We start from the raw sequence: 57,077 nt of genomic DNA on the forward strand, positions 1-57,077 counted from the left end.
GGCGTCGTTTAGGTCGTGGTTTTGACTTTGCCATAGCGGAGCCCGTCTGTCTTCACGTCCCCAAGGGAGGAGGAGGGTCTGAACGCTTACTTGAAGTCTCATCTCCTCGCGGGTCGCATTATTCGGAAAACGAATGGATTGGGCAATGCGCGAGACAGATATTGGACATCCGGATGGAATCGGCCGGGTCTCGGCGAACGGCTGGCTACTCGAATATCGCCCTGATTATCTGCGCATTTATATTAGAAAATCATAAAATTATATTTCGCTTCTAATGTGGTCATGATCGCCTCGATCCTCATTGCGTGCTTCTGTTTTCATTGGGAATGTAAAATAATCGCGCCGCGGACGTACCGCGGTCTGGAAATACAACAGCGACTCAGAGGAGTGACGACAGATGCGAATGAATCGAGATGTATTGGTCCGATGTTGGATGGCGTCGATGCTCGTGGCATTTGGCATCAGGGTGTCGGCCGTGCATGCGGAGGAATCGACCGAGCCCTTGCACCGGGTCTCTTCGGAGGTGTGCGAGACCTGTCACCAGGAGATCTATCGCCAATGGAAAGGCTCCATGCATGCCCAGAGCACGGCCCTGACGGATCCGATTCACGGCGCCTTCTACAACCAGGTGGTCGGCGATCCCACCGCGGAAGGGGTGGTCCACAAGCAGTCGGGAAAATTCCCCGTATGCCTTCAGTGCCACGCCCCCAACGCGGCGCGCGACAAGACCACCAAGCTGGATGCCATGCCCGCGTACAGCGAAGGGGTCAACTGCGTCGCCTGTCACACCCTGAAGGACTACAAGGGCATCGAGGACGCGAGCGGCAAGACCCGCTATGGTCTCATGGCCTACGCGGTCTCCGATGTGCTCCAGGGGCCGGTCGGCTTTCCGAGGGGCCTGGATCGGCTCGTCGCCGTCGATGACCCCTTCGGTGGGGCGGCGACCGCGAGCGCGGAGGATCAGAAGCCCAATCCTCATCTCGGCGAGCCGGTCGAGATGGACGGCAAGCGGATCCCGGCGCTCGAAATGGAATCCAACCCGGTCCAGCTCAGGACCTCGGACGCCTGCATGGGCTGTCACGATCAGCGCAAGAACCCTCAAGGGGTGCCTCTGTGTCAGACCGGCGGGGAATTCGTCGAGAGCGGCAGCCGGGTCGCCTGCCAGACCTGCCACATGCCCGTCGCCGGCGGCTTCGCCGATCACAGCATGGGCGGCGGTCACCACCAGGCCATGCTCGAGCGATCCATCGTGTTCGCGCTCGAGAGCGAGCCGGACGGAGACCTCATCGAGACGCGGGTCCAGCTGCGCAACCTGCAGCCGCATGCGATGCCGACGGGCGCGCCCTTCCGAAACCTGCACCTCGTGCTGACCGCCTATGATCGGGCGGGCGAGGTCGTCTGGAAGAATTCCGAGGGCCATCCGGCCGAGGGCGATCCCCGCGCCTATTTCGCCTACGGACTGGCGGACGACGAGGGACATCCGGCGCCACCTCCGACCGCCACGCAACCGGGCGGCGACACGCGTCTCGAGCCGCACGAGATTCGCGAGCTGGAATACGAGATCCCGACCGAGGGCGTGGTCCTGGTCCGGGGAGAGCTCTACTACAGTCTGCTGTGGCCGTCATTGGCCAAGAAGTTCGATCACCTACCTCAGGAGGTCACCTCTCCGGTTCTGATCGCGGTTGCCGAGAACCCGATACAGGAATAGAGAGGCATCTCTAGCAAGTCAGCGGATGGGCTCTGGATTCAGGGCCGGGAGGCTCGGGTGGTGATGGGCGATCGGCGACCACGGCTATCCTCAGCCTCTCGGCTCATGGATCTGAGAATCCCGCCCGGTTTGGCACTGGCCGCGGAGCCTGTCTGCCAGGGTCTTTCGGGCGCATCCGTTCGATTTCCTCCGTGAACCGATGAGCCGAGGGTCCATGCGGTCTCGATCGAACCGCATGGATCCGAGGTCAATCCAGTCGAGTCTCGATGTCAGGCACGCATCGGCCGATGCGTGCCATGGTGTACAATCCGATACGCTCGACGCCAAGACAAGGGCCGACATCCTCGGCAGGGCGGCGGGCTCCATGGCTCATCCACAACGGACGGAGTGGAATTTGGCTCAGGCATCCGATCCAGCGCGTGCTGGCGCCCGTCCGCTGCCGCACGCAGCCGACGCTCCTTCCTCCGCGCCGAAGGACAATGCACGTCCTGTCTCAACGCGACCTGTCCGGCGGCGCTCGTCCCGGTTTCCGCGCTCGGTGTTCGGCTGGTTCGTGCATTTCATCTCCAGCGCCTTCGCTCTGCCCATGCAGGTGGCATTGCTGGGGCTCGTGGGCGCGACCGTCTTCGTCGGCGTCACCCTTCCCGACCTGCCGGACGTGGAGCAGCTGCGCAACGTCCAGTTCAAGGAGCCGCTGCGCGTCTATGCCGCGGACGGCGCCTTCATGTCCGAGTTCGGGGTCCAGCGCCGTCGCCCGGTGGCGCTGAAGGATGTCCCGCCCCTGGTGATCCAGGCCTTTCTGGCGACCGAGGACAGCCGCTTCTTCGAGCACCGCGGCGTCGATGCGGTCGGCATGGGGCGCGCGATCCTCAGCTATCTGCAGACCGGCACCAAATCGCAGGGCGCCAGCACCATCAGCATGCAGGTGACGCGCAATTTCTTTCTGACGCCCGAAAAGACCTTCCAGCGCAAGCTGACCGAGGTGCTGCTGACCCTGCATGTGGAGCAGACCCTGACCAAGGAGGAGATCCTCGAGCTCTATCTGAACCAGATCTTCTTCGGGCATCGCGCCTACGGGATCGGCGCGGCCGCGGCGCTCTACTACGACAAACCGCTCGACCAGCTCACGGCGGCCGAGGCGGCGATGCTGGCGGGCATCCCCAAGGCGCCCTCGGCCAACAACCCGGTGACCAATCCGGCGCGGGCGCTCGAGCGCCGCGACTACATCCTGGGACGCATGCGCGAGCTGGGCTATATCGACGAGGACACCTATCGGACCTCGCTGGCGGCCCCCGACCGGGCCGCTCTTCATCGTCGTGCGCCCGAACTCGAGGCGGGCTATGTCGCCGAGATGGTGCGCGCCGAGATGATCCGCTTCTACGGCGAGGACGCCATCAGCCAGGGGTACCGGGTGACCGCGACCGTCGACTCCAGGCTGCAGACCGATGCACAGGAGGCATTGCGCACCGCGCTGCGCCGGTACGACCGGCGCCATGGCTACCGCGGCCCCGAGGCGAGCCTCGATATCGCCGGCATGACGGAGGCGGACATGGATGCCCATCTGTCCGCGGCGACCCGAATCCCCGGGCTCGAGCCCGCGCTGGTGACTCGGGTGACTCGCAGGGGCGCCGAGGTCTATCTCGGACAGGGACGGCGATCGACGCTCGGCTCCCGGGACCTGTCCTGGGCGCGCACGAGCCGCAACCGCGCCCGCTGGAACGGCCCGAAACGCAGCGCATCCAACGCCGTCGCCGTCGGCGATCTGATCCGGGTCAAACGGAACCAGGACGGCGACTGGGCGCTGACCCAGGTGCCGGCCGTTTCGGGCGCCCTGGTCTCCATCGATCCCCATGACGGTGCCGTGCGCGCCCTGGTCGGCGGCTACGCCTTCACCGGAACCAAGTTCAACCGCGCGGTCGACATGCGCCGCCAGCCAGGATCCAGCTTCAAGCCGTTCGTCTATGCCGCGGCCCTGTCGAGGGGCTGGACGCCCGCGTCCCTGGTCAAGGACGTGGCGGTCAAGCTGCCGCGCCGCGAGCGCTGGAATCCGAAGAACGCCGACCACAAGGAGCTGGGCCCAATCCGTTTGCGCCAGGCACTCGCCCTGTCGCGCAATCTGGCCAGCATCAATCTGCTGCAGAGCCTGGGGATCGACGCGGCCCAGGACTACATCCGCCGCTTCGGATTCGGCCCCGAGGCCATGCCCCAGGGGCTGTCCATGGTGCTGGGGACGGGCGAGCTGTCTCCGGTCAAGCTGGCCGAGGGCTATGCCGTCTTCGCCAACGGCGGCTATCACGTGATTCCCTATTTCATCGAACGCATCGAGGACGCCGACGGCCGGGTCGTCTTCCAGGCCAATCCGCCCTCGGCCTGTCGGGACTGCTGGTTCAAGACCGGGGACGGCTCGGCCACGACGCGCGGCACCGAACCGACCCGCATGGCCGAGCGCGTCATCGATCCGCGCACGGCCTTCCAGATGACCTCGCTGCTGCGCGAGGTCGTCGAGCACGGAACCGCGACCCGGGCCAAAAAGCTCGAGCGCCCGGACATCGTCGGCAAGACGGGCACCACCAACGACTATCGGGATGCCTGGTTCGCCGGCTATCAGGCGGATTTCGTTACCGTCGCCTGGATGGGTTTCGACGATTTCGGCAAGCTCGGACGCGGGGAGGGCGGCGGCAAGGCCGCGCTCGGCATGTGGGTCGACTTCATGCGGGAGGCGCTCGCCGACCGGCCGATCGCCACCCTGGATCTACCGGCCGGACTGATCGAGGTCAGGGTCGATCCGGCGCGCGGTGTGGAGACCGGCTCGAAGAACGGAATCCTCGAATACGTCCAGGAGGAGTTCCGCACCGAGGCCGAGTCCGCGCCGGTCGCGGTCGCCGACCGCTCCAGAGGCGGGCCCAGCCGCTCGGTGAATCGCTCCGCGCCGAGGGTGATGGACGATCTCTTCTGACCGCCAAATCCTGTTTCGCGCACCGAAGGTGTCTTTCTGCAGCACTCGCAGCGGCTTGGCCTGGTTGGCCAAGCTCAGCTCGCCGATCTCGTCGAGGAGAAGACGGATCGACGTGAGCCCTTCTCTCGGCCGTTCGCGGGAATTTCCGGGTTTGTCGTCGAGGTTGTTTGAATCTCGCTGCGGCGGCTGTAGACTCTGAAGTTTTTCCCCAACCACCATCATGAGGTCCTCCGTGGTCGCCCCCGAGCCAGATTTCCACCGTATCAAGCGGTTGCCGCCCTACGTCTTCAATATCGTCAACGAATTGAAGGCCGAGGCGCGAGCGCGCGGGGAGGACATCATCGATTTCGGCATGGGCAATCCGGATCAGCCCACGCCGCAGCATATCGTCGACAAGCTGACCGAGGCCGCGGGCCGTCGCGACACCCATCGCTATTCGGTGTCCCGGGGCATTCCCAGGCTGCGCCGGGCCATCTGTCACTGGTACCGGGACCGCTTCGACGTACACCTGGATCCGGAGACCGAGGCGATCGTCACCATCGGCTCCAAGGAGGGGCTGGCGCATCTTGCGCTCGCCACCATGAGCTCCGGGGACACGGTTCTGGTGCCCAATCCGGCCTATCCGATCCATCCCTACGGCTTCATCATCGCCGGTGCCGACGTGCGTCACGTGCGTCTGACCCCGGAAGTGGATTTCTTCGATGAGCTGAAGAAGGCGATCCAGGAATCCTGGCCGAAGCCGAAGATGCTGGTGATCAACTTCCCCGGCAACCCGACCACACAGTGCGTCGAGCTCGACTTCTTCCAGAAGGTCATCGACATCGCCGCCGAGCACGGCATCTGGGTCGTGCACGACATCGCCTATGCCGATATCGTCTTCGACGGCTACAAGGCGCCCTCGATCCTCCAGGTGCCTGGGGCCAAGGACATCGCCGTCGAGTTCTTCTCCATGTCGAAGAGCTACAACATGCCGGGCTGGCGCGTCGGCTTCATGTGCGGCAACAAGACCCTGGTCTCGGCGCTCGCCCGCATCAAATCCTATCTCGACTACGGCACCTTCACCCCGATCCAGGTGGCGGCCATCGCCGCGCTCGAGGGGCCGCAGGACTGCGTGCGCGAGATCAGCGATATGTACGAGGCACGTCGCGACGTGCTCTGCAGCGGTCTGACCGCCGCCGGATGGGCGGTCGAGCCGCCCAAGGCCACCATGTTCGTCTGGGCCCCGATCCCGGAGCAGTATCGCGGCATGGGGTCCCTGGAGTTCTCCAAAAAGCTCCTGCGCGAGGCCAAGGTCGCGGTGTCGCCAGGCATCGGTTTCGGCGAATATGGCGATACCCACGTGCGCTTCGGTCTGATCGAGAACGAGCATCGTACCCGCCAGGCCGTGCGCGGCATCAAGGAGATGCTGCGGCGGGATTCGCGCGCCGGCGCCTGATTCGGAGTCTTCTCACAGAGAATCGCTCGTCTGAGCCTGGGCAGGCTGCGCGCCTGTCCAGTCGCCGCTCGCGGACCCCGTGCCGGTGTCCGGGCGGCTCATATACAAGGTCATATCGAGGTGAAATGCATGGAACCGGTGAAGGTCGGGTTGTTGGGTCTCGGAACGGTCGGCGGCGGCACCGTCAGCGTCCTGACCGCGAATGCCGCCGAGATCGCTCGCCGTGCCGGGCGGGGAATCGACATCGCCCATGCCGCAGCGCGCGAGTATCGGCCCGAGACCATCCGGGGGCTGGATCGCATCGGCCGAATCGGAGACGACGCCTTTGCGCTGGTCGAGGACCCGGAGATCCAGATCGTCATCGAGCTCATCGGCGGCTATTCCCCGGCCCGCGAACTGGTGCTGCGGGCGATCGAGAACGGCAAGCACGTGGTCACCGCCAACAAGGCGCTGATCGCCAAGCACGGCAACGAGATCTTCGCCGCGGCCCGCGCGCATGGCGTGGTGGTCGGGTTCGAGGCGGCGGTGGCCGGCGGCATCCCCATCATCAAGGCGCTGCGCGAGGGCCTGGCCGCCAATCATATCGAGTGGATCGCCGGCATCATCAACGGTACCGGCAACTTCATCCTCAGCGAGATGCGCGACAAGGGTCGCGATTTCTCCGAGGTTCTGGCCGAGGCCCAGACGCTCGGCTATGCCGAGGCGGATCCCACCTTCGACATCGAGGGTATCGACGCGGCCCACAAGCTGACCATCCTGGGCTCTCTGGCCTTCGGCATCCCGCTGCAGTTCGAGCGCTGTTTCATCGAGGGCATCTCCGGGATCGAGACGCAGGATGTGGTCTATGCCGCCGAGTTGGGCTACCGCATCAAGCATCTGGGCATCGCCAGACGCTCCGACTGCGGGATCGAGCTGCGGGTGCATCCGACCCTGATCCCGGAGCGCCGTCTGCTGGCCAACGTCAACGGCGTCATGAACGCGGTGCTGGTCAAGGGCGACGCCGTGGGGCCGACGCTCTATTACGGTGCCGGCGCCGGGGCACTGCCGACCGCCTCGGCGGTGGTCGCCGATCTGGTCGACGTGGTGCGGACCCTCACCACGGACCCCAACAACCGGGTGCCGCATCTCGCCTTCCAGCCGGACGAGCTGGCCGACACGCCGGTGCTGGGGATGGAAGAGGTCGAGACCGCCTATTATCTGCGTCTCTCGGCCCTGGATCAGCCAGGCGTCATGGCGCGCATCGCCAGCATCCTCGGCGAGCAGGGCATCAGCATCGAGGCCATCAAGCAGAAGGAGCCCGCCGAGGGCGAGACCCACGTGCATCTGGTGATGCTGACCCACCGCGTGCTCGAAGGCCGAATGCAGGAGGCGCTCGCCCGCATCGAGGCGCTGGATTCGGTGCAGGGGTCGGTGGTGCGGATTCGCATGGAGACCCTTTCAGGTTAATCGCGACACCTGTTCCCCGGTCTTCTGGCCCTGTTCCCCGACCGGGCCGGCCGGAACGGTCAGACCTCGGACATGGATCGAACTGGATTCAACAGGCATCGGTGTCCGTGAGCGCGAGATCGCTGATTCTCTACCTGCTGGTCGTGGCCGCCTGCTGCGGCTGGTCCTCCTGTCTCGCGGCGGATGTGGTCGATCTCGAGTCGGGCTGGGAATATCGCTGGGGCGACTCTCCCTTCACGCCGGAGGGCGTGCCGCTCTGGACCCATGATGACGCCTCGGGTCGCTGGTCCTCCATCGGCTTTCCGTCCAATCCGCCTGGACGCGGCTCGCAAACGAACGTCTGGTTCCGCGCCACCCTGCCAGACGGGAGCTGGCGGGACCCGGTGCTCTACGTCTTCAGCGTGGACCTGATCGTCGAGGTCTATCTCGAGGGCCGCAGGATCTACCGGTTCGGACATTTCGGCGCGCAGGGCGAGGGGCGCTTCGAGGGCTGGCCGTGGCACATGATCCCGCTGCCGGTGGACTGCGCTGGAAAGCGGGTCTATTTCCGAGTCTTTTCAGACTACATGGATATCGGTCTGTGGGGGCGGATCCGGGTGATGGAACGGGTCGATCTGCTCCTCGGGGTCGTGCGCAGTTCGATCGAGCGTCTCGTCATCGGCGGCTTTTCGTTTCTCATCGCCTGTTTGTCGCTGTTCTTCGGTTTCCTCAGCCGAGAGCGCCTGAGCTTCACGACCTTGGCACTCTTCTCCTTGGCCTCCGGCTGCATGGTCCTCAGCGGCAGTCAGATCAATCTGCTCGTCATCGACCGTCCGTTGCTGTGGGACTATATGGGAGCGATCGGATATTTCACGATTCCGATCGCCATGGCCTTTCTGTTGGACCGCTGGCTGAGGCCCATGCGGGCCCCCTTGGTCGGGCTCGTCTGGAGATTCCATCTTTTCTATCTGGTTGGAGCGCTCGCTCTGTCCTGGACCGGGATGGTGTCGCTCGCCGATACCTACCCGGTGTTCGATGCCTGCTTCGCGATCTCGCTGGCCCTCTTGCTGATCCCGGCGGTCCATGTAGCCGTGCACGGCAACAACGACCAGAAGGCGATCCTGGCGGCCCACGCCATTCTGAGCCTCTTGCTGCTGCTCGACATGGCGGTCGCGCACGGCCTGATCCCCTGGGTCGAGGTGCCGGTCGCCTGGGGCGCGCTGGCCTTCTCGCTGGCGGTCGTCATCGTCTCGCTGCGCTATTACGCATGTACTCAGGTGGCGCTGCAGGCGCTCAATCTGTCGCTGGAACAGGAGGTCAGGCGGCGCACGGCCGCACTCGCCAGGCTGGTGAGTCGCGAGCGGCGCAGGGCGAGGATGCTGGAGGTCGAGAGCGGCAAGCGCGCCGAGCTCGAACGTCTGTTGTCCGATCTCCAGGGCTGCAAGGAAATGGAGGAGGCCGTCTCCAGTCTGCCTCAATGGCTTTCGGCGTTCTGCCATCCATTGGCGGGCGCCTACTATCGATTGGACAAGGATGCGGGGAATTATCGCCTGCAGGCATCCTGGCTCGATGCCTCGCGGTCCGGCATACCGTCCTTGGTTCCGGTGTGCGAATCGGCTGGCATCCTGACGGTCGACCGCCATTGGCGTCTGCCTCTCCGCTACGAGGATCCGAGATACGGCGAATGCGAGCTGGGAGTGCTGTGGCTGCGGATACCGGACGAGCGGGGTCGCGCGGATTCGGATGAGGATACCGAGTGGCTCTCTCTGATCGAACTCGGACTGGAGAAGATCGGTCTCGTCTTGTCTCAGCACTGCCTTCATGGGGAACTGCGCAGACTTTCCTACGAGGACGGCCTCACCGGCATCAAGAATCGCCGTTTTCTCGACGACATGTTCAGCCGCGAGGCGAGCCTGGCCGCGAGGCATGAACGGCCGCTGTCGGTCATCATGTGCGACGTCGATCATTTCAAGCGTTTCAACGACACCCATGGCCATGCCGCTGGCGACCGGGTGCTGAGGCGGGTCGCCGAGATTCTGTCGGGCGTCTTCCGGCAGACGGATCTGGTCTGCCGCTATGGCGGCGAGGAGTTCACCGTGGTGATGCCCGGGACGCGCCTCGAGGACTGCCGACAGCGCGCCGAGGAGCTGCGCCAGGGTATCGAGACGGAGTCCTTCGAATACGAAGGCTGCCCGCTCGGATCCGTCACCATCTCGGTCGGCATCGCCTCCTGGCCCGAGATGGCGGTTGCGCCCGAGATGCTCATCGTCATCGCGGATCAGGCCCTCTACCGGGCCAAGCGGGCGGGGCGGAACCGGGTCGAGAGCTATTGAGGACGCTCAACCCTGGCCCGGTTTGCGTCCGAGCAGATGATGGAAGTTGGCCAGGCGCTCGGGCGCGATGGATCCGGATTCGACCGCCTCGCGGATGGCGCAGTCTGGCTCATGGGCATGATGACAGTCGGCGAAGCGGCATCGACCCAGGAAGGGTGCGAATTCGCGGAATCCGCGCTGCAGTCCCTCGCGATCGATGGCGCCGAGCCGGAAACTGCGCACGCCGGGCGAGTCGATGAGGAAGCCGCCGCCGTTCAGCCGGTAGCAGGTCGCGGCAGACGTTGTATGGCGTCCCAGTCCCGTGGCCTTGGACAGGCGTCCGATCTGGATCTCCCGGTCCGGCAGCAGTGTCTTGACCAGAGAGGATTTGCCGACCCCCGACTGACCGACCAGGATGCTCGTCTCGCGGCCCAGCCGGGCGATCAGCGACGCGAGCGTTTCGGGGTCGCGCATGCTGACCCAATGGATTTCGTAGCCGATGTCTGGATAGTGCGAGAAACGGCGTGTGAAGATTGCGCGCGCGTCCGCGCCCAGGAGATCCATCTTGTTGCCGACGATCAGCGGCTGGACGCCGATCAGCTCGGCGGCGACCAGATACTGGTCGACCAGATAGCCGCTGGGTTCGGGTTCTGGCGCGATCAGGATCACCAGTTGGCTCAGGTTGGCGGCGAGCGGCTTGTCCCGGCCATTGAAATCGGGCCGGCTGAGCACCGTGGCGCGGGGCTGGATGGCGGTGACCACGCCCTGATCCTCGCCCGTCGACTGCCAGACGACCAGGTCTCCGCACACCGGATGTCCGATGTTCTGGCGTGACAGACAATGATGGATCCTGCCCTTTCCGTCCTCTACGGCCAGGTTGGCGCCGTGGCGGACCACCACCCGGCCCTCCATGGGCTCCGAGTGGGCATCGAATTCGGCCAGGGCGGCATCCGCGCGTGTGGCGAGCCGCTCGCGGCGCCGTTCCTGGATGGTACGGATACGCTCGATCTGGCGTTCTGAAAGCCGGCGTTTTGGCATCGGATCAGTGCTTGAAGTGGTAGAAATTCTGGTTCAGATAGTCCGCGACCTTGGCGACGTCCTCGTCGAACCAGTTCAGGCCCAGACCCAGCTCGCAGCGCCGCACCTGTGTCTCGAGCTCCTCGGCCGAGCCGACCTTGCAGCCCATGCGGGTGTGGATTCCGCTGCCATGGCAGCCGATGCAACGATGCTGATAGAGCTCCTGTGCCGTTTCGGCGGCCGTCGCGTTGGCCATACAGACCAGCAGCCCGGCGCAGGCGAGGATTGGGGTGGGCTGTCGTTCGAGCATGGATGCTTACTCCGAGTTCGTGATCTCGAACGCTATTGTAGGGGCTGATGCGAGGGACGGCAGCCTTCGCCGACTCCAATCCCTCTGGTGGTATCGCATCCGCTGGTCTCCGGACTGCGCTAGACTCCCCTCCGATCCGTTCCGGAGCGAGGCTGTCGGCCCTGGCCGCTGGTGTCCGTCGGCATCGTTTCGTTCACCCGAGGAGAGCATTGGAGCATGAGCGAGAGCGAAAACAACCTGATCTGGATCGATTTGGAGATGACCGGACTGGATCCCTCCAGCGACCGCGTTCTCGAGATCGCCACCATCGTCACCGACACCAATCTGCAGATCCTCGACGAGGGGCCGGTCATCGCGATCCATCAGGACGAGTCCGTTCTGTCCACCATGGACGATTGGAACTGCGAGCATCATGGCGCCTCGGGGCTGCTGGATCGGGTACGCGCCAGCAAGGTCACCGAGGGGCAGGCGGAGTCCGCGACGCTCGCCTTTCTGGCCGACTACGTGCCGGCCGGGGCATCGCCCCTGTGCGGCAACAGTATCTGTCAGGACCGGCGCTTTCTCGCCCGCTGGATGCCCAAGCTGGAGGGCTACTGCCACTATCGCAATCTCGACGTCAGTTCGCTGAAGATCCTGGCGCAGCGCTGGGCGCCCGAGGTGGCTCGCAGCGTCAAGAAGACCTCGCGTCATTTGGCGCTCGACGACATCCGCGAGTCGATCGAAGAGCTCCGTCACTATCGAACCCACTTCATACGTCCCTTTTGATCTCGCCGGGTTCGTCCTTGGGCGCTCGTCGCATCCACCGATGGGTCGAGCCTTTTTCCTAGCTTGCAGATCCGGTATTTAGTGATTAGTATTCCGGACCTTTTCCCTTGCCAGTCCATCCAAGCGGATGGGCCATGATGCGCTTGCAGCGCGGGCATCCCGTCGGGATGTCGGCAACTCTGGAGACCGCCTCGCGATTGGGCTCTCCGCCGGGTGAGTAGCACCCGACTCTCTCTTGGGCACTCGTGGATCGAGGCCTGATTCGTTCACCAACTGACAGCCGTGGATTTGGCTGAGGGGAGGTTGCCATGTTGACCACTCACGTCGCAGGAGCCGCAAGGCACGACGGCATCCTGAGGCCGCGTCGGTTTCAGGTCTTTACCGATCGCCATTTCGACCAGATCGAACGGTTGAAGTCTCTGGATCCGGAGCATCGCTTCGCCATGCAGGTCGTGGCCAGCGTTCTGCCGTTCCGGGTCAATCAGTATGTCATCGACGAGCTCATCGACTGGAGCCGGGTTCCCGAGGATCCGATCTTTCAGCTGACCTTCCCCCAGCGGGGCATGTTGTCCGATGCCGACTTCGAGCGGATGGCCGATCTGCACCGTCGCGGCGCCAGCCGGGATGAGATTCAGACCCTCGCCAACGAGATCCGGGTGCGGCTCAATCCGCATCCGGCCGGGCAGATGGACCTCAACACGCCGACCGACGAGGGGTGTCCGCTCGAGGGGCTTCAACACAAGTACCGTGAAACGGTGCTTTTCTTCCCGGCTCAGGGGCAGACCTGTCACTCCTACTGCAGCTTTTGCTTTCGCTGGGCGCAATTCGTCGGCGACAAGACGCTGAAGATCGCCACCAACGAGGCCGGGATGCTGCACCGTTATCTGCGCCAGCATCGCCAGGTCACGGATCTGCTGGTGACCGGCGGCGATCCTATGGTGATGAAGGCTCGTCACCTCTCTTCCTATCTGACACCTCTGCTGAACGCCGATCTGGAGCATATCCAAACGGTTCGCATCGGGACCAAGTCCCTGTCGTTCTGGCCGTATCGGTTCGTCACCGACGAGGATGCGGACGAGATGCTCGGATTGTTCGAGCGTCTCATCGAAGGCGGCAAGCACGTGGCCATCATGGCCCACTACAACCATCCGCGCGAGCTCTCGACCGAGGTCGCTCATGAGGCCATACGCCGGCTGCGCGACGTGGGCGTGGAGATCCGCAGTCAGGGTCCGCTGCTGGGACACATCAACGACGACCCGCGCGTCTGGTCCGATCTCTGGACGGCTCAGGTCAGGCAGGGAATCATCCCCTATTACATGTTCGTCGAGCGCGATACCGGCGCTCAGCACTATTTCGGCGTTCCTCTGGCGCGTGCCTGGGAGATCTATCGTCAGGCCATGCAGCGCGTCTCCGGTCTGGGACGGACCGCGCGCGGTCCCTCCATGTCGGCCGGACCTGGCAAGGTGGAGATCCAGGGCATCACCGAGATCCAGGGCGAAAAGGTCTTCGTCCTGCGCTTCATCCAGGGACGCGATGCCGATTGGGTTCAGCGGCCCTTCTTCGCCAGATACGATCCCGAGGCCACTTGGCTCGATCAGCTGAAGCCGGCCTTCGGAGAGGAGAGCTTCTTCTTCGACAAGGAATATGCCGCCATGCAGCAGGGCCTGGTTCGGGCCATTCAGTAGGCAGTTCGCCTCCATGACCGTCCTGGACCCGCAATGACGCGGATCCAGGACCCGGTCGGTCTCAGATCGCCAATTGGCGGTGCAGTCCCTCGTCCCAGTCGGCCGTCAGGCTGCGGAAGATCCAGTTGCGGCTGCGGCGCAGCCGCTGATAAGCGGCCTTCAGATCCAGGATGAGCGTGATCCGGCGACTGGCGCAGCGCAGTTCGCCGCGCTCGTGGGTCGCGACCGCGGCGAAGCCCATGACCCGGGTATGGAAGCCGTAGGGCGAATGGGGGTCGTTCTCGAAGACGTCGGTGATGTAATGGGTGAAGCCGCGTTCGACCGTCTCCCGGGTGGCCGCGCGCATCAGCGCCACCGCGATCATCAGGTTGCGGCGGCAGCTTGGGACGATCGCGAAGCGGCCGATCTCGGCGATCCGGTTGGTGCGGAGGAATTGATCCACATCGATCCGCTGGTCCAGCAGATCGATCTCGTACTCGCGATACTGGGCGACAGGGGGCTGATAGTGGATGCGCAGCACGCCGACCGGCTCCTCGTCCCTGAGGGCGACGAACCAGGAGATCTGGCTCTCGTTCAGATCGCTCTCGGGAAGCTGGGACTCGGCCTCGATCACCCAGCGCTTCTCGTCCCGATAGGTCGATCGCAGCACGCTCAACGCCTGCTCGCGGGTCTCGGGTGTTTCGACTCGTGTGACGCGGATCTTCTTGGGCACGACGCTGTTCCTCGCGGCTGAAGCCATTCGGTCGGTTGTCTGGGGGGAAATGCGTTGAGATGGGTCGTCTAGGACTGGGCGGTTCCTTTACCGCAGAGCGGGGCGATTCCCTCCATGATCTGGGCCTTGAAGCCGGCGACGGTCAGTCGTCCGGGCCGCTCGCTGCGGAATGGCGGGTGGAGCGGCTCGCCGACGACGAATTCGATGGGGCTGGACGGGTCGATGCGGCTCCCGCCGTCGCGTGTGCCGGCGAAGCGGATCCCCATCGGCAGCACCGGCACTCCGCAGACGATGGCCAGACGGGCGGCCCCGGAGCGTGCCGGACGCAGCCTGTCCGCCGCGCCGTTGACGGTTCCCTCGGGAAAGATCCCGATCGAGCGGCCCTCGTCGAGCCGTCGGCGCGCGGCTTCGTAAGGCGTCGTCGGGCCGGCATGCGCCTGGCGGAAGCGGTTCAGGAAGGCCGGTCGTGCCGGTTTGCGGGCGATGGTGATGGCTCCGGCCCGGTCGTAGAGATGGCCGACGCCCGGGATGAGCCTGAAATTCCAGTCGGCCAGGAAATGCACCGGCCGGCCGCCGCGCAGCAGCATCAGCAGCGCGGTGAGAAAGACGACCTCGCGGCGCGAGCTGTGATTGACCGCCAGGATGAAGGGATCCGCCGCGGGCAGCAGCCGCTCGGCATTCCGGATAGGGCGCACCTGTCGCAGGGCGAGACTCGCGGCCAGCCGCACCAGGAGGCGATCGCCGGCGCGGTCCAGCGACGGCAGGGGAAGGCTCCAGACGGGTGTCTCGCGGGGATCCGCAAATGGCTTGTTCGCTGGCGTCGAGTCGATCGCGACGGGCATGGGTGCGAAGTCGGCTGTACTTGGACTATCGGCCATCTTCGCAGGCGTGGGTTGCATTCCCGCGACCGTTTCTTTGCACTTGTTTGTCCGCGCGGCGGCGTCACGGAACTGTCAGCCTCGGCCGATAGAGTGGATGCGCTCGGGCATCCGGAGAGAAATCAGAGTGGAAACCTTTACCGTATCCTCATGGAGCGAGTTGCAGGAGATCCTGTTCGCCGATTCCTGGGTCCCGGAGATCGGCCGCTACCGTTCGCGCTACGCCTTCCGCGGACTCTCGGATGCCGACTATGGGCTCGAGACCACCCTGATGCGGCTGGGCGGCGGCTATGCCCAGCTCGAGCGTCATCTGCTGCGCAATTTCCGCAAATACGCCCACCGGCGGGTAGTGGAGCGCGACTCGGTGTGGCACTGGCTGGCGGTGGCCCAGCACTATGGTCTGCCGACCCGGCTGCTCGACTGGACCTATTCGCCTTTCGTGGCCTTGCATTTCGCCACCGCCCATGTCGACAAGATCGACCGCGACGGCGTCATCTGGGCGGTCAACTATCTCGCCACCCACCGCATGGCGCCGGAGCGGCTGCTGTCGCGTCTGGAGCTGGAGGGGGCCAACGTCTTCACCGTCGAGATGCTCTCCGAGACCGTCAAGTCGCTTACCGAGCTGGATCAGCTGTCCGACCTGCCCTTCACGCTCTTCTTCGAGCCGCCCTCGATCGACGACCGCATCGTCAACCAGTTCGCCTTCTTCTCGGTCAGCTCGGATCCGATGCTGGCCATGGACCGCTGGCTCCTGGACCATCCCGGGATCTGTCGGCGGATCGTCATTCCGGCCGAATTGAAGTGGGAGATCCGCGACAAGCTGGATCAGTCCAACGTGACCGAACGGGTCTTCTTTCCTGGCTTGGAAGGGCTGACGGCCTGGCTGAAGCGGCACTACAGTCCGCGTTGCTGAAAACAGTCATGTAGGTTGGGCCGACGTACGAGGCCCAACAGGTCGCCTTATCCGGGGCGCGCCAGCCAGCCGCCGCCTTGTTGGGCCTCCTCGCGTCGGCCCAACCTACCGTCCGTTTCATGTTTCGAGGCGTCCGCCGGGAGCCCTATCCGGTGTGCGCCGACTCGGCTTCATTTGCCCATGGGCCGTTTCTCGCCGCAGGGCAGATAGCCGGCCGTGGGCGAGGGCGGGTTCTTGAGCGCCTCGTTCAGCGAGTCGCAGATGGTGCGCAGGACCTTGACGCGGGCATAGGGCTTGTCGTTGCCCTCGACCAGGGTCCAGGGGGCGTGCTTGGTGCTGGTACGCACGACCATCTCGTTGACCGCCTCCTTGTACTGGGGCCATTTCTCGCGGTTCCGCCAGTCCTCGTCCGTGATCTTGTATTGCTTGTAGGGCACGTCCTCGCGGTCCTTGAAGCGCTTGAGCTGCTCCTCCTGGCTGATATGGATCCAGAACTTGACCAGGATGACACCGCTGTCGACCAGCTGCTCCTCGAAGCGGTTGATCTCGGAATAGGCGCGGCGCCATTCGGCGTCGGCGGCGAATCCCTCGACGCGCTCGACCAGGACCCGCCCGTACCAGGAACGGTCGTAGATGGTGATATGGCCGGCCCGCGGAAGATGACGCCAGAAGCGCCACAGATAGTGATGGGCCTTCTCCTCGTCGGTGGGCGCGGCGACCGGGATCGAACGGAACAGCCGGGCGTCGACGGCGCTGGTGATGCGCCGGATGGCACCGCCCTTGCCGCCGGCGTCCATGCCCTCGAAGACCAGTACCGTGGAGCGCTTCTGGTTGTAGGCGGACCAGGCGAGCTCGTTGATCTCGGTCTGGAGCTTCTTGAGGCGACTCTTGTAATCGTCGCGGGGCAGGGTGAGCGAGAGGTCCAGCTGGTCGAGCAATGTGATCTGAGCCGTGGGGCTTTCCGGGAGGTCGGGGCCGGGGATGGTGCCGTTCGGTTCGTCGGGCGTCGTCTCGGCGATGCGCGAGCGGATGGCATGCAGCAGCGTCTTGCCGACGGTGAGATCGCGATAGCGCCGATCGCCGGCCTCGACCAGATACCAGGGCGAGGTGCCTCGGTCGGTGTGGAGGATGACCCGCTCGGCGACCTGTTCGAAGGCGGCATAGTGCTCGGAGAACTTGCTCTTGTCCGGCACCATCTTCCAGCGGCTCTTGTCGTCGCGCGACAGCTCCTTGAGCCGGGACTTCTGGTCGGACTCCGACATGTGGAACCAGAACTTGACGATGAGTGCGCCGTCCTGGGTCAGCATGCGCTCGAAGTCGACGATCCGGTTCAGTTCGCCGTCGAGCTCGGCCTCGCTGCAGGCGTCCTTGAAGCGGTGCTCGATGGGGGTCTGGTACCAGCCGCCGAAGAGGATGGAGATCTCGCCGCGCGCGGGCATGGAACGCCAGAAGCGCCAGTAGCGCGGACGCTCGCGTTCCTCGTCCGATTCGTCCCAGAAGGCGAAGTTCTGCACCCCTCGGGTGTCCAGCCATTCGTTGAGACGGTTGACCACCTCGCCCTTGCCGGCGGCCTCCACGCCCGAGACCAGTACGATCACCGGGATATTGGAGACCCTGAGATCACGTTGGACGGCGAGGAGCTGGGTTCGGAGTTCTTCCTGCTGTTCCTTGAAGTCCTGCTTGCTGACCGTGCGGCCGACCTTCGTTGCTTCGAACATGCATCATTTCCTCGTCGGGCTGGATGTCAGGGGTAGTGGGCCGAGTTTAGGCCAAGTTGGAGTCTCTTCTCCGCAAATCGAGACGACCACCCCCGATATCCGTCCAAACTGTGATTCAAGATCCGAACCGGGCCATTTTGGCGGGCGCGATTGATACATATCAAGGATTCAGGACCTTCTTATGGAGGCGACTCTCGGCCTTGTCTTAATGTTGCGCTCCGACCCTCGCTCGCCGCATGACCGCAAGCAAGAAACCCGCATCCCGCGGCCATGACCCGGGATCGAAACGACCACCTTGGAGGACTGTCCCATGGCCTGGAGCATTCCACGCCTGTCCCGCCGTGCGTTCCTGAAAACATCCGGTTACGGCGCGGCCGGCCTGACGCTCTTGTCGCCGGTCTCGAACGCCGTCAAGAATGCCATGGCCGACGTCGATGACGAGGTCATCGAAGAGGTTTCCTACAGCATCTGCAACTTCTGCTCGTCAGTGTGCAACCTGAAGGTCACCAGCCATACCCGCAATGGGGAGAAGCGGGTGGTCAAGCTCGACGGCAACCCCTATTCGACCCTCAACCGCGGCAAGATCTGCGCCCGCGGTCAGTCGGGCCTGCGCCAGACCTACGACACCGACCGCCTCAAGACGCCCCTGATCCGGGTCGAGGGCAGCAAGCGCGGCGAATACGCCTTCCGCGCCGCGAGCTGGGAGGAGGCCTACGAGTACATCGCCAAGAAGTCTCAGACCGCCGAGATCAAGCCCTGGGAATGGACCATGGTCGGCGGCTGGACCTCCTGCGTCTTCTACATGAGCTGGGCGGTGCCCTTCGCCATGGCCAACGAGGTGCCGAACATCGTCGCCTCGCCGATGCAGCACTGCGTCACCACGGGCCACATGGGGACCGACCTCGTGACCGGCAACTTCAACATCCACGACGAGATGCTGCCGGACTTCGACAACGCCAAGTACATCCTCTTCGTCGGCAACAACGCCTCGATCGGCGGCGTCTCCACCTGCCGCATGGTGCGCTTCGCCCAGGGCCGCAAGAAGGGCGCGAAGATCGTGGTGCTGGATCCGCGCCGCTCCGAGACCGGCGCCAAGGCCGACGAATGGCTGCAGATCAAACCGGGCACCGATCTGGCCTTCCTGCTGGCCATGATGCGCATCCTCATGGAGGAGGGGCTCTACGACGGCGTCTTCCTGCGCAAGCACACCAACATGCCCTTCCTGGCCTATCGCGACGACGCGGGCGAGCTCCAGCTCCTGACCGACGTCGAGGGCCGTCCCCAGGTGCTGGTCGAGGGCACCAACGAGGTGCGCACCCTCGCGGCCTTCACCAACGACAACACTGTGGACATCGAGGGCAACGCCTTCACCCCGGCGCTGCTGAGCCCGGAGGCCTACAGTCTCGACGGCCGCGCGGTCATGACCGTGTTCGAGGCCCAGCTCCAGGAGCTGGCCTCCTACACCCCCGAGTGGGCCGCCGACATCACCGGCATCCCGTCCCAGACCATCGTCCGCATTGCCCACGAGTTCGGCACCACGCGTCCGGCCATCATCGATCCGGGCTGGCACGGCGCCCGCTACGGCAGCGTCATGATGCTGCGTCGGGTCCAGGCCATGATCCAGGCCCTGACCGGCGGTCTCGACCGCACCGGCGGCTGGATGAACTCGGCCGAGGTCCATCACAAGGCCGCCCATATGTACGAGGCCATGGAGCACGGCTACGAGATGGGCTCGCCGCTGGCGACGCTCGCCGGCATGGCCTTCGCCAAGATGGTCATCGGCGCGCTCTCCAATGGCGATAATTTCTCGCACGGCCATCCGGGCTGGGCCTGGGCCTGGAACGCGCAGGAGAAGGCCGCCGGGCGCTTCAACGTCGCCCTGCCGGTGATGACCGAGTCCGGTCTGAAGGAATCGGTCGAGGGCCGTGTCAAGCATGGCGACGAGCCCTATCTGACCCGCGCCTTCCTCATCAACGCCTCCAACCCGGTGCGTCACTATTATCCGGACAGCCGCTGGAAGGAGACCCTGAGTCACGAGAACGTCGAGCTGGTGGTCATGATCGAGGTGCTGCCCTCGGATACCGCGCCCTATGCCGACGTCATCCTGCCCAACACCACCTATCTGGAACGCGACGAGCCGACCATCTACGGCAACGGCGTCAATCACGATCAGGCCTTGACCACGCGCTATGCGGCCATTCCGCCGCTCTACGATACCGAGGAGACGGCCGACATCCTGCTCAAGATGACCGAGATCATCTCGGGCAACACCCAGGTCTTCCACGAATGGGTGGAGAAGCTCACCGGACTCAAGGCCGAGCCGATCAAGGCCGTGCTCGAGCGCAACCGCCAGACGATGAAGAAGGGCGCCTATCAGCTCGCCTGCCGCGAGGTCGCCTTCGCCCAGACCGCCGAGCGTCTCGGGGTGACGCCCGAGCACATCGACGAGGTGCTGCGCGCCAAGGGCGTCTATCACGAGCAGGATCGCGAGCACATCCTGGACAAGCACGCCATGCCCTGGCGCATGCCGGTGCCGACCGAGTGCGGGCGCGTCGAGTTCTTCTCCAGCCTGATGCGCCAGCTTCGCAACGACGGACATCTGGAACCCAACTTCAGCGTCCTGGCGACCTGGATCCCGGTCAAGCTGCGTTCCGGCTCGCCACAGGAGGTCGCGGCGCCCCTCGCCAAGGACGAGTTCTATTTCACCTACGGCAAGACGCCGACCGTCTCGCACGCCTCGACCAACAACAACAATCCGGTCCTGGCCGCGATCAACGAGTTCAAGAGCGACGTCTACAAGGGCGTCTGGATCCACCCCGAGCGCGCCGAGAAGCTCGGCATCGCCATGGGCGATGCCATCCAGATCACCAACACCCAGTCGGGTCAGCACGCCGGTGGGCACGCCTACGTGACCCGTCTGATCCATCCGGACGTGCTTTTCATCTACAGCTCGTTCGGGGTCGAGAACAAGGCCCTGTCGCGCACCCACGGCGACGGGACCGCGACCAGCAAGCTGATTCCCTACCAGGTCGAGCCGGTCGTCGCGGGTTTCCGCTCGCAGGAATTCACCGTTCGCGTCGCCCGGGCCTGAGGAGGACTGAGACATGCCACATTTTGCGATGGTCATCGACCTCAACACCTGCGTCGGCTGCAACGCCTGCATGGCGGCCTGCGCCATGGAGAACCAGAGCCCGGTCTGGGACGTGCAGAAATGGCGCACCTATGTGCACGACAAGGAGATCGGTCTGGGCTCGGACGTCAATCGCCGCTTCTTCCCGCGTCTGTGCAACCACTGCGACAACCCGCCCTGCATGTCGGTCTGTCCGACCGGGGCCACCCAGAAGAAGGAAAACGGGATCGTCTTCGTCGATCAGGATCTGTGCATGGGCTGCCGCGCCTGCGCCATGGCCTGTCCCTATCACGCCCGGGTCCCGGTCACCCATGCCGACATGCGCAAGGGGCGCGAGTTCTACGGCTCGGACTACCACCGCACCAGTCCCAGCATGGACAAGTGCTCCTTCTGCGATCACCGGGTCGAGGAGGGCCGCAAGCCGGCCTGCGTCGAGACCTGCGTCGGCTCGGCGCGCATGTTCGGCGATCTCGACGATCCCGAGGATCCGGTCGCCCAGATGGTCGCGAGCGGTGCCGCACGGCCGCTGATGCCGCACATCGGCACCCGGCCCAATGTCTACTACATCGACGACATCCGCTGGAGGAGCTGAGCCATGGAAGTCAACATGACCTATGCCACCCAGGACATCTGGACCTGGTGGCTCGCCATCTATCTCTATTTCGGCGGTCTCGGCGCCGCGACCCTGGCGGTGACCTTCCTCACCGACATGTATCTCAAGCCCAGCCGCGATCTGGTGATCTGGGGTGCCGGCGCCGGCGTGGTGCTGCTGGCCCTGGGCTCGCTGATGCTGTTCGGCCATCTGCTCGACAAGGTGGCCGTACTCACCATCCTCAACCCCATGGCCATGTTCAACCAGTCCACCGCCTGGATCGCCTGGGGGACCCAGTTCATCATCTGGATGATGGTATGGGGCGTCCTCTATGCGCTGCCCTATGTCCGCGAGACCGAGTTCCCCAAAAAGGTTCCGGTGATCAAGGACCTGATCGATCGTCCGTTCGTGATCGGCATCTCCAAGCTGGTCAACCGCTTCCATCGTCAGGTCGGCTGGCTGGCCGTGGTCAACGGCGTCGGCGTCGCCGTCTACACGGGTCTGCTGCTGCAGTCCTTCCCGGCGGTCGCGCTCTGGCACAACCCGGCGGTGCCGCTGCTGTTCACCGTGTCGGCCTTCTCGACCGCCATGGCCTTTCTGCTGCTGCTCATGTACACCCTGCTCCATGAGCAGGCCGACGAGTCCATCCGCGTGCTCTACGAGCGGATCGACCTGGTGCTGATCGCCGGCGAGCTGGTGGTGCTCTTCTCGCTCTACATGTATCTCAAGAACGGCTCCGAATCCGCCGTGCGCTCGCTCGAACTGCTGTGGAACGACTACGGCTGGATGGTCGGCTTCATCGGCTTCGGTCTCATCGTGCCCTTCTTCCTCGAGCTCAAGGGCGTGATGAAGGGCTGGTCGACCCGGGTGCCCATCATCACCGCCTCGGTACTGGTGCTGGCGGGCGGCTATATGCTGCGCCACTACTTCATGTACGCCGGCGTCTACGCCTATCCATGGTGAGCCGGGATATAGAAACGCGCGGGGCCGGCGTCGGCCCCGAGGCCCGCTCCGATCGTGGGGCGGGTCCATCTCCCGAGGATCTGCGCTGCCTGGCCATTCTTCTCTCCATGCCGGAGGAGGGCGCGCTGGAGGCGCTGCGCGAGATGGCCGAGCAGGCCCCTTGGCTGAAGTCCGCGGTCGCCGAACTGGAGGGGATGCCGTTGGACCGCTGGCAGGCCGAGCACACGCGGCTGTTCGTCAACGGCTACCCCAAGACGCCCTGTCCGCCGTTCGAGTCGGCCTATCGTCAGGGGCAGATGGGAGGAACCATGGCCTCGGATCTGGCCGCCTTCTATCGGCGCGCCGGTCTCGAACCCGAGGGCGCCGCCGCCGATTATCTGGGAACCCTGCTGGACTGCGCCGCCTATCTGGCCGATCTGGTCCGATCCGCCGAGCCGGATTCGGGCCAATGTCTGATCGACGCGCTCGAACGCGAGCTGTGGGAGGAGCATCTGTTCCGCTGGCTGCCGCGTTTCGCCGGGGATCTCCGGCAAGCGTCCGAGCTGCGGCTTTATCGGGTGCTGGGCGAGCGTCTTGGCGCCATGTGCGAGGATGTCGACGATGGTGCTTGAATCCGGCTGGCAGACCCTAGGTCCCGATCTCACCGAGGACGACGAGGCATTGTCCTCGATGGTTCTGGAGGTCCATCGCTCGCTGCTCGAAGGCCCCTTGGCGGGCGATCCCTCGCTCAATCTGGCCCTGCCGATCCAGCCGCGCGCACTGCGCCGGATCGAAGACTGGCGGGTGCTGCTGCTGCTCACGCCCTGGATGTTCGCGCGTCTGCTGTTTCCGGACCGTCCGCTCGACATCGATATTCCGCCGGGCTGGTCTGCCGGCGAGCGATCCGACGCGGACTATCTGGTGCTGGGCCCCATGCTGAGCCTCGAACTGCTCGGCCAGGTCCAGCGCGCCCATCTCAACTATCACTCCAGGCTCGGCCATTATCTGCTCCAGCCCATCTGTCTCGATCTGGAGCGTTATGCCGATCCCGAAGCGGTGTTCGAGGACTGGAATCAGGTCATCCGCACCCGCGACGAGAACATGGAGCAGGCCAGACGCGACTGCGCCATGCAGAAGGAGATCTCGCGTCGCGAGCTGTTCCGGCGGCTCAAGCCGGGCGCCTGAATCCCTCCAATGCGCACCCCATCGGCTCGCGATCCAATCTGAGAACCAGCTCCCGTCCGCCCTGCGTCGAAGCTCCTAATCTGAAATCGAAGGGAATGGAATCCGAGTGGGGCCAGGCGGGGCGGGTGGGTCGACACCATGTTTCCAAGGTGTCCGATTGGATCGATGCAAGTCTCCCGTCCCCTTCGTCCCGAACGCGACGGATGGCATCAGGCAGTCGATCAGCGAAGGGGAGACATCCAATGACATACGTCTATCAGTGGTTCGGTGCGGTCAATGGATGCGCCTTCGCCTACGGTTGCATGCTCGGCATGGCCTCGCTGGCCATGCGCCAGGCCGGATATCCCGGATTCGTGCCTCAGACGCCCAATGCCAGGCCGATGCGAGCCCCGGCCGAGCCGGAGTCCACGAAGGCGCCTTGCCTCCATGCGTAGCACCTTCGAGAACTCGGGTCGAGGTGTCGTCTCAGTTCGGTTTCAACCGCCCCTCGACCCGCTCCCATAGCATGGTCACCGCCTCCGCGGCTGCGCTGTCGCCCGCGTCGATCAGGCTCTGCCGCGCGGCGAGTGCGCGATGCACCGCCGGATCGAAGGGTATGGCGCCAAGGATCTCGATGTCCCGTTCCGCGCACCAGTCGTGCATGCCGGCCGTGTTCTCCGGGCTCAGATCGTGCTTGTTGATGCAGACCGTCAGCGGGATCCGGAAATGCTCGCAGAGACCGGCGACCCGCTGCAGGTCGTGCAGTCCCGATGGGGTCGGCTCGGTGACGGCCAGGACCAGATCGACCCCGGTGATGGCCGCGGTGACCGGACAGCCGATGCCCGGCGGGCCGTCGTTCAGGATCAGCTCGGCGCCTTCCTCTTCGGCCAGCCGTCTGGCCTCGCGCCGGACCAGGGTGACCAGCTTGCCGCTGTTGTCCTCGCCGATGCCGAGACGGGCGTGCACCAGGGTGCCGCGCCGGGTGTCCGAGACCATCCAGTCGCCGCAGAAGTGGTCCTCCATCTGGATCGCCCATTCGGGACAGACGCGGGCGCAGAGCCCGCAATGCTCGCAGGCCAGTTCGTCGATGACGTAGCCCGCGTCGAAGTCGAGCTGGATGGCGTCGAAACGGCATTGGCTCTGACAGATCCCGCATTCGGCGCAGAGTTCGGGGTCGATGCGCGGGCTGCGCATGGCGCTGAAGGGCTCGACCCGACGCGGGGTGGGGTCGAGCAGCAGGTGCAGGTTGGCGGCGTCCACGTCGCAGTCGGCCAGCACCTTGCGCTCGGCCAGGGCGGCGAAGGCCGCGCTCACCGTCGTCTTGCCGGTGCCGCCCTTGCCGCTGATGATGGTCAGTTCTTTCATGGCTGCAATTCCTGCCGGATGCGCTGGAACAGGGTCTGGAAACGCTCGCCCCAGGTGGGATCCAGATCGATCCAGGGCCGGCCCTGGGCATAGGCCTCGGCCAGACTGCGGTCGAATGGGATCTCCATGAGGATCGGGATGTCCTGGGCCTCGCAATAGTCCGCGACCGCCCGGTCGCCGATGTCGCAACGGTTGAGCACCAGGCCGCAGGGTACGCCGAGCCGTCGCGCCACGCCGACCGCGAGCTCCAGATCGTTGAGTCCGAATGGGGTCGGCTCGGTGACCAGCAGGCAGTAATCCGCCCCATGCAGCGTTTCGACCATGGGGCAGGCGGTTCCGGCCGGGGCGTCCAGGACGACCGTCCGCTCCGGATCCCGCTGCTGCTTGGCCGCCTTGATGACCGCGACCGTGGCCGTTTCGCCGAGATTCAGCGAGCCTTGGACGAAGCCGGTGGTCTGGGCGCCGCGCCGGATCAGGCCCGATTCCACCGAGCCGATCTCGCGATCCACCTCCGTGATCGCGCCAGGCACCCGGCAGAGGCTGGTGCAGACGCCGCAGCTGTGACACAGCTCGGCAAACAGCAGCACCTTGCGCCGGCTCATGGCCAGTGCGTTGAATTCGCAGGCCTCGGCGCATGCGCCGCAGAGCACGCAGAGTTCCGGATCGATACGGGGCAGAGGCTGGGTGACGGCGGACCGCTCGCGGATCTCCGGATCCAGGAACAGATGGCCGTTCGGCGTCTCCACGTCGCAGTCGATATAATCTGCCGAGTCCAGCGCGAGCACCAGATTGGCGGCGATCGAGGTCTTGCCGGTGCCGCCCTTGCCGCTGGCCACGGCGATCGTCAGTGGCGCCATGGCTCAGTCCTGCCTGCGACGGCCCAGTCCCTTGCCTCGGCCAGCACCCCGTCCTCCGCCGCATCCCTGATTGCCGCCGGCTCGGCGGCAGCGGCCCGCGCCGCGGCCGGGTTCCGGGACCTGAGCGGTCACCGAGACGGATCGGCTGGGTACGCTCATGGCCAATGCCGATTCTCGGCCCGTGCCCATGAAGGATGCGGATGCCTCGCGCAGACTGCCCGAGGCGCCTTCGACGATGCGAATGGGGCTACCGTCCAGGACGGCGGCCGCCTTGGGTCCGCACTTGCCGGTCAGCAGGACCTCGGCGCCCTGATCCAGGACCCATTGCGCGGCCTGGGTGCCGGCCCCGCCGGCGGCGTCGAGGTAAGGGTTGGGGATGGCCTCGAAGGCCCCCGAGTCCGTGTCGATGAGCGCGAAATAGGCGCAGCGACCGAATCTGGGATCCAATGCGGCATCCAGATCCTGGCCGGTCGAGCTGGCGATGATCTTCATTTCGTTGTCCTCTATGTCTTTGCGATTCGAATGGATGGGTCGGGTCCGGTGCAGACCCGTCCGCAAGCCGATCAGTGTTCGTGCTTGCACTCGGAGACGCCGGCGACCATGCCATCCAGATAGGCATCCAGGGTTTCGGCGACGCCGGAACGCGCACCCGTGACCACCTCGATGCCGAGATTATTGAACCATTGGATGGCCTTGGCCCCCATGCCGCCGGCGACGACCACATCGGCACCGAGCGATTTGATGAACTCGGGAATCTGACCCGGCTCGTGACGCTCCGCATAGGGGTTCGGGTGCACCTCGGCCGAGGCGATCTTGTTGTCCGAGTCGATCTGGGCCAGGACGAAATGGCTGCAATGGCCGAAATGCATCGACATCTCGCCGGAGAGTCCGCGGTCGTCATTCGCCGTCAAAACGATTTTCTTCATGCTCTGCTCCTGATTGTTCGGGTGGTGATTGGTCGACCGCTGGGGTAGCGGGCATGGGTTGCCGGCGCGCCTCCGGGGCTTCGGCCGATCGGGTGTCGGACTCGAGCACCAGCTTCTTGCCGTGGATCAGGGCGTCGGCCAGCTTGCGCCGTGCCTCGGCCAGGGTCCGCGACAGGGTGGTGCGCGAGATCCCCATGCGCCGGGCACACTCCTCCTGGTACAGGCCCACGAGGTCTGCGAGCCGCAGCGCCTCGATTTCGTCGGGACGCAGGGTTACCGTCTCGAGTTCGCGGCCCTGACGGCCGCATGGCTTGAAGCAAAGCTCGGTCGGGACGTACTCGATACAGCGCTGACGTCTTCTGCGGCCTGACATGCCGTCTCCCGGGGATCTCCCCTCTGGTCTTCCTGGGCGGATTAAAATGCACATATGTGCGTTATTGCATTGAGAATTGTCAGAGGTATTCACTCAGAGAAATGAGGGATACCCTCATTGAGGCGAAGCGTCTCCACCTTCGGGACATCCGACTTGCGGAGGGCGATCGGGATTCGCGGGCTGGTTGCCGAGACGGGGATCCCGGCGCGGTACCGCCGCGCGCCCGGCGGGAAGTGCATCCTCTTCGACGCTCTGTCGAGCGGCGAGGTCGATGTCTATATGGATAGGCTGTGCTTGACGGAGACGCTCTGTGCCTGCATCGGGTGTTGTCCGTGCTACGCTGGGTGAATCTCGACGCGATTGCGGCCCTTTTGCTTGGCCAGATACAGCGCCCGGTCCGCATGTTGGATCAGTGTCTCAGCTCCCGGGCATGATCCTTCATCAGTCGCGACCCCGAGGCTGATCGTCACGACGCCGCCAGCGTTGCTGGGGTGAGGGATGTTCAAGGAAATCACGATCTGTCGGAGCTCCTCGGCAAAGGTCTGCAGCTCGGATCCGCTCGTGTTCGGCAGCACCAATGCGAACTCCTCACCCCCGTAGCGGGCACAGAAATCACCGCCTCGCCCCAGTTTTCCCTGCAAGGCTTGGGCGACCTGGCGCAGACATTGATCGCCCGCCGGATGACCAAAGGTGTCGTTGTAAGCCTTGAAGTGATCGATGTCGCAGAGAATCAGGGTGAGAGGCTGCTGCCCCCGCCGTCCGCGGCGCCATTCCTGCTCGAGGTGCCCAGTGAAATAGCGTCGGTTGCTCACCCCGGTCAGTGCATCGATATTGGCTTGTTCGCGCAGTTGGCGGTGATAGACCTCCAGCAGATGGCCCATGACGAGCAGGATCAGCAACCCGCCGAGTCCGATCGCCAGGTGGCTGACCGTTAGCTCCACGAAGGGTATCCTGGCGATATGCGGCAATGTAACGCTGATGCCCCCGCGCACGTCTCCCTTCTCATATCCCTGTTCTTTGTGACATTTCAGACAGGCATTCTCGGTGTAGAGCGGAGCCATGTAGCGATACCGCTCGCCGAAGATTTCTCCCTTTTCCGCCAGGCCCTGCTCGAACTGGCGCAGTGCCTCGGCCTCCCAGGGCGTGGGTTCGTTCTCCGGGCGGATCGGTTTCAGACTGGTGATGTGAAACTGAACCCCATTGCGATGCTGGGCGATCCCGGCGATTTGACGGGTCATGAAGGCCGGATTGATCAGGGTGAGGCACAGGTCTTCCGAGCACCTGAGGTCGCGATTCGGCACCTTCAGATAGGGATTGGGCTGTGTGTCTGGAGTCACCCGTGCATAGACTCCCTCATGGCGAGCATTCCAGCTTCTGGTGATGAGGATCTGCTCGAAGAAGGAGCGGGCCGTTTCAATGGCCAGTGTCTGGCGTTGCACATGGGCCTGATAGAGGTTCCAGGCAAACGACAGCCCAACCAGTGCACACCATAGCAGTGCAGCCAGGAGCAGCCTGAGATTGAAATGCCTGTCGGTCATGCGGAAACTGAAAAAGGTCTGCCGATACGTGAATGGGCTGGAGTCTATTCCAGGAAGATACCGACAGGGATAGCAAGAATTCAATGCAGGATCTGTGAGGACCGTGTTCAGATCCACCTCAAGCATCCCTCGGAAGTGTCCGCCAGGCGAGATCGGATAGGGTGCCGGACGGAGACGATCGGGCACTCATGACCCTCTTGATCTCGGGCTGGCCGAGGCCGTGGCAAGACAGGCATCAGCCTGGACCGGCCGCATCGATGAATGGATTCGCCAACGGACTCTGGATCTGATTTCACGAGCACTCTCGATGGGTGTCGGCTAACCAGGATCTCTTTTTGGAACCCTCCGTCTCTTCGCACCCTTAGTGCCTGTGCGGTTCAATCATGTTCGAAATCGACCGGATCACCAAGCGCTACGGCTCCTCGCTGGCCCTCGACGGCATTCGGCTGAGGATCGCGCGCGGGAGCACGACGGCGCTGATCGGACCCTCCGGTTGCGGCAAATCGACCCTGCTGCGGATCCTGATCGGTCTGATCGAGCCGGATGTGGGCCATGTCCGTTTCGATGGGCAGATGCTTGAGCGGACGCGGATCCGTGCCCAGCGGCAACGGATGGGCTACGTCATCCAGCAGGGCGGTCTCTTTCCGCATCTGACGGCGCGCGAGAACGTCGTCCTAATGGCCCGTTTCCTCAAATGGAGTTCCGATCGCATCGAGTCGCGTCTGAGCGAACTGATGGAGCTGACGCATTTCCCCCGTGCGGGGCTGGACCGCTATCTCACCGAGCTGTCCGGCGGACAGAATCAGCGCGTGGGACTCATGCGGGCCCTGATGCTGGACCCGGAGGTGCTCTTGCTCGACGAACCCCTTGGTGCCTTGGATCCCATGATTCGCTACGAGCTGCAGGAGGAGTTGAAGCAGATCTTCGCCACCCTGGACAAGACGGTCGTTCTGGTGACCCATGATCTGGCCGAGGCGGCCTTCCTCGGCGAGACCATCGTTCTGATGCGCGCGGGCCGGATCGTTCAGAGCGGCAGCCTCGACGGGATGATCCGCACGCCGGCCGATCCCTTCGTCGAGCGGTTCGTGCGCGCCCAGCGCAGCCATCTGACCGCACTCGGCGCCGAGGCATGAGCACGCTTCCGTCCGGCTCGCGTTGGCTGCTGCTCTTCCCCTTGGTGCTGGGACTGCTCGCGGGCTGCGGCCGGCCGGACGGCGAGATCCGCATCGGCAGCAAGAAGTTCACCGAGGGGATCATTCTCGGCGAGGTGCTGCGCGGCCTGGTCGCCGAGACCGGGCTCCCGGTGCGCCACCGCCGCGCGCTCGGCGGGACTCGGATCGTCTTCAATGCCCTGGAGAGCGGCGAGATCGACGCCTATGTCGACTATACGGGCACCTTGCTCCATGAGGTCTTGGCAGAGGACAAGGCCGCGCAGGGGCGAACGCTGAGCGAGCGGCTCGCCGAGCGGGGCATCCGTCTCGCCGGCTCGATCGGATTCCAGAACAACTATGCGCTCGGCATGCCCGAGGCGCGGGCCGAGGCCCTGGGGATCGAGCGCATCTCGGATCTGCGCGACCATCCCGAACTCCGATTCCGTTTCGGCAACGAGTTCATGGACCGTGCCGACGGCTGGGCGGGGCTCCGATCCTTCTACGGACTGCCGCAGCGCGACGTGCGCGCTCGCCAGCGGCGAGGCCGATCTGACCGATCTCTACACCACGGACGCCGAGATCGCCTATTACCATCTGCGGCCGCTGCGCGACGATCGCGACTGGTTCGCCCGATACGATGCGGTGCTGCTCTACCGGGCCGATCTGGCGCGGCGGGCGCCAAAGGCCGTGGCCGCGCTCGAACGCGTCCTGGGCCTGATCGACGCGAGGCGCATGATCGCGATGAACGCCGCCGTCCAGATCGAGGGACGCTCCGAGTCGCAGGTTGCCGGCGAGCTGCTGCGCGAGCGGCTGGGCATCCTCGACGCGACCGAGACCAAAGGTCTCCTGGCGCGCCTGGTCCAGCGCACGCTGGAGCACCTCACCCTGTTCGGCGTCTCGCTCCTCGCCGCCGTGCTGGCCGCCGTTCCGCTCGGGCTGCTCGCCGCGCACCGGCCGCGACTGGGACAGCTCGTCCTCGCCGGCGTCGGCATCGCCCAGACCATCCCGGCGCTGGCCCTGCTGGTCCTCATGATCCCCTTCTTCGGGATCGGGGCGGGACCGGCCTTGGTGGCGCTCTTCCTCTACAGCCTGCTGCCGATCGTGCGCAACACCCACGCCGGCATCCGCGGCATCCCGGCCGCCACCATCGAGTCCGCCGAGGCGCTGGGGCTGCCCGCCGGCGCGCGTCTGCGGTTGATTGAGCTACCCTTGGCGTTGCCGACCATCCTGGCCGGCATCAAGACGGCGGCCGTCATCAACGTCGGCGCCGCCACCCTCGGCGCCCTGATCGGCGCCGGAGGCTATGGGCAGCCGATCCTCACCGGCATCCGGCTCGACGACATGGGCCTGATTTTGGAGGGCGCGATTCCGGCCGCCGTCCTGGCGGTGACGGTTCAATGGCTGTTCGAGCGGGCCGAACGCGCTGCACTGCCGCGCGGTATTCGGGGGCGCGGCCGGAAAGGCATCGGTTGAGTGTTGGTTGATCGGTCGATCTGGGGGATTCTGGCGTGTGCGGACCAACGCACCAATCCCGATCCATCGGGTCTATCTCCATATTCGATTCCTATCCGAAACCCAACCGATGCGCACCTTCGCCTGCCAATCCTGCGGTCAGCCGATCTATTTCACGAACCACACCTGCATCCATTGCGGCGCGGTCCTTGGGTTCATTCCGGACGAGCTGCGTCTGGCCGCCTTGCAGGAGCAGCCCGACGGGACCTGGACGCCGATTCCACCCACTGACAAGCTGCGCCGTCCGAGCCGGTTCAGCCTCCGTCCAGAGACGCCAGACGCCAAGTTCACGAGCGACCGGCGGTATCGCAAGTGCGCCAATTACGCCCAGCACAACGTCTGCAACTGGCTGGTCCCGGCCGATGCTGCCGACAGCCTTTGCTCCGTGTGTCGCACGAACCGGACGATCCCCAATCTCGACCGTCCGGGCAATCTGGAGAAGTGGTACCGAATCGAGCGCGGAAAGCGGCGCCTCGCCTATGGCCTGATCCGGCTCGGACTGCCGATGAGAGCCCGGACCGAGGACCCGGAGCAGGGCATCCTCTTCGACTTTCCCTCCAGCCAGGATGCGCCGCCGGGCCAGGCTGTCATGACCGGTCATGCCGACGGCGTCATCACCATCGACATCGACGAGGCGGACTCGGCCAATCGAGAGCGGATTCGGGTGGATATGAACGAAACCTACCGCACCCTGGTGGGCCACTTTCGCCATGAGATCGGCCATTATTACTGGGATCTGCTCATCCGGGACGGTGGACGTCTGGATGGCTTCCGCTCACGCTTCGGCGACGAGCGACGGAATTACCAGCAGGCCCTCGACGACCATTATCGCGACGGACCGCCCGCCGACTGGCAGGACCACTTCATCACCCCCTACGCCAGCAGCCATCCCTGGGAGGACTGGGCCGAGACCTGGGCCCACTACATGCACATCACCGACACCATGGAGACAGCGGCCCATTACGGGCTCGAGGTGGAACGCCGCCTGCCGGACGGGAGCGTGCAGCGTGCGGACCCGGAATTCGACCCTTACGACATCGCGGACTTCCAGCGGATCATCGACAACTGGGTGCCGCTCACCTCGGCGATCAACAGCCTCAACCAGAGCATGGGTCAGCAGGATCTCTATCCCTTCGTGCTACCCCAGCCGGCGATCGAGAAGATGGAGTACGTGCATCGGATCATCCGGGAGGCGTCTGGCCGCCGGTCATCGGAACATCCCCTTTGATTCCATCCGGCCGCACCAATAGAGATAGGTCCCATGGCAACAGAAGAGACCGTCAGCATGACGGCGTCGAATCGATGAAGACAAGAGACATACGCCCGACTCCGATCGCAGGACTCCTGTTCCTGATTTTGGCGTTCTTCAGCGGAGGAGCCCCGATGGCCATCGAAGAACCGAGCTACGAGGTGACACGCACCTACCCCATGTTCGAGCTGCGCCAATATGCGCCCTATCTGGTGGCGGAGACGGAGGTTGGGGACGACTTCGACGAGGCGGGCAATCGGGCCTTCCGCATCCTCGCCGACTACATCTTCGGCAACAACCGCTCCAAGACCAAGATGGAGATGACGGCGCCGGTCAACCAGCGTCCCGCCGAGGATCAGGGCGAAAAGATCCGCATGACGGCCCCGGTCAGCCAACAGGCGGGCGAGGGGAAGTCGGGCACCTATGTCGTCAGCTTCGTGATGCCGTCCGGGTACAGCTTGGAGACCCTGCCGACGCCGAACGATTCGCGCGTGAATCTGCGCGAGGAGCCGGCCAAGCTCATGGCCGTGCGCCGCTACTCCGGGCGCTGGACCCGCAAAAACTACGAAGAGAACCTCGGCGTCCTTCGCTTGGCCATCCGGGAGGCCGGTTTGGAAACGACCGGCGAACCCGTCTATGCCCGCTACAACCCGCCCTTCACCCCCTGGTTCATGAGGCGCAATGAGGTGATGTTGGAGATCGATCCCGAAGTCCGGCCCTGAGCCAGAGGTGGTGGTTGCCGAGCGATCGCTCGGGTCAGGATCGCCAAGGCGAGTCCGATCCGGGTAGGTTTCCAGCCAGTCGCTCGGGCTCGACGGGTCTGGCATCCGCATTGCCTCGGTCGGTGCCGGGCGATCTGTGAGGCAGCGGCGTGGGTCTGACGCTCATGGTGTCCAGGCAGTATCCCAGCCGCCGGCCCTGGGCATCGGTGCGCTTGAGGTCGAAGCTGAAGCGGTGGGTCTCCGGATGATAGCCATCCGGAGCCACCCGGGCGAGGGCGGTCAGAAAATCGGAGAAGCTGGTCCAGTGAAAGGGAACCCCCTTGCGGCTGGCCTTGTGCTGGAGTGCGTGGTAGCGGCTGTAGAGATTGCGGGTCCAGTCGCGCCCGAAGAGGGTCGATGGGATGGCGCGCCGCGTCGGACCTTCGTCCTCGACGAAGAACCCCGTGTTCTGCACGATGCGCGAGTGCATCAGATCCTCGTGACCCACATAGGCATGGTGACCGCCGTTGATCGGGGTGTGGCCGTTGGTCAGATGCTCGTGAAGCGCGTCGCGCAGCCTGGCGATGCTGGCCGCGATCTGCGGGTCGAACTGCTCGCCCGCGTGTCGCTGGACCTCGGCGATGGACTCGTCGATCGTCAGCGCCCTGCGGTAGGGACGGTTCGAGGTCATGGCGTCGAAGGCGTCGGCCACGGCGATGATCCGGGACCCCAGCGGAATGGCCTCGCCGGCGAGCCGCTCCGGATACCCCTCTCCGTCGAACCGCTCGTGATGGTGGAGTACGATGGTCGCGACCTCGTGGAAGGTCGGAAGCCGGCTGAGGATGTTGAAACCGATGCTCGGATGGCGCTGGATCTCGAGCATCTCGTCGCGGTTGAGCCGTCCCGCCTTGTTGAGCACCTGATCCGCGATGCCGATCTTGCCGATGTCGTGCAGCTGGGCGGCGACATGGGTCTGCTGCTGGATCTCGCACGCCAGACCCAGTTCGCGGGCCATCATCTCGGAGAGCAGAGCGACTCGGAACGAGTGCTCGTAGGTATAGGGGTCGCGTGCGTCCAGCGTCGTCAGGACGACGTCTATGACCTCATGCAAGCGTACGCGTTCGGGAATCGCCGTCATCGACTGCTGTATCGGTGTTCTGGTGTGGATAGGTGGGCGGCCGGTTCGAGACTCTGAGTTCGAGCCGGCGCTCGCGATAGTCCTTGGCCAGTTCGTGCCAGGCCATGATGCCGTCGCGTCCGTTGCTCTTGACCCAATAGAGCGCATCGTCGGCGCGTTTGACGATGTCCTCGGCCGTATCGGGATGGGCTAGTAACGCGGGCGGTTGCTGCTCGATCACGTAGTAGCCGATGCTGACCGTGATCTTGACCAGGGTGTCTCAGGATATGGTCGAGGCCGGTGACCGCCGTCAGTAGACAGAAAATCATCAGAATGCCCGGGTCTGCCTCTCGCAGCAGAGGGTCGAAAATCGCCAGGCTGATGCCCAGAACCGCCATGTTCGCTAGCATGAGCCGCGCGCCAATCTTGATCTGCACGCGATAGACCCGTTCACCAAATATCGACAACGGGGCGCATTCTATCATGCCATCCTTTAATTGTATTGATAATTATTACTATTTAAGGTCGAGGCGTTTCTGTCCATTTCGATCGCGCAGCGACTCGGAGCAGTCGGCGACGCATCCGATGAGGGATTCGGCGAAGCGCCGCTCCTGTTGGCTGCCCGAGCCTTCGGTACTCAAATAGACCTCCAGACCCACGTAGATCGGATTGGGGCGGTTCCAGACGGCCTCTGGGATTTCGGGACGCGCCACCAGATGGGAGATCCTGGACGCGGTCCGGGTGTCCGAGACCAGGCTGATGCACCGCACCTGAGCGTCGAGATCCGAGGCATGCTCGGCCACGCTGTCGAGCAGCCGATGATCGGCACAGAGGACGTCGCCACAGTATCCGGCCTGATTGATTCCGCAGTGGAGGTCGACGAGCAGACGATGGTGTGACGCGACATGATCCAGGAGCTGAAGATAGAGATCCTGGTGACGTTGGCGGAAGAGGGCGACCTGATCCGGTCTCGGGTGCTCGCCCGAGAGACCCTGAGGGATGCGCAGCAGGTCGAAGCGCGTGCCGTCCAGCCGTGCCGCCACCTGATCGCCGAAGGCGAGCTCGTCGCGATGGGCGCCGATGACGACCAGAACCTCCGGGCGCGGCGCAGAATCGGGGCGTCTCAGCGAGAACATGGTCTCAGGTCTCGAGGCCGTGCTCGGGCGGGATCAGGATGAGCGCCAGCAGTCCATAGAGGCCGGTGAAGAGGACGAGCAGCAGGTCCATCCGGGCCCGCGTGGGACGGATGCCGCGCAGGCGCAGGATCTCCAGCGCCAGCAGCAGCGAGGCCGCCACGCCGATCGCCGCGGCCAGGCCATGGAAGCGGACGTCCAGGCTCAGATAGCGGCTGTCCGGGTCGTGCAGATTCAGATTGAAGGGAACCAGCATCTCCCAGACCCGATCGACCGGTCGCTCTCGGGCCATGGCCATGCGCCGTGCGTAACGATCGATGGGGTGGTAATCGCGGTCCATGACGACGGCGTGGATGGTCTCGCGGTCCGAATAGACGGCGGTGCGGTAAAGCGGATTGAAGAGAATCTTCAGCTCCATGCGGTCGGGGTCGTAGCCGGGCAGATCCAGCGCGATCAGGTCGTGATCGCGCTCGGTCATGAGGAAGAGCCGTCCGTCCTCGGCCAGCAGGAAGCCGATCAGTTCGTGCCGTTTGTTCTCGGTCACCTTGATGTCGCGCACCGCGATGCCCTCTGGGATGGGCACGGCCGCGACCTCGGGGGCGCCGTCGAGACGTCTGAGATGGAAGAGTGCACCACCGCTGTCGAGCAAGAAATAGCCGGCATCGAACGCCTTGAGGATGGAGACCCGACCGAATGCGGCCCGGACCGGGAAGCGGAAGCCCGCCTGCTCCAGCGCCTGGGTGAAGGTCCGAGTCAGCTCGGGGTCGAGCCGGTTGGCGTCGCTGTCGATGAAGTCGAGCCGCTCGCCCGGACGCATGATGTCCTCGGGAAAGCGCAGACGTGCGCGCTCCGGATTGGATTCGAGCAGCGGAAAGAGCTGGATGCGCGGGGTCTGATCGGACAGGTCCTGGGGCTTGAACTCCATCACCTGGCGCTCGGCGACGATGGCGGCCTTGTCGAAGCGATGCTCGCCCAGCACGAGCGGCAGTCGGCCCCAGAGCTCCATGTTCTTGTAATAGATGAAGGGGATGAGTGTCTCGAATGACTCGCGGTCGTAGTCCGTGCCGTCCTGGTCGCGATAGACGAACTGGTGACCCTCGCCGATCAGCTCCTTGTAGACGAAGCGTTCGATCACCGGGCTGTAGAAGAGTTGGGTCTTGCCGAAGCGGTCGTCGAACAGCAGTTCCTTGGCCTGGGGGATCCAGATGGCCAGCAGCAGGATCGTCAGCAGGAGCAGTGACCAGCGGGCGAGTCGGGCGGTCATGATGGATCAGCCCCGGTGACGATAGCGGTGCGCGGGCAGAATGACGGCGGGCAGGAGCAGCAGGGCCAGACCGGTCAGCTGGGGCATGATCCGGTCGTATTCCTGATAGCCGTGCCCCTGGTCGAGCAGGGCGAGGAAGGCCAGCGTCAGACCGGCATAGACCGGACGCCGTGCCCTGCTTGGCTCCAGCAGGGCGAGCGTGGCGCCGAAATAGGCGACCCAGCCGCCGAGCAGCCAGGGCAGGGCGGTCAGCAGGGCGCTCTCGGCCGCCTCGCGCGGGAACCAGATCGAGATGATCCAATAGAGTCCGGCCCCGTCGAGCAGTGCGAGCAGACCGCCCATGAGCGCGCCGAAGCCGACCCAGCACCAGACCAGCAGGTCGCCGCGCACGGGCAGATGCAGCGAGAGCCGGAAGCGTCCGCCGAGCATTTCGGGACCGAACTGGGCGGCCGCGATGACCGCCCCGGTCAGGGCGGGGAGATACTGGATCTGGGTGTAGAGCAGACGGCGCAGCTCGAAGGCCCAGTACCAGATCATCTCGGAGTGCTCGACCTGGAACTGGTGCCGCATCGCGAGCAGCAGATAGACCAGCATGCCGAGATGGACCAGCAGCGCGGCACCCCAGACCCAGCGGATCTTGAGCCATTCCTTCAGGATGATGGCACCCAGCATGCTCAGTATTTCCCCGTGAGTCCGATGAAGGCGTCTTCCAGGGTCATCGCCAGCTCTTCGCCGAGCGTCACGCCGGGCCAGTGTTCGGTCAGATGCTTCTCGACTCCGTCGCGTTCGGCGAAGGCATAGAGCCTCGGCTGGCCGCCATGGGTGTCCACCGAGCGGATGAGCGCGTCCGGACGCGGCGGCTCCGTGCCTTCCCGCTCGAACGCATAGCAGCGATAGTCGCGCCGGAAGTCCGCGAGATCCATCTGGAGCAGCTCGCCGCCGCGCTGCAGGAAGATCACCTCGTCCACCAGGGATTCCATGTCCTGGACCACGTGGGAGGTGACGAAGACCGTCTTTCCGCCCTGATTCAGATAGTCCTGCAGATAGTCGAGGAACAGCCGGCGGTAGCCCGCGTCGAGCCCCATCGAATAATCGTCCAGGATCATCAGCTCCGGGTTCTGGGCGAAGATGAGTCCGAGCACGACCTGGGAGCGCTGACCGCAGGACATGTTGCCGATCCTGTGGCTGTAGGGCAGTCCGAGACGATCGACGAGATCGTAGTAGAGCTCCCGCCGCCAGCCCGGATAGAAGGGCCGATGGAAGCGCTCGATCTGCTCGATGCTCATGAAGTCGTAGGTCAGATGCCCCTCGAGCAGCAGACCGATCCGGGCGCGGGTCGCCGGCGAGAGGTCGTGCGAATCCTCCCCCAGCACCCGGCAGCTCCCGCCGCTGGGCCGCAGGAAGCCCATGAGCAGACGGATCAGCGTGGTCTTGCCGACCCCGTTCTTGCCGAGCAGGGCGACCACGCGCCCCTCGGGAACCCGGAAGCTCAGGTCCCGATAGAGGGTGCGCCGACCGTAACGGTGCGTGATCCGATCGACGTGGATGGCGGACATCTTTACTCGGTCATCGACGTAGGGCGCAATAGCGAAGCGTATTGCGCCGAATGGATAGGCCTATTGAGCCGAATGGATATCGGCACTCGACCTCGGTGATCGGCCCGTCTCCCATGCCGCGCCATGCTCCCGTTAGGCACGCGGTGCATGAAACCTCGGCGCCAAGCGCCCGAACGGTGTTTCGTCCGGTTGCGCGGCCTATTGCACCCTACGGCATTTTGGGCGGTTCGACCTTGTTGACGGCGCAGCCTTCCTTGCCCTTGCTCGCACATCCCTCGCACCGTCCGCGTTTGCGCCAAAGGTTGCGATAGAGGTAGTAGAGGGCGGCAGCGACGATGACGGCGGCGACGGCGATGTCGGCCCAGCCGAGCGGGGTGCTCGTGTTGACCACGGACTCCGCCGTCCCCGTCCCAGACTGGATCTGCTCGACGGTCTGAGTGGATTGTTCATCGTGGCTCATGCGCGCACCTCTCCCGTTTCGGTCGAATCGACGCTCGTGGATCGCAGGTTTCGTCCGCTGCGACCGCCCAGAAAGCCGAGGATCAGAAGCAGCGTCAGGGCGCTGAAATAGGTCCAGCTCATCATGGCGACGCCGGAGGCGCCCGTGGCCAGTCCGATGCTGTAGACGGCGCTCGCCACGCCCAGTCCGAGCAGGGTCGGGAAGACGATGGAGAAGATCATCCACTTATAGGAGCCGGTCTGGACCTTGATCATGACCGTGGTCGCCAGACAGGGCGGATAGAGCGCGAAGAAGAGGATGATGGCGGTCCCCAGGAGCGCCGTGGCTCCGCCCGCCTTGGTCTCGGCGCCCATGCGCTCCTCGAGCGAGGCGTTCTGGTCCTCGTCCTGCTGGAAGAGCACGCCCAGGGTGGCGACGCTGCTCTCGCGCGCGGCGAAGGAGGACAGCAGGGCGACGTTGATCTTCCAGTCGAACCCGGCGAACTGGGTCACGGGCTCCATGCTGCGTCCGATCATGCCGAGCAGCGAGCTGGTGATGCGCGCCTCCTTCATCTCGCGGCGGATCGACTTGCGCTCCGAACTGAGATCGCGGAGATGGCGATTGGCCCGGCGCGCGTCCTTGTCGCCCCTGGGGCGCGAGACCAGGGGGTAGTACTCGGGATTGCGCCGCTCGAAGCGGGCGGCGACGGCCCGCGATCCCTCCGCACCCGAGGCGTTGAGCTTGGCGCGCTTGTAGTCGTTGTAGTAGTTGACCAGGGGGCCGATGTGCTCCGCGGTCGCGAGCCGCTGATAGGCGTTGCCCGCCATCGCCCGCTCGAAGGCGACCACGGCCGCCTCGCCGCGCTGCTCGAATTCGGCCATGCGATCCTCGGGGATCCCCGGAAATTGCAGCAGGGTGAAGACCACGACGGCCACCGCGACCACGATGGTGCCAACCTTCTTGATGTAGATCCAGGTGCGCTCGAAGGCCCGACGCAGCACGCCCGAGACCGTCGGCAGATGATAGGTCGGCAGCTCCATCACGAAGGGCGAGGTCTCCTCTCCGCGCAGCACCGTCTTGGTCAGCAGCTTGGAGACCAGCAGGGCGAAGACGATGGTCATGGTCGAGATGTAGAACATCATCAGCGACTTGTCCTCGACGAAGAAGATGCCGAGCAGCAGCGTGTAGAGCGGGACCTTGGCCAGACAGTTCATGAAGGGCACGGTCAGGATGGTGGCCATGCGCGCGCGGTTGTCCGGGATGCCCTTGGTGGCCATGACCCCGGGCACGGCGCAGCCGCCGGCGAAGACGCCGCCGAGGATCAGGGGGAGGGTGCTCTGTCCGTGCAGCCCGAATCTGTGCAGCACCTTGTCGAGGATGAAGGCGATGCGCGCCATGTAGCCCGAGTCCTCGAGCATGGCGATCAGGGCGAAGAGAATCAGGAAGATGGGCACGTAATTGAGCAATGTGTTGGCCGAGTCGACCAGCCACAGGCCCATGGACCGGGTGTAGGGATCGACCAGGAATCCGGCCTCGGGCAGCACCCCGGCGATCAGCTCGCGGGTCTTGGCGAGTATCGGCCAAGTGTAGTTGGTCAGCTCGTAGCCCCAGACGATGGCGATCTGGTAGATGAGGAAGACCGTGAGGACCAGGAAGGCGGGGGCCGCCAGACGATTGAGGAGGACTCGGTCGATGCGATCGGTCAGTGTCGGGCGGCCGCTCTCGGGGTCGGTCGTAACGCCGTCGAGCAGGTTGGCGACGGCGCGCTCGCGGCAGCTCACCAGATGATCGGAGACGTCCAGTCCATTGTTCCGCTCGAAGGTCGCGCTCAGAGCGGCGGCCTGTTCCAGCAATGGCTCAGCTTGGGCCGGCTCGAGCCGCTCGCGGACCCATGTCGCCGCCTGTGCGTCGCATTCCAGCAGCTTGAGCGCGAGCCAGCGGGCCGGCATCCCGGTCAGCTCGGGCGTGGTCTGAATCGCCTGGGTCAGTGCGACCAGATCCGGCTCGAGCGGGCCGTAGGTGACTGGGAACTCGGTCGTTTGCGGCTTGTCAGCTGCGGCCAGGGCGCGGATCGCGGTGCGCAGCGGGGCGCGTCCCTCGCCCTTGCGCCCCACGGTGCGCACCACGGGCAGACCCAGTCGCGTGGACAAGGCCGCCTGGTCGATCTCGAGTCCGCGGCCCTCGGCCACGTCCATCATGTTCAGCGCCAGCACCACCGGCAGCTCCATCTCCAGGATCTGCAGGGTCAGGTGCAGCGAGCGGTGCAGATTCGAGCCGTCCACCACGTTGATCGTGACGTCCGGGCGCTCCTGGATCAGGAAGTCGCGCGCCACCCGTTCCTCGAGCGAGAAGGAGGTCAGGCTGTAGGTGCCCGGCAGGTCCACCGTGCGCACCACGCCCTCGGCGTCGCTGTACTGGCCGTATTTCTTGTCGACCGTGACGCCCGGATAGTTGGCGACGTGCTGGCGCGCCCCGGTGAGCATGTTGAAGAGGGTGGATTTGCCTGCGTTCTGCTGACCCGCCAGGGCCACGAGTAGGTCGTTGCGCTCATTCATCGTCGAAGATCTCGATGGTCGATGCCTCACGGCGGCGCAGGGTCAGACTGGTGGCCTCCAGCTTGAGCTCGATGGGGTCGCCGAGCGGCGCGCTGCGGACCAGGATCACCTCGACGTTCGGCATGAGTCCCAGGTCCATGAGCCGCTGCCGGACCGCCCCTCGGGCGAGGTGGCGACGGATTCGGGCGCGGCGCCCTGGTCGGATGTCGTTGAGCGTGCGCGCTGGGCGTTCTGGGGACTTGGGCATGGGGAAGGTCGGGGCTCGGATTGCGAATGAATGCGAATTCTACGCACTTACGTTTACTTGACGCAAATGATAAGGATTGTTATTTGCGGTATTAATCGCCTTGCGGTATGGTTTTGCCCTGAGTGGCAATGCCACCCATTCTCATTCAATCAGCGACACGAGATTCACCATGCGTCACATCCAAACCGCCCTTCTGCTCGCGACCGGCCTCGCCGCCGCCCAGGTCTTCGCTCACACCCCGCTCTGCTCCTGCTACGACAACGGCGACGGGACCGTCTTCTGCGAGGGCGGCTTCTCCGACGGCTCCTCTGCCTCCGGGGTCGAGATCCGCGTTCTGGACGCCGACGGAAACGCCGTCATCGACGGGGTCATGACCGAGAACAGCGAGTTCGAGTTCGACAAGCCGGACGGGGACTATCAGGTGGTCTTCGATGCGGGGCCGGGCCACGAGATCACCATCGACGGCGAGGATATCGTGGAGTAACGGCTGGATCCGGCCCTCGGATTCCGCCGCGGAAATCCTTCCTGCCAGCCGGAGACGAACCGGGCCAGAACGCCTTATTTACCCTACTGGAGCTGCAGTTTCATGAAGACATCCATCGCATTGCTCGCCTCGGCGGCAACCCTGAGCGCAGGCATCGCGCAGGCGCATTTCCAGCTCGTCTACACCCCCGAGACCATGCTGGAGAAGCCGGCCGAGATCGGTCTCAAGCTGGTCTTCGGCCATCCCATGGAGAACGGCCACACCATGGATATGGGCGAGCCGGTCGAATTCTTCGTCCAGTTCAAGGACAAGCGGACCGATCTCAAGGACAGCCTCAAGCCCATCACCTGGAAGGGCGCCCACAACGAGGCCAATGCCTACGAGACGACCTACAAGGTGCGCCGCAACGGCGACTACGTCTTCGCCCTGACCCCGGCGCCCTACTACGAGGGCAGCGAGGACATCTACATCCAGCAGATCACCAAGTCCTATGTGAACAAGGGCGCCATGCCGACCACCTGGAACGAACCGCTCGGTCTGCCGACCGAGATCGTTCCGCTCAACAAGCCCTATCAGGTGTTCGTCGGCAGCACCTTTAGCGGTCAGCTGCTCTCGGAGGGCAAACCGGCACCCGGCGTCGAGTGCGAGATCGAGTACATCAACACCGACATCGACATGAAGGCCAACGCCTTCTCCGAGGATGCCAACGGTGAGGTGCCCGCGACCGGTATCGTCGCCATCACCGACGCCAACGGTGTCTTCACCTTCGGCATCCCGACGCCCGGCGTCTGGGGCTTCGCCTGCCTGGGTTCGGGTCCGGTCAAGGAGCACGAGGGCAAGGAGCTGTCGCAGGATGCGGTGATCTGGATCAATGCGTCGACCTTGGGTGCCTCGGCCGAATCTGGCTCCGCCCCGGTCGCTGCCGTCGAGCCCGATGACGCCGAGCGTTTCGACAAGGCGCTCAGCGCGCAGCAGAGGCGCAGCGTGCAGAAGGCACTGCGCGAGATCGGTCTCTACGACAGCTCGATCGACGGCGACTTCGGTCCCCAGACCCGCGAGGCGCTCAAGATCGTCCAGCGCGCGCGCGGACTCTCGGATACCGGTCTGGTCGACGGCACCCTCTTCGAGACGCTGGTCAGCCTGAGCAACCAGTAATCGCGCTCAGCGCGATTCGGTCCGCACCGCGGACCCTGCTGCGGCTCAGGTCGCGGTAGGGTTCGCGGTGCGGACCAGACCTCTGGCGAGACGACGCGCGTTCGTCTCCCGTCGCGGGCGCAGCCGCAATATTGTCCGACCCATGTCGTTCATCCTCCGTGGTTGCGATGCGCACGCGCGAGCTCGACGAAGGCGTGCAGATAGTCGATCCCGGCCTCGGCCTGACGGATGCCGAGAAAGATCTGTTTGTCGATGCCTCGCTCGCCCAGCCTGATCGCGGTCACCCCGAGCCGTTCGGCATACTCGTTCGCCAGCCAGCGCGGCAGGGCCGCGACCCCCCGGCCGCTGGCCACCATCTGCAGCATGATATCGGTCGTCTCGATCGGCTTGTGACGCTTGGGCCGAATCCCCGCCGGCAGCAGGAACTGGGTGTAGATGTCGAGCCGATCGATGGGGACCGGATAGCTGATCAGGGTCTCCTGGGCCAGTTGGTCCGGCTGCACGCAGGGTGTGCCGGCGAGCCGGTGTCTAGGCCCGACCACCAGGACCTGCTCGTAGTCGAGCACCGCCTCGAATTGGAGTCCGGTCCGAAAGAGCGGGTCCGGGGTCACCAGCAGGTCGATCTCGTGACCGAAGAGGGCGCCGATCCCGCTGAACTGGAATTCCTGCTTCACGTCCACGTCCACGTCCGGCCAGTTCGCCAAGTAGGGCGACACCACCTTCAGGAGCCAAGCGTAGCAGGGGTGGCACTCGATGCCGATACGCAGGGTGCCGCGCTCGCCCTGAGCGAACTGCCGCAGACGCGCCTCCGCGTGGGTGAGCTGCGGGATCAGCCGATTGGCCACCGACAGCAGATAGGCCCCGGCCTGGGTGGGTCGTAGCCGCCGGCCTTCGCGGGTCCAGATGGCGACGCCGAGCTGGTCCTCCAGCTTGCGGATCGCGTGGCTCAGCGCGGATTGGGTCAGGTGCAGCTGCTCGGCGGCGGCGGTCAGCGAGCCGTGCTGGTCGACGGCGCGGACGATCGCCAGATGGGTACGTTCCAATTGAGCCATGGTGGGTCTAACTCATGAATTCAATGCATGTTTTGATGAAATAATACCATTTCTATTCATGTGATGTCCCGGGGACAATGGCCGCAGGTTGAAGAGCAGTCAGCTACCAGCTACCAGCTACCAGCTACCAGCTACCAGCCACTAGCTTCCAGCCACCAGCAGTTGTGTCGCTCAAAAGCTGGCGGCTGGAAGCTGAAGGCTAGCCGCTTTTCCAGATTCATCCTTCGAGGCAAGATCACATGGCAATCACCCACAATCTCGGTTTTCCCCGCATCGGCGCCAAGCGTGAATTGAAGTTCGCGCTCGAGTCCTACTGGAAGGGCCAGTCCTCGATCGAGGACCTCAAGTCCGCCGGTGCCCAGCTGCGGGCGCGTCACTGGGAGGATCAGACCGGACTGGACCTGGTGCCGGTCGGCGACTTCGCCTTCTACGACCAGATGCTCGACATGAGCTTTACGCTGGGCAATCTGCCCGAGCGCGTGCGCGGCCTCGCAGGCGATACCCTCGACACCTATTTCCGCGTGGCGCGCGGCCGCTCGGCACCGGCGGCCGAGGATCAGGCCGGTTGCGCCTGCGGCGTCGCCGCCGGCGAGATGACCAAGTGGTTCGACACCAACTATCACTACATCGTCCCCGAGCTGACCGCCGACACCCGGTTCGAGCTGGATGCCTCGCGTCTGCTCGATCAGCTGGCCGAGGCCAAGGCGCAGGGCGTGCGTGCCAAGCCCGTCATCATCGGTCCCGTGACCTATCTCGCGCTCGGCAAGACCAAGGACGACTCCGATCGGCTCGCCCTGCTCGAGCGATTGCTGCCCGTCTACGCCGAGCTGCTGAATACGCTGGCCGCGAACGGGGCCGAGTGGGTGCAGATCGACGAGCCCATCCTGGTCACCGAGCTGGAGGAGCCCTGGCGTCATGCCTTCGAGATCGCCTATCACGAGCTCAAGAGCGCGCCGGTCAATCTGATGCTGGCGACCTATTTCGGCGAGCTCCAGGATCAGCGCTATCTGGCCGCCAATCTGCCGGTGGCCGGTCTGCACATCGACGCCGTCCGTGGGCGCGAGGATCTGGTGCCGCTGCTGAATCTGCTGCCGTCCACCAAGGTCCTGTCGCTCGGGGTGATCGACGGGCGCAACATCTGGAAGACCGATCTGAACGGGGTGCTCGACTGGCTGGAGCCGATCCAGGCTCAGCTCGGCGAGCGTCTGTGGATCGCGCCCTCCTGCTCGCTGCTGCATGTGCCGGTGGATCTCGACAGCGAGGAGAAACTCGATGCCGAGATCAAATCCTGGCTCGCCTTCGCCAAGCAGAAGCTCGACGAGCTGCGTATCCTGGCTAGGGCGCTGAATCAGGGGCGTCATACGGTCCAGTCCGAGCTGGCCGCCAACCGCGCCGCCATCGAGGCGCGCCGCAGCTCGCCGCGCGTCAACAACCCCGAGGTCAAGGCCGCGCTCGCCAAGATCGACGCCCAGCTCGGTCAGCGCAAGAGCCCCTATGCCGAGCGCGCCGCCAAGCAGGCCGAGTTGCTCCAACTGCCCAAGTTCCCCACCACCACCATCGGCTCCTTCCCGCAGACCGCCGAGATCCGTCAGACCCGCCGCCAGTTCAAGGCGGGGGACATCGAGGAGGCGTCCTACGTCGAGGCGATGCGCGGCGAGATCGCCCGCTGCGTGCGCGAGCAGGAAGACCTGGGTCTGGACGTCTTCGTGCACGGCGAGCCCGAGCGCAACGACATGGTCGAGTACTTCGGCGAGCAGCTCGACGGCTATGTCTTCAGCCAGTTCGGCTGGGTGCAGTCTTACGGCTCGCGCTGCGTCAAGCCGCCGATCCTCTTCGGCGACATTAGCCGTCCCAAGGCGATGACGGTCGACTGGATCACCTATGCCCAGTCCCTCACCGACAAGCCGATGAAAGGCATGCTCACCGGTCCGGTCACCATCCTCAACTGGTCCTTCGTGCGCGACGACCAGCCGCGCTCGGTTTCATGCCAGCAGTTGGCCTTGGCGATCCGCGAGGAGGTGCTGGACCTGGAGCGGGCCGGCGTGCGCGTGATCCAGATCGACGAGGCGGCGCTGCGCGAGGGTCTGCCGCTGCGCAAGTCGCAATGGGATGCGTATCTCGGTTGGGCGGTCGAGTCCTTCCGCATCACCGCCAACGGCGTCGCGGACGAGACCCAGATCCACACCCATATGTGCTACTCGGAGTTCAACGACATCATCGCCGCGATCGCCGACATGGACGCCGACGCCATCACCATCGAGACCTCGCGCTCGGACATGGAGCTGCTCGACGTCTTCGACGACTTCAAATACCCGAACGAGATCGGACCGGGCGTCTATGACATCCACTCGCCCAACATCCCGGCCGAGGCGCAGATGGTCGACCTGATGCGCAAGGCCGCCGAGCGCATCCCGGCCGAGCGCCTCTGGGTGAACCCCGACTGCGGCCTCAAGACCCGCCAATGGAACGAGGTGATCCCGGCCCTGACCAACATGGTCTCGGCGGCCAAGACCTTGCGGGCGAGCTTGGGCTGATTCGAGCGGTTAGCCACCAGCTACCAGCCGCCAGCTTCCAGCCAGAAATCGCTGCCATGCCCGACCGGTGGCTCCCGGCTGGCCGCTGGAGGCTGGAAGCTGGCAGCTCTAAAATCGAGAACAAACATGTTTGATCGCACCCAATACAGACTCGACCGCATCGACCCGGAGCTCTCCGCCGTCATCGAGCAGGAGAACCGGCGCCAGGAGGATCACATCGAGCTGATCGCCTCGGAGAATTACACCTCTCCGGCGGTGATGGCCGCCCAGGGCTCCCAGCTCACCAACAAGTACGCCGAGGGCTATCCCGGCAAGCGCTATTACGGCGGCTGCGAGCACGTCGACGTCGTCGAGCGGCTCGCGATCGAGCGGGTCAAGACCCTGTTCGGCGCCGAGGCGGCCAACGTGCAGCCCAACTCGGGCTCACAGGCCAACCAGGGCGTCTTCTTCGCCGTGCTGAAGCCGGGCGACACCATCATGGGCATGAGCCTGGCCGAGGGCGGACATCTGACCCACGGCATGGCGCTCAACATGAGCGGCAAGTGGTTCCAGGTGGTGAGCTACGGCCTGAACGCCGAGGAGGACATCGACTACGAGGCGCTGGAGCACAAGGCGCGCGAGCACAAGCCCAAGCTCATCATCGCCGGGGCCTCGGCCTTCGCCCTGCGCATCGACTTCGAGCGCATCGCCCGGGTGGCCCGTGAGATCGGCGCCTATTTCATGGTCGACATGGCCCACTACGCGGGCCTGATCGCGGCCGGCGTCTACCCGAGCCCGGTCCCGCACGCCGACTTCGTCACCACCACCACGCACAAGAGCCTGCGCGGCCCGCGCGGCGGCGTCATCCTGATGCGCGAGGAACACGCCAAGGCCGTCAACTCGGCCATCTTCCCGGGCATTCAGGGCGGTCCGCTGATGCATGTCATCGCCGGCAAGGCCGTCGCCTTCAAAGAGGCCATGACGCCCGAGTTCAAGACCTACCAGCAGCAGGTCGTGGCGAACGCGTCCGTGCTCGCCGAGACCCTGATCGAGCGCGGTTTGCGTATCGTCTCCGGGCGCACCGAGAGCCACCTGATGCTGGTCGACCTGCGCGCCAAGGGCCTCACCGGCAAGGAGGCCGAACGCCTGCTCGGCGAGGCGCACATCACGGTCAACAAGAACGCCATCCCCAACGACCCCGAGAAGCCCTTCGTCACCTCGGGCATCCGGGTCGGGACCCCCGCCATGACGACGCGCGGGTTCGGAGAGGAAGAGGCGCGGCTTGTCGGCAACCTGATCGCCGATGTGCTGGATGCGCCGGAGGATGCCGAGCGTATCGCCCAGGTACGCGACCGGGTCGCCATGCTGACGCGGCAGTTCCCCGTCTATGGGCCTCGTTCCGAGGGATAACGATGAATCCCTGTAGGTCGGGTTAGCGCAGCGTAACCCGACACTCCTTGCTGTCGGGCTACGGCGCGTCAAGCGATCGAGCAGGCAACGAACGTCCTACCACGCGCCTAATCCGACCTACGGAGCGGCCGTCAGACGCTCGATCAGGAGTAGGATCTCGGCGGACATGGTGTCGTGCAGGCCCTCGGTGTCGACAAGGACGTTGGCGGTCTGTCCGCTGGGTCAGAGCCTGTCTCTCAGGTCGCCATGTTGGCGTCCGAACGATAAGATTTCTCTCTTACAATCCGAGATCCTCTGTCGACATGTCCCATAGCATCGAGATCTTTCTTGCCGCCCATCGGGCGATGATCGCGGGTATCCACATGACTCCGCGAAGCGCCAACGACAAGGAGTATTTTCCGCAGGATTGGTTTGCCGATAGGGTCGATGGTCTCGGGTTGCCCTTGATGCCGCAGGGCCGCAACAGTTATCCCGATTTTTGGGTGGGGGACGATGCCCATGCGCCGGTCGAGGGCTACGAGATCAAATCGCTTGCATTCAACCACGGCAGACCGGCACGAAAGGATTACGACTCGAACAGCACCATTCCCTCCGGTCGGAAGGATGGTCGAGACGTCTTCCTCGTGTTCTTCCTCTATACCGGCAGTGGGGCGAGCCCGCGTCCCGTGCAGTCGCTTTGCATCGCGCACGGAGATCTCATCAACGCCGATCATGCGGTCGCGGCGGCGCACGTCAACGAGGCCATCCGAGGATTCGGATCCTATGGCGAGGGATTCATTCGCGATCGGAAAATGTACGTCTTTCCGCATCCATTGACGGTCTATCCGGCTGGAATCGGTCGTTGCAGCCTGATCCTCCCCGCCGATTGGGATGTCTCGGATCCTCGGCTCGCTCGGGTCGGGTCCCTGGAGCGAGTCGTCGCGGACGAATCGCTCCAGGGTTACCGGATTCATTTGGATGGCAAGACCCCGGCCGACAAACAGACGATGCGACGCTCGGATGCCGGGCAGCAACGCCGATTCCACATCTATGAGTCTTGCTGATCCGCTTCAAAAGAGGGATGCCTGGATTCCGATGTCGCTTGGTTCCCCTGACCTCGGTTGCGCCTCCCTGGTCTGCGCCTCGTGGAGCCGTCGCGAGATCCCTGCACAAACGTCCAGCGCCTTCTCGAAGGTCTTCAGCCCGTCCTCCGCCTGTCGGCCCGCGCACAATTCGGCAAGTGCCTGGCTGTAGACGACCACCCGGACATCGTTGAGCGACAGTTGTCGCCCCCTCCGGTTGAAGCGGCGGATCTTGGCCTCCGCCGCGTCCGTTGCCGCCGTCAGCGCCGATTCGACCGCCAGCCGTGGCCGACGGTCCGCGGCCGCCTTCCGGCATACCATCAGCACGTCCAGATCGATCGGTGATTTGGCGGCCAGCTTGGGCGTGGCCACCGACATCTCGGCCTTGACCGGCTGCGTCTGTACCAGTCTGAAACCGGCGGCGAGCACCGCTCTGGCCACCGAGGTCCAGCCGTCCTCGCGCGAGTGGTGGTAGGAGAAGACCAGCAGCCCCTCATCCTTGAGCACCCGGTGGCACTCGCCGAAGACCGCTTCGAGCTTGTCCGCAAAGCGCTCGGACTCGGTGTCCTGGACCTCTCGAGGGTGGCGGGTCGTGTCCTGGTCGACTGCCTCATCCTCGCGAAACCAGAGCTGCTGCCAGACATGGAAGAAGTCGGCCAGCTCCGAGTAATGGACATTGTCATAGAAGGGCGGATCCGTGATCACCGCATCCACGACCCGATCGGGGAGGTCGGTCGCGGCCGAATCGCCGCAGGAGAGATAGACGGCGCCGGGCGGCAGCCCGTCTGGCGGCCAGGCATCCGAGATCGACGTACCCATGGGCCGGCTCTTGCCGAAGAGCTTGCGGCCGGACTTCTTGGCACCCGAATCGTCCAGGACGATCTCGAATGGGGCGGCCTTGTAATCGACCGCGCGCAGGAGCCGCGACTGGAACAGATTGAGAAAGGAGCCCGAGCTCTTGCTCGTGCCCCAGAGATTGGCCTCGATCGGGGTGCGTTCGGGCTTGAGCACGTGATGCGAGAACATGTGTCTGACGGCCCCAGTTCCCTCTCCCTTGTAACTGGCGAAGAGGTTGTTGAACTCCAAGACGCCGGACAGGAGGATGAAGAGCGCATCCCGTTCCGGTCCTTTCGGCAGCTCTCCGATCGCACCGGCCAGCAGGCTGATGGCCAGAAGCTGGCGGTCGTTGAAGAATTGGTCCCAGCGGGAATAGCCGTAATTCAGGACCTGACGGGTGTTGTATCCCGGCTGGATCGTCACGCGCGGGATGGGCGCATCCAGGAATCGCAGGCGGGCGCGGGCCTCCTGATAGGCGCTCAGGTCTTCGGATGTGGCCCGCAGATAGTCTTTTTCGCCATTGGCGCGCAGGACCAGTTTGGCGTAGAGCCGGTGGCGCGGCGGCTCGCCCCGAGCGCGTGCGGTCTTGGCGATCGGGAAGCGGCAGCCGCAGGCGTCGCACTGCGCATTGGCGCCCGCGGCGGGACCCGAATGGGGATCGAATGAATGGCGGCAGGCGGGACAGCTGACCTTGTGATCGGTGTATTGCGCTGGAAAGACCTCTCCGCATTCGCTACAGACGACCTGAACCCGGGGGTATTTTTTGACATAGGCGTGCTTGGCGAAGATCCGGCTGGAGAAGAGATCGACGGGTGCCTGGCATTCCGGGCAGTCGAGCTGCTTCACCCAGAACCAGTAGAGGACCTCGCAAGGCTCACCATCAGGGGTTCGGCTGCGGTAGAGCGCCCGGATCTCGGGTGCCACGGTGGCTTCGAGCTGAGCGAACAGCGCCTGCAACCGACTGCGATCGATCGGGGCGAGGGCGGTGCGCACGGCGCGCCAGGCGACCGGATTGATATCTCGACCGATGACGGTACAACCCAGCTTGTGCGCCTCACCGACAGTGGTCCCGCTTCCCATGAAGGGATCGAAGATGACCGGCCCTGGTAGTTTGACTGCGCTCGAGTAGAGATCCATCAGCGCAGTTCCCTTGGGGGTCGTACACCCCAGGATCGCCGCGCGAAAGACGCTACCCAATCGCTGCGCCCACCATTTATGGGTGTGATAGACGGGGCGCCAGACCTCCTTGCGCCAGCTCTCCACCTCGGCGATGTCGCTCAGGTGCTCGAACGGGAAGCCGTCCTCGATCGCCCGAGCGGAGGGGCCGTCGATCAGCGGACTTCCATAGGAGTCGCTCGGCTCGGCGATCAGCATCCCGGCGAGATCCGTCAGGGCGCCCGCAACCCGATGGGGATCCTGGTCGACGATGCGGCGCAGGGAGGGTGGGAGCCGGCCGGCGACCAGAAGCAGTTCGTCGCGCGGGAGCTCCAGAACTTCGGCCAGCCGCGCGAGCAAGGTCTCGGAGGGCGGCGTCGTTCCGGCCTCCACGCGGGAGAGATGGGCCGGATCGACCCCGCAGCGTCCGGCCGTGTTGCGCAGGGACAGCCCGAGAGACTCGCGGCGATGACGGATGAACTCATGGATGGTCATGGCGGCAGGGTAGGCCCCGTTGACCGATGAGTCAACGCCATGCCGCCCGAAGGCCACGGCGCGCAAGCCGATCGGTTCAGCGCAGATTGAACCGGATCGGCACCGTCACGGTGAGCTGGGACTGGGACATTCCGGGCGGGATGGCCGGCAGCGGGGAGGCGCGTCGGATCAATGCCTTCACCTCCTGGTCCAGAAGGGCATGGCCCGAGCTGGAGGCGATCCGGTGCGACAGGACCCGGCCGCTGCGGTCGATGGTGAAGGTCACCCTGACCGTCCCCTCCTGGCGCAGTCGCCGGGCGCGGCTCGGGTAGCGCTTGTGGCGGTTGAGCCAGGCGGCCAGCTTGCCGTAGTAGTTGGCGGTGCCTTTGGAGCCGGATCCGGAGCCCTGGCCGCGTCCGCTGCCTGCCTTGCCGTTGGAGTGCGCGCCGGAGCCGCGACTGGAGCCGGGCGTCTTGGATTTGGGACCGTCGCTCGCGCTGGGTCGGGATCTGGGTTTGGGCCTCTCGGTCCGCGTTGGCGCCGGCTTGGCCTTGGGCTTGGGTTTCGGCTTGGCCTTGGGCTTTGGTTTCGGGGTCGGCTTGGGTTTGGGCGGTTCGACGACCTCCGTCTTGAGCGTCTCGCTGGGTGCGAGCATCGGCAGGGACTTGGCCGGGGCGAGGGGTGCCGCTGAGTCGGCGATGGACTCGGCGGCCGTCGGCTCGGCAGCGGAGGCCGCCGCCGGGGCGCCCGAGTCGCCGAGCTGGATGACGACCGGAGTCGGTGGCGGCGAGCGCGGTTCTTCCCGCATGCCGGCGACCACTCCCAGGTGGGCGAGGGCGGCCGTCGAAACGGCGATCATCCAGTGACGTGGGCGAATCTCCATCAGGATCGACCTGCCGCGCGTGTGATCAGCTCGATCCGAGGGATGCCGGCCGCTTCCAGCAGGTCGAGGGTCTCGCGCAGCTTCGCGGAGGTGACGGCGGCATCGGCCTTGAGGGTGACCCGGATCCTGTCGGCTCCGCCCGCGGCCGCCTTCCAGGCGGCGAGCTGTTCGGTCAGCGCCTCGGATGAGAGTATCCGGTCGCCGACCGCCATGCGGCCGTCGGCGTCCAGGACGATGACCCGGTCGCGCGTCTCGCCGTTCGCCTGCTGCTCCGAGACCGGCGGATCCACCCGGAAGGGCTCGCGCGGGCTGATCTGCCCGACCACCATGAAGAAGATGAGCATCAGGAAGATGACGTTGATGAGCGGGATCAGATGATTGTCGCTCGCTGGACGCTGGCTCTGGCGGACGAACCTCATTTCAGACTCAGCTCCTCGATCCCGGCCGCGCTCACGCCGTCGATGACCTGGACCAGATGCTGGAGCCGGACGTCCGCATCGGATTCGATCACCACCGAGACATCCGGGCGGCGTGCACGATAATCCTTCAGGCTGGAGACGAGCTGGGCCGAATCCAGCGATTCACCATTGATGTCCAGCCGGCCATCGGTGTGGACGCGCAGCAGCAGCGCGGGCCGCTGGCTGTCGTCCGCCCGGTCGCTGACCAGGGACGAGGCGGTGTCGAGCTGCAGCGCCCGCCATTGATCGAAGTGCGAGGCCAACAGGAAGAAGAGCAGGAGGATGAAGACCACGTCGATCAGCGGCGTGAGACTGATGCCTCGGCCGGCGCGAGAGCGCGGCAGATCAAGCTGCATAGCCGACCTCGGATTGGGACTTGGCATGATGCCGTCCCTCGGTGGTCAGCACCGGGGCCTTGAGTCCGCGGGTGAAGACTTGGGTGACGGCATCCTCCATCTGATGACCGCAGCGCTCGACCCGGCGTTCCAGCCAGGTGTGGGCCAGCACCACCGGGATGGCGACCGTGAGTCCGACCGCCGTGGTCAGCAGTGCCTGCCAGATGCCGCCCGAGAGGATGGAGGGATCGACCTGGCTGCCCGCCACTTCGAGCTGCCGGAATGCCTCGATCATGCCCAGCACGGTCCCCAGCAGACCCAGCAGCGGACTCAGGGTGCCGATGATCTCCAGTGCGCGCAGATGGCTGCGCAGGCTTTCGAGCTGCAGGCTGGCGACCCGGGTCAGCTCCTCGCGCAGTGTCGCCATCTCGACCCTGGGCCGATGGAGCCCGACCAAGGCCAGATGGACCAGATGCGCCACAGGCTGGTTGCGGCCGGCGACCAGCGCGATCGCGGCCTGGGCGTCCGACTGCTGCCAGCGTCGCAGCGACTCGCGGACCGGACCAAGCCGGCCCAACTGCAGACGATGGAACTGCCACAGCTTCACCAGCACGATGGCGAGCGCGACCACGGAGAGCAGGCTCAGGAACAGGAGCACCGGGCCGCCGGTGCCGATCATGTCCTGCAGCGGACCCAGGATGCCGTCCAGCATGCCGGGGTCGGCCGATATCTCCGGCGAGGGAGGCGAGACGGCTGCGGCCGTCTCGGAGAAGTGCGCCGCGCCACCCGGCTCCAGATTACCCGGCGGAGAGATCGGGGTCTGGGCTTGGGCAGGTGCCGCGGGCGCGGCGTTCGTTGTGATATCGGTCATGGGCGAGATCCTGTCGGTTACTTGAAGAAGTCCACGGGAAGTCGCGAGGACGTCCGCATGCGCGCGAGACAGCCGTCCACCGGGCCGCTGGCGTCGGTGCAGGCCGTGACGGCGTTGAGCAGGATGCGGCCGAGGGCATCGCAGGACAGATCCGCGATCTCGAACAGCTTGACGCTGGTCTTTCCGGGCGCGAGCGGTCCCGCTTCCAGACCGAAGCGCTTGAGGATGAATCCGTCCTGGTCGAACAGGACCAGCTCCAGTCCGAGCGATTCGAAGCGCGTATCGGTCTTGTTGCCGAAGACCAGATAGGGGCGGCAGGCATTGGCCTGGGATTCGAGCCTGTTCAGCTCGATCTCGATCGAACCCGCGGAGTCCTCGGCCAGGACGGGCGGGGTCGAGAGCGTCAGGCAGGACAGGAGGAGACAGGTGATGCTGTGAGCGAGACTGGAGCGCATACGGCGGGGCCTATCGTGGATCCGGGTGCTGATGATGATTTCGACGATCGATCCGTTCACGAGAGGAGAAGGATCTCGTCTTGAGTTTTAAAGATAAGCATTCTTATTTGCATTATATATGAATGCAAATTCTTCTCAATACTTTGTGGCGAGAGTTCCGAGACCGCTCAGGTGGACGGTTCGGATGGCAGCGGTTTGACCGCGTCCGGCGGGCCATCGGTCGGACGAAGGAACCGATAGATGAATCCGCCCAGCAGTAGGGTCGCGAGTCCGTAGAGCCCGACCACCGGCTTGCTGGAGAGGGTGTAGAGGACGATCCAGAGATTCCCGGCGATGAAGATCAGGGGCGTGACCGGATAGCCCAGGGTGCGGTAGGGACGCGGCAGGTCGGGCGAGCGGCGGCGCAGCCGCATCAGTCCGATGACCGTGAGCATGGAGGAGAGCGACAGGGTGAAGCCGATGTAGACCAGCAGCGCGTCGTAGGCGGCGACCAGGATCATGAGGATCGCGATCAGGGCCTGGAGGAGGATCGCCTGCGCCGGGGTGTGGCGCTCGGCGTGGACGCTGCCGAAGCGGCGGAAGAAGACGCCGTCGCGCGCCATGGCGAAGTAGACGCGCGGTCCGGCCATGATCATGGCGCTCATCACCGAGAGCAGGCCGAGGGCGATGGCCAGCCCGAACAGGGCGCCGATGCTGGATCCGAAGAGTGCGTCGGCGGCGCCGCCGGCGATCTCGAGCAGGCCGTTCATGGCCTGCGGCGGCAGGGCGTAGAGATAGACCAGATTGAGCAGCAGATAGAGCAGGGTGACCAGCAGGGTCCCGAGCGCCAGTGCGAGCGGCAGGTTGCGTCCGGGCCGGCGGATCTCACCGCCCAGATAGGCCGCCGCGTTCCAGCCGCTGTAGGCGAATGAGACGAAGATGAGGGCGACCGCGAAGCTGGAGGCGGAGACGCCGCTGTCCGACAGCGACTGGCTCAGATGCCCGAGATCGCCCTGTCCGAGCCAGAGACCGGCGCCGATGAAGACCAGGATGAAGCCGATCTTGAAGGCGGTGAGCAGGTTCTGCACGCCCTGGCCCAGACGCAGGCTGTGGATGTGCACCAGTGAGAGCACGACGACGGCGGCGCAGGCGAGCAGGGTGACCGGCGAGAGGCTGATCCAGGGGTGTTCGCCGGATCCCAGGACCAGCCAGGGATCCGATGCCCCGCCGAGGAAATAGGTCGCGAAGGCGATGGCTGCCGCGGCGATGGGGGCGGAGAAGCCGACGATCAGCGAGATCCAGCCCGAGACGAAGGCGGGCAGGGGGCCGAAGGAGGCGCGCAGGTAGGCGTATTCCCCGCCCGCGCGCGGCAGCATGGCCCCGAGTTCGCCGTAGCAGAGCGCCCCGGTCAGGGCGAAGAGCCCGCCGAGCAGCCAGCACAGCAGCAGGGCCGTGGGGCTGCCCAGCTCAGCGAGGATGAAACCCGAGGTCGTGAAGATACCGCTGCCGATCATGTTGGCCACGACCAGCACGGTGGCCGAGACCAGTCCGATCTCGCGTCTGAGCTCGCTGGGCTGGGCCTGACTCATTTCAGGAAGTCGCCGACGTAGATCAGGTGCTCGAAGGGCAGCTCGGCGTCTCCGGCCTGCTCCAGGACCGTATCCAGGGTCGCCACCATGACCTGCTCCCGCTCGGCATAGCCGGCATGGGAGACGATCGCGATCGGGGTGTCGCCCGGATAGGACCCCTTCAAACGCTCCACCACCTCCGGAAGCTTGGAACGCATGGTGAAGAAGACCAGGGTCGAGCGGCTCTCGGCGAGTTTCTCCAATGTGTCGAGCCGGTTCTCACGCTCGGGTCCGCCCGGCGTGCGGGTCAGGATCACAGAGCGGCTGTGCTCGCCCTGGGTGATGCCCCGGCCCAGCGCCGCGTTGGCGGCGTTGAAGCTCGACACGCCCGGAATCACCACCGGATCCAGATCGGCGAACTCGCTCAGATAGCCGGTCTGGGGGCCGTAGATGGTGGGGTCGCCGTAGTCGATCACCGCGACCTGCTTGCCCGCCTCGACGGCCTCGCGAATGATCTTGCGCGCCTGTGCCTCGAGCTCCGCGCGCTGCTCCTCGTGGCGTCGGCGACGTTCCGCCCGCTCGTCCTGGCTCGGCCCATCGGCATCCTTGCTCGGGCGCGGGGGCATCTGACGGAAGAGCCCGTGACCCGCCTCGTAGATCTCCTTGCCCTGGAGCAGGTCGGCATGGCGCTCGCGCACCGACTCCATGCCGAAGACGATGTCCGACTCGGCGAGAATCTTTT

At 64.9% G+C, this 57,077-nt stretch carries 52 protein-coding genes and 1 pseudogene (1 of these 53 running past the window's edge); 24 read left to right on the forward strand and 29 right to left on the reverse strand.

Annotation, left to right across the window (positions count from 1 at the left end):
• Positions 1-442 precede the first annotated feature (442 nt).
• From D779_RS14500 to D779_RS14520, 5 genes are all read left to right on the forward strand, one after another.
• Positions 443-1,708 carry a cytochrome c family protein gene (locus D779_RS14500; RefSeq protein WP_232424201.1) on the forward strand — a complete coding sequence of 422 codons (1,266 nt, stop codon included), beginning with the start codon at positions 443-445 and terminating at the stop codon, positions 1,706-1,708.
• A 553-nt stretch (positions 1,709-2,261) separates the two neighbouring features.
• Positions 2,262-4,664 (forward strand): penicillin-binding protein 1A, encoded by a 2,403-nt coding sequence (locus tag D779_RS14505; RefSeq protein ID WP_332307765.1) that lies wholly within the window; start codon positions 2,262-2,264, stop codon positions 4,662-4,664.
• A gap of 232 nt (positions 4,665-4,896) precedes the next feature.
• Positions 4,897-6,099 carry an alanine transaminase gene (gene alaC, locus D779_RS14510; protein ID WP_043755577.1) on the forward strand — a complete coding sequence of 401 codons (1,203 nt, stop codon included), beginning with the start codon at positions 4,897-4,899 and terminating at the stop codon, positions 6,097-6,099.
• A gap of 129 nt (positions 6,100-6,228) precedes the next feature.
• Positions 6,229-7,545 (forward strand): homoserine dehydrogenase, encoded by a 1,317-nt coding sequence (locus D779_RS14515; RefSeq protein ID WP_043755406.1) that lies wholly within the window; start codon positions 6,229-6,231, stop codon positions 7,543-7,545.
• Between the two features lie 107 nt (positions 7,546-7,652).
• Positions 7,653-9,857: a GGDEF domain-containing protein gene (locus tag D779_RS14520; protein ID WP_232424202.1), complete on the forward strand. Its 2,205-nt coding sequence runs from the start codon at positions 7,653-7,655 to the stop codon at positions 9,855-9,857.
• Between the two features lie 6 nt (positions 9,858-9,863).
• Here D779_RS14520 and rsgA read toward each other — a convergent pair whose 3' ends face one another.
• Both rsgA and D779_RS14530 read right to left on the reverse strand, forming a co-directional pair.
• Complete coding sequence (gene rsgA, locus D779_RS14525) at positions 9,864-10,874, reverse strand: ribosome small subunit-dependent GTPase A (protein ID WP_043755408.1); 1,011 nt, start codon at positions 10,872-10,874, stop codon at positions 9,864-9,866.
• Between the two features lie 4 nt (positions 10,875-10,878).
• Positions 10,879-11,163, reverse strand: coding sequence for a c-type cytochrome (locus tag D779_RS14530; RefSeq protein ID WP_043755410.1), 285 nt, complete (start codon positions 11,161-11,163; stop codon positions 10,879-10,881).
• A gap of 216 nt (positions 11,164-11,379) precedes the next feature.
• On the opposite strand from D779_RS14530, the gene orn reads away from it, so the two are divergent.
• Positions 11,380-11,928, forward strand: a complete 549-nt coding sequence (gene orn / locus D779_RS14535) for an oligoribonuclease (RefSeq protein ID WP_043755413.1) — start codon at positions 11,380-11,382, stop codon at positions 11,926-11,928.
• Positions 11,929-12,236: 308 nt separating this feature from the next.
• On the forward strand, positions 12,237-13,613 hold the full coding sequence (locus D779_RS14540; RefSeq protein WP_043755415.1) for a KamA family radical SAM protein: 1,377 nt from the start codon (positions 12,237-12,239) through the stop codon (positions 13,611-13,613).
• A gap of 61 nt (positions 13,614-13,674) precedes the next feature.
• On the opposite strand, the gene D779_RS14545 is transcribed toward D779_RS14540, so the two are convergent.
• Positions 13,675-14,325, reverse strand: coding sequence for a GNAT family N-acetyltransferase (locus D779_RS14545; RefSeq protein ID WP_043755417.1), 651 nt, complete (start codon positions 14,323-14,325; stop codon positions 13,675-13,677).
• A gap of 68 nt (positions 14,326-14,393) precedes the next feature.
• Positions 14,394-15,167 carry a lysophospholipid acyltransferase family protein gene (locus D779_RS14550; RefSeq protein ID WP_052348153.1) on the reverse strand — a complete coding sequence of 258 codons (774 nt, stop codon included), beginning with the start codon at positions 15,165-15,167 and terminating at the stop codon, positions 14,394-14,396.
• A 163-nt stretch (positions 15,168-15,330) separates the two neighbouring features.
• Between D779_RS14550 and D779_RS14555 the strand changes: the two genes are divergently transcribed.
• Positions 15,331-16,116 carry an FRG domain-containing protein gene (locus D779_RS14555; RefSeq protein ID WP_043755419.1) on the forward strand — a complete coding sequence of 262 codons (786 nt, stop codon included), beginning with the start codon at positions 15,331-15,333 and terminating at the stop codon, positions 16,114-16,116.
• Positions 16,117-16,286: 170 nt separating this feature from the next.
• Here the strand turns inward: D779_RS14555 and pap are convergent, their stop codons facing one another.
• Positions 16,287-17,834, reverse strand: coding sequence for a polyphosphate:AMP phosphotransferase (gene pap / locus D779_RS14560; protein ID WP_043755421.1), 1,548 nt, complete (start codon positions 17,832-17,834; stop codon positions 16,287-16,289).
• A gap of 310 nt (positions 17,835-18,144) precedes the next feature.
• Between pap and D779_RS14565 the strand changes: the two genes are divergently transcribed.
• From D779_RS14565 to D779_RS14590, 6 genes are all read left to right on the forward strand, one after another.
• Positions 18,145-20,925, forward strand: coding sequence for a molybdopterin-dependent oxidoreductase (locus D779_RS14565; RefSeq protein WP_043755423.1), 2,781 nt, complete (start codon positions 18,145-18,147; stop codon positions 20,923-20,925).
• 13 nt (positions 20,926-20,938) lie between these two features.
• Positions 20,939-21,556: a 4Fe-4S dicluster domain-containing protein gene (locus tag D779_RS14570; RefSeq protein WP_043755427.1), complete on the forward strand. Its 618-nt coding sequence runs from the start codon at positions 20,939-20,941 to the stop codon at positions 21,554-21,556.
• Between the two features lie 3 nt (positions 21,557-21,559).
• Positions 21,560-22,519 carry an NrfD/PsrC family molybdoenzyme membrane anchor subunit gene (nrfD, locus tag D779_RS14575; RefSeq protein ID WP_043755429.1) on the forward strand — a complete coding sequence of 320 codons (960 nt, stop codon included), beginning with the start codon at positions 21,560-21,562 and terminating at the stop codon, positions 22,517-22,519.
• Positions 22,513-23,130: a TorD/DmsD family molecular chaperone gene (locus D779_RS14580; protein ID WP_043755431.1), complete on the forward strand. Its 618-nt coding sequence runs from the start codon at positions 22,513-22,515 to the stop codon at positions 23,128-23,130. Before nrfD ends, D779_RS14580 begins: the two co-directional genes overlap by 7 nt.
• The gene (gene hybE, locus D779_RS14585; RefSeq protein ID WP_043755585.1) at positions 23,120-23,683 is read left to right on the forward strand and encodes a [NiFe]-hydrogenase assembly chaperone HybE; all 564 of its coding nucleotides are present in this window, start codon (positions 23,120-23,122) and stop codon (positions 23,681-23,683) included. Before D779_RS14580 ends, hybE begins: the two co-directional genes overlap by 11 nt.
• A 242-nt stretch (positions 23,684-23,925) precedes the next feature.
• On the forward strand, positions 23,926-24,117 hold the full coding sequence (locus D779_RS14590; protein WP_043755434.1) for a hypothetical protein: 192 nt from the start codon (positions 23,926-23,928) through the stop codon (positions 24,115-24,117).
• Positions 24,118-24,148: 31 nt separating this feature from the next.
• Here D779_RS14590 and D779_RS14595 read toward each other — a convergent pair whose 3' ends face one another.
• From D779_RS14595 to D779_RS14625, 6 genes are all read right to left on the reverse strand, one after another.
• A complete protein-coding gene (locus D779_RS14595; protein ID WP_043755435.1) occupies positions 24,149-25,027 on the reverse strand; it encodes an ATP-binding protein in 879 nt (292 codons plus the stop codon).
• A complete protein-coding gene (locus tag D779_RS14600; RefSeq protein ID WP_052348155.1) occupies positions 25,024-25,884 on the reverse strand; it encodes a nucleotide-binding protein in 861 nt (286 codons plus the stop codon). Before D779_RS14600 ends, D779_RS14595 begins: the two co-directional genes overlap by 4 nt.
• 3 nt (positions 25,885-25,887) lie before the next feature.
• Positions 25,888-26,376 (reverse strand): NifB/NifX family molybdenum-iron cluster-binding protein, encoded by a 489-nt coding sequence (locus tag D779_RS14605; protein WP_043755437.1) that lies wholly within the window; start codon positions 26,374-26,376, stop codon positions 25,888-25,890.
• A 71-nt stretch (positions 26,377-26,447) separates the two neighbouring features.
• Positions 26,448-26,810, reverse strand: a complete 363-nt coding sequence (locus D779_RS14610; RefSeq protein ID WP_043755438.1) for a NifB/NifX family molybdenum-iron cluster-binding protein — start codon at positions 26,808-26,810, stop codon at positions 26,448-26,450.
• Entirely contained in the window at positions 26,782-27,183 is a 402-nt protein-coding gene (locus tag D779_RS14615) for a DUF134 domain-containing protein (RefSeq protein WP_081763536.1), read from the reverse strand. Before D779_RS14615 ends, D779_RS14610 begins: the two co-directional genes overlap by 29 nt.
• 335 nt (positions 27,184-27,518) lie before the next feature.
• Positions 27,519-28,721 carry a diguanylate cyclase gene (locus D779_RS14625; RefSeq protein WP_043755442.1) on the reverse strand — a complete coding sequence of 401 codons (1,203 nt, stop codon included), beginning with the start codon at positions 28,719-28,721 and terminating at the stop codon, positions 27,519-27,521.
• A 383-nt stretch (positions 28,722-29,104) separates the two neighbouring features.
• Between D779_RS14625 and D779_RS14630 the strand changes: the two genes are divergently transcribed.
• From D779_RS14630 to D779_RS14645, 5 genes and pseudogenes are all read left to right on the forward strand, one after another.
• Positions 29,105-29,854 (forward strand): ATP-binding cassette domain-containing protein, encoded by a 750-nt coding sequence (locus D779_RS14630; protein ID WP_043755444.1) that lies wholly within the window; start codon positions 29,105-29,107, stop codon positions 29,852-29,854.
• Positions 29,851-30,327: pseudogene (locus D779_RS23220) on the forward strand (glycine betaine ABC transporter substrate-binding protein); the annotation flags it as partial. The gene D779_RS14630 and the pseudogene D779_RS23220, both read left to right, overlap by 4 nt.
• Positions 30,328-30,340: 13 nt before the next feature.
• On the forward strand, positions 30,341-31,345 hold the full coding sequence (locus D779_RS22925) for an ABC transporter permease subunit (RefSeq protein WP_332307766.1): 1,005 nt from the start codon (positions 30,341-30,343) through the stop codon (positions 31,343-31,345).
• Between the two features lie 109 nt (positions 31,346-31,454).
• Positions 31,455-32,612, forward strand: a complete 1,158-nt coding sequence (locus tag D779_RS14640) for a zinc-binding metallopeptidase family protein (RefSeq protein WP_043755445.1) — start codon at positions 31,455-31,457, stop codon at positions 32,610-32,612.
• A gap of 155 nt (positions 32,613-32,767) precedes the next feature.
• The gene (locus D779_RS14645; RefSeq protein ID WP_043755447.1) at positions 32,768-33,355 is read left to right on the forward strand and encodes an SOUL family heme-binding protein; all 588 of its coding nucleotides are present in this window, start codon (positions 32,768-32,770) and stop codon (positions 33,353-33,355) included.
• Positions 33,356-33,389: 34 nt separating this feature from the next.
• Here D779_RS14645 and D779_RS21220 read toward each other — a convergent pair whose 3' ends face one another.
• The 9 genes from D779_RS21220 to D779_RS14690 all read right to left on the reverse strand — a co-directional run bounded on the left by D779_RS21220 (position 33,390) and on the right by D779_RS14690 (position 41,645).
• Complete coding sequence (locus tag D779_RS21220) at positions 33,390-34,445, reverse strand: HD-GYP domain-containing protein (protein ID WP_232424203.1); 1,056 nt, start codon at positions 34,443-34,445, stop codon at positions 33,390-33,392.
• Complete coding sequence (locus D779_RS22675) at positions 34,438-34,692, reverse strand: hypothetical protein (RefSeq protein ID WP_043755449.1); 255 nt, start codon at positions 34,690-34,692, stop codon at positions 34,438-34,440. The genes D779_RS21220 and D779_RS22675 overlap by 8 nt, the downstream gene beginning before the upstream one ends.
• A 274-nt stretch (positions 34,693-34,966) precedes the next feature.
• Entirely contained in the window at positions 34,967-35,587 is a 621-nt protein-coding gene (locus D779_RS14660) for a hypothetical protein (protein ID WP_052348156.1), read from the reverse strand.
• Between the two features lie 4 nt (positions 35,588-35,591).
• A complete protein-coding gene (locus tag D779_RS14665) occupies positions 35,592-36,848 on the reverse strand; it encodes a DUF4857 domain-containing protein (protein ID WP_043755451.1) in 1,257 nt (418 codons plus the stop codon).
• A 6-nt stretch (positions 36,849-36,854) separates the two neighbouring features.
• Positions 36,855-37,520 carry a hypothetical protein gene (locus tag D779_RS14670; protein ID WP_043755453.1) on the reverse strand — a complete coding sequence of 222 codons (666 nt, stop codon included), beginning with the start codon at positions 37,518-37,520 and terminating at the stop codon, positions 36,855-36,857.
• 2 nt (positions 37,521-37,522) lie between these two features.
• Positions 37,523-38,404 carry an ABC transporter ATP-binding protein gene (locus D779_RS14675; protein ID WP_043755455.1) on the reverse strand — a complete coding sequence of 294 codons (882 nt, stop codon included), beginning with the start codon at positions 38,402-38,404 and terminating at the stop codon, positions 37,523-37,525.
• A gap of 208 nt (positions 38,405-38,612) precedes the next feature.
• Positions 38,613-38,864, reverse strand: a complete 252-nt coding sequence (locus D779_RS14680; protein WP_043755457.1) for a FeoB-associated Cys-rich membrane protein — start codon at positions 38,862-38,864, stop codon at positions 38,613-38,615.
• Entirely contained in the window at positions 38,861-41,398 is a 2,538-nt protein-coding gene (gene feoB, locus D779_RS14685; RefSeq protein WP_043755459.1) for a ferrous iron transport protein B, read from the reverse strand. The genes D779_RS14680 and feoB overlap by 4 nt, the downstream gene beginning before the upstream one ends.
• Entirely contained in the window at positions 41,391-41,645 is a 255-nt protein-coding gene (locus D779_RS14690) for a FeoA family protein (RefSeq protein ID WP_043755462.1), read from the reverse strand. The genes feoB and D779_RS14690 overlap by 8 nt, the downstream gene beginning before the upstream one ends.
• A 169-nt stretch (positions 41,646-41,814) precedes the next feature.
• Between D779_RS14690 and D779_RS14695 the strand changes: the two genes are divergently transcribed.
• Together D779_RS14695 and D779_RS14700 are read left to right on the forward strand one after the other, a co-directional pair.
• Positions 41,815-42,129, forward strand: coding sequence for a hypothetical protein (locus D779_RS14695; RefSeq protein ID WP_043755464.1), 315 nt, complete (start codon positions 41,815-41,817; stop codon positions 42,127-42,129).
• 102 nt (positions 42,130-42,231) lie between these two features.
• Positions 42,232-43,284: a DUF4198 domain-containing protein gene (locus D779_RS14700; RefSeq protein WP_043755466.1), complete on the forward strand. Its 1,053-nt coding sequence runs from the start codon at positions 42,232-42,234 to the stop codon at positions 43,282-43,284.
• 149 nt (positions 43,285-43,433) lie between these two features.
• On the opposite strand, the gene D779_RS14705 is transcribed toward D779_RS14700, so the two are convergent.
• Positions 43,434-44,336: a LysR family transcriptional regulator gene (locus tag D779_RS14705; protein ID WP_043755468.1), complete on the reverse strand. Its 903-nt coding sequence runs from the start codon at positions 44,334-44,336 to the stop codon at positions 43,434-43,436.
• Positions 44,337-44,575: 239 nt separating this feature from the next.
• Between D779_RS14705 and metE the strand changes: the two genes are divergently transcribed.
• The 3 genes from metE to D779_RS14720 all read left to right on the forward strand — a co-directional run bounded on the left by metE (position 44,576) and on the right by D779_RS14720 (position 49,302).
• Positions 44,576-46,870 carry a 5-methyltetrahydropteroyltriglutamate--homocysteine S-methyltransferase gene (gene metE, locus D779_RS14710; RefSeq protein ID WP_043755470.1) on the forward strand — a complete coding sequence of 765 codons (2,295 nt, stop codon included), beginning with the start codon at positions 44,576-44,578 and terminating at the stop codon, positions 46,868-46,870.
• A 126-nt stretch (positions 46,871-46,996) separates the two neighbouring features.
• Positions 46,997-48,259 carry a serine hydroxymethyltransferase gene (glyA, locus tag D779_RS14715; RefSeq protein ID WP_043755472.1) on the forward strand — a complete coding sequence of 421 codons (1,263 nt, stop codon included), beginning with the start codon at positions 46,997-46,999 and terminating at the stop codon, positions 48,257-48,259.
• A gap of 302 nt (positions 48,260-48,561) precedes the next feature.
• Positions 48,562-49,302: a hypothetical protein gene (locus D779_RS14720; protein ID WP_043755475.1), complete on the forward strand. Its 741-nt coding sequence runs from the start codon at positions 48,562-48,564 to the stop codon at positions 49,300-49,302.
• Positions 49,303-49,308: 6 nt separating this feature from the next.
• On the opposite strand, the gene D779_RS14725 is transcribed toward D779_RS14720, so the two are convergent.
• The 8 genes from D779_RS14725 to D779_RS14765 all read right to left on the reverse strand — a co-directional run.
• Positions 49,309-51,807: a DNA methyltransferase gene (locus tag D779_RS14725; RefSeq protein WP_052348157.1), complete on the reverse strand. Its 2,499-nt coding sequence runs from the start codon at positions 51,805-51,807 to the stop codon at positions 49,309-49,311.
• A gap of 76 nt (positions 51,808-51,883) precedes the next feature.
• Positions 51,884-52,669 (reverse strand): energy transducer TonB family protein, encoded by a 786-nt coding sequence (locus tag D779_RS14730; protein ID WP_043755477.1) that lies wholly within the window; start codon positions 52,667-52,669, stop codon positions 51,884-51,886.
• Positions 52,669-53,088: an ExbD/TolR family protein gene (locus D779_RS14735; protein ID WP_043755480.1), complete on the reverse strand. Its 420-nt coding sequence runs from the start codon at positions 53,086-53,088 to the stop codon at positions 52,669-52,671. Before D779_RS14735 ends, D779_RS14730 begins: the two co-directional genes overlap by 1 nt.
• Positions 53,085-53,483: an ExbD/TolR family protein gene (locus D779_RS14740; RefSeq protein WP_043755482.1), complete on the reverse strand. Its 399-nt coding sequence runs from the start codon at positions 53,481-53,483 to the stop codon at positions 53,085-53,087. The genes D779_RS14735 and D779_RS14740 overlap by 4 nt, the downstream gene beginning before the upstream one ends.
• Complete coding sequence (locus D779_RS14745) at positions 53,473-54,333, reverse strand: MotA/TolQ/ExbB proton channel family protein (RefSeq protein ID WP_052348158.1); 861 nt, start codon at positions 54,331-54,333, stop codon at positions 53,473-53,475. The genes D779_RS14740 and D779_RS14745 overlap by 11 nt, the downstream gene beginning before the upstream one ends.
• 17 nt (positions 54,334-54,350) lie before the next feature.
• Complete coding sequence (locus D779_RS14755; RefSeq protein WP_043755597.1) at positions 54,351-54,788, reverse strand: hypothetical protein; 438 nt, start codon at positions 54,786-54,788, stop codon at positions 54,351-54,353.
• Positions 54,789-54,955: 167 nt separating this feature from the next.
• On the reverse strand, positions 54,956-56,356 hold the full coding sequence (locus D779_RS14760) for an APC family permease (RefSeq protein WP_043755486.1): 1,401 nt from the start codon (positions 56,354-56,356) through the stop codon (positions 54,956-54,958).
• Positions 56,353-57,077, reverse strand: partial view of an SAM-dependent methyltransferase gene (locus D779_RS14765; RefSeq protein WP_043755488.1) — the 3' portion only. Its footprint extends 175 nt past the window's final position; the window shows 725 of its 900 coding nt (coding positions 176-900); its start codon lies beyond the right edge, outside the window; the stop codon is at positions 56,353-56,355. Before D779_RS14765 ends, D779_RS14760 begins: the two co-directional genes overlap by 4 nt.

It is taken from the genome of Imhoffiella purpurea, assembly GCF_000585215.1.
Classification (GTDB): domain Bacteria; phylum Pseudomonadota; class Gammaproteobacteria; order Chromatiales; family Chromatiaceae; genus Imhoffiella; species Imhoffiella purpurea.

Bases quoted from the DNA above. Each gene is read 5' to 3' on its own strand.
- D779_RS14500 (WP_232424201.1), top strand. From the start codon at position 443: ATGCTCGTGGCATTTGGCATCAGGGTGTCGGCCGTGCATGCGGAGGAA.
- D779_RS14515 (WP_043755406.1), top strand. From the start codon at position 6,229: ATGGAACCGGTGAAGGTCGGGTTGTTGGGTCTCGGAACGGTCGGCGGC.
- rsgA (WP_043755408.1), bottom strand. From the start codon at position 10,874: ATGCCAAAACGCCGGCTTTCAGAACGCCAGATCGAGCGTATCCGTACC.
- D779_RS14530 (WP_043755410.1), bottom strand. From the start codon at position 11,163: ATGCTCGAACGACAGCCCACCCCAATCCTCGCCTGCGCCGGGCTGCTG.
- orn (WP_043755413.1), top strand. From the start codon at position 11,380: ATGAGCGAGAGCGAAAACAACCTGATCTGGATCGATTTGGAGATGACC.
- D779_RS14540 (WP_043755415.1), top strand. From the start codon at position 12,237: ATGTTGACCACTCACGTCGCAGGAGCCGCAAGGCACGACGGCATCCTG.
- D779_RS14550 (WP_052348153.1), bottom strand. From the start codon at position 15,167: ATGCCCGTCGCGATCGACTCGACGCCAGCGAACAAGCCATTTGCGGAT.
- pap (WP_043755421.1), bottom strand. From the start codon at position 17,834: ATGTTCGAAGCAACGAAGGTCGGCCGCACGGTCAGCAAGCAGGACTTC.
- D779_RS14565 (WP_043755423.1), top strand. From the start codon at position 18,145: ATGGCCTGGAGCATTCCACGCCTGTCCCGCCGTGCGTTCCTGAAAACA.
- D779_RS14570 (WP_043755427.1), top strand. From the start codon at position 20,939: ATGCCACATTTTGCGATGGTCATCGACCTCAACACCTGCGTCGGCTGC.
- nrfD (WP_043755429.1), top strand. From the start codon at position 21,560: ATGGAAGTCAACATGACCTATGCCACCCAGGACATCTGGACCTGGTGG.
- D779_RS14580 (WP_043755431.1), top strand. From the start codon at position 22,513: ATGGTGAGCCGGGATATAGAAACGCGCGGGGCCGGCGTCGGCCCCGAG.
- hybE (WP_043755585.1), top strand. From the start codon at position 23,120: ATGGTGCTTGAATCCGGCTGGCAGACCCTAGGTCCCGATCTCACCGAG.
- D779_RS14590 (WP_043755434.1), top strand. From the start codon at position 23,926: ATGACATACGTCTATCAGTGGTTCGGTGCGGTCAATGGATGCGCCTTC.
- D779_RS14595 (WP_043755435.1), bottom strand. From the start codon at position 25,027: ATGAAAGAACTGACCATCATCAGCGGCAAGGGCGGCACCGGCAAGACG.
- D779_RS14600 (WP_052348155.1), bottom strand. From the start codon at position 25,884: ATGGCGCCACTGACGATCGCCGTGGCCAGCGGCAAGGGCGGCACCGGC.
- D779_RS14605 (WP_043755437.1), bottom strand. From the start codon at position 26,376: ATGAAGATCATCGCCAGCTCGACCGGCCAGGATCTGGATGCCGCATTG.
- D779_RS14610 (WP_043755438.1), bottom strand. From the start codon at position 26,810: ATGAAGAAAATCGTTTTGACGGCGAATGACGACCGCGGACTCTCCGGC.
- D779_RS14615 (WP_081763536.1), bottom strand. From the start codon at position 27,183: ATGTCAGGCCGCAGAAGACGTCAGCGCTGTATCGAGTACGTCCCGACC.
- D779_RS14625 (WP_043755442.1), bottom strand. From the start codon at position 28,721: ATGACCGACAGGCATTTCAATCTCAGGCTGCTCCTGGCTGCACTGCTA.
- D779_RS14630 (WP_043755444.1), top strand. From the start codon at position 29,105: ATGTTCGAAATCGACCGGATCACCAAGCGCTACGGCTCCTCGCTGGCC.
- D779_RS14640 (WP_043755445.1), top strand. From the start codon at position 31,455: ATGCGCACCTTCGCCTGCCAATCCTGCGGTCAGCCGATCTATTTCACG.
- D779_RS14645 (WP_043755447.1), top strand. From the start codon at position 32,768: ATGGCCATCGAAGAACCGAGCTACGAGGTGACACGCACCTACCCCATG.
- D779_RS14660 (WP_052348156.1), bottom strand. From the start codon at position 35,587: ATGTTCTCGCTGAGACGCCCCGATTCTGCGCCGCGCCCGGAGGTTCTG.
- D779_RS14665 (WP_043755451.1), bottom strand. From the start codon at position 36,848: ATGACCGCCCGACTCGCCCGCTGGTCACTGCTCCTGCTGACGATCCTG.
- D779_RS14670 (WP_043755453.1), bottom strand. From the start codon at position 37,520: ATGCTGGGTGCCATCATCCTGAAGGAATGGCTCAAGATCCGCTGGGTC.
- D779_RS14675 (WP_043755455.1), bottom strand. From the start codon at position 38,404: ATGTCCGCCATCCACGTCGATCGGATCACGCACCGTTACGGTCGGCGC.
- D779_RS14680 (WP_043755457.1), bottom strand. From the start codon at position 38,864: ATGAGCCACGATGAACAATCCACTCAGACCGTCGAGCAGATCCAGTCT.
- feoB (WP_043755459.1), bottom strand. From the start codon at position 41,398: ATGAATGAGCGCAACGACCTACTCGTGGCCCTGGCGGGTCAGCAGAAC.
- D779_RS14690 (WP_043755462.1), bottom strand. From the start codon at position 41,645: ATGCCCAAGTCCCCAGAACGCCCAGCGCGCACGCTCAACGACATCCGA.
- D779_RS14695 (WP_043755464.1), top strand. From the start codon at position 41,815: ATGCGTCACATCCAAACCGCCCTTCTGCTCGCGACCGGCCTCGCCGCC.
- D779_RS14700 (WP_043755466.1), top strand. From the start codon at position 42,232: ATGAAGACATCCATCGCATTGCTCGCCTCGGCGGCAACCCTGAGCGCA.
- D779_RS14705 (WP_043755468.1), bottom strand. From the start codon at position 44,336: ATGGCTCAATTGGAACGTACCCATCTGGCGATCGTCCGCGCCGTCGAC.
- metE (WP_043755470.1), top strand. From the start codon at position 44,576: ATGGCAATCACCCACAATCTCGGTTTTCCCCGCATCGGCGCCAAGCGT.
- glyA (WP_043755472.1), top strand. From the start codon at position 46,997: ATGTTTGATCGCACCCAATACAGACTCGACCGCATCGACCCGGAGCTC.
- D779_RS14720 (WP_043755475.1), top strand. From the start codon at position 48,562: ATGTCCCATAGCATCGAGATCTTTCTTGCCGCCCATCGGGCGATGATC.
- D779_RS14725 (WP_052348157.1), bottom strand. From the start codon at position 51,807: ATGACCATCCATGAGTTCATCCGTCATCGCCGCGAGTCTCTCGGGCTG.
- D779_RS14730 (WP_043755477.1), bottom strand. From the start codon at position 52,669: ATGGAGATTCGCCCACGTCACTGGATGATCGCCGTTTCGACGGCCGCC.
- D779_RS14735 (WP_043755480.1), bottom strand. From the start codon at position 53,088: ATGAGGTTCGTCCGCCAGAGCCAGCGTCCAGCGAGCGACAATCATCTG.
- D779_RS14740 (WP_043755482.1), bottom strand. From the start codon at position 53,483: ATGCAGCTTGATCTGCCGCGCTCTCGCGCCGGCCGAGGCATCAGTCTC.
- D779_RS14745 (WP_052348158.1), bottom strand. From the start codon at position 54,333: ATGACCGATATCACAACGAACGCCGCGCCCGCGGCACCTGCCCAAGCC.
- D779_RS14755 (WP_043755597.1), bottom strand. From the start codon at position 54,788: ATGCGCTCCAGTCTCGCTCACAGCATCACCTGTCTCCTCCTGTCCTGC.
- D779_RS14760 (WP_043755486.1), bottom strand. From the start codon at position 56,356: ATGAGTCAGGCCCAGCCCAGCGAGCTCAGACGCGAGATCGGACTGGTC.